Here is a 57144-nt window from a genome sequence, read left to right on the forward strand (position 1 = left end):
CGGCGACTTCGCCGACGGCGCCCAGTCGATCATCGACGAGTTCATCTCGTCGGGCGAGCAGAAGTGGGGCCAGCGCTCCTCGGTCGTACTGCTCCTGCCGCACGGCTACGAGGGCCAGGGCCCTGACCACACCTCCGCCCGCATCGAGCGCTACCTGCAGATGTGCGCGCTGGACAACATGACCGTGGCCCAGCCCACCACCCCGGCGAACTACTTCCACCTGCTCCGCTGGCAGGTGCTGTCGAACCGCCGCAAGCCGCTGATCGTGTTCACGCCCAAGTCGCTGCTGCGGGCCAAGGCCGCGGCGTCGGCGACGGCGGAGTTCACCTCCGGCGCCTTCCAGCCGGTCATCGGCGACGCGAGCGTCGATCCGTCGGCGGTCACCAAGGTCGTCGTCTGCTCCGGCAGGGTCTACTACGACCTCCTCGCCGGGCGGGAGAAGACCGGCCGCAAGGACGTGGCGCTCATCCGCCTGGAGCGGCTCTACCCGTTCCCCGAGAACCCGCTCAAGGCCGAGCTGGCGCGGTACAGCGACAGCGTCGAGCTCGTGTGGGCGCAGGACGAGCCGGTCAACATGGGGCCCTGGCCGTACCTCTCGCTCAAGATGGTGGAGAAGCCGGAGCTGTTCGGCGGCCTCACCATGAGGCGCGTCTCCCGCACGCCGAACTCGTCGCCCGCGACGGGCTCCCACTCCAAGCACGACGCCGAGGTGGCCGCGATCCTCAACGCCATCTTCGGCTAGCGCGGAGGGCGCGAGCCGTACGACACCATGGAAGTCCCCCACGGTCCCGCTGTGGGGGACTTCCCCGTAACTGGAGCGAAGAGCAGCATGTACTTCACCGACAGGGGCATCGAGGAGCTCGTCGACCGGCGCGGCGACGAGGAGGTCAGTGTGGGCTGGCTGGCCGAGCGGCTGCGCGAGTTCGTCGACCTCAACCCCGAGTTCGAGATCCCCGTCGAGCGGCTGGCCACCTGGCTCGCCCGCCTCGACGAGGACGACTGACCGACGCCGCCACGGGACGACTGTTTCGCGTACGGCATCGCCGGAGACGCGATACATCTTGACTTTCCGGAGACGCGACATATCGTGTTCTTAGGACAGGTGAACCTGCCCTCACGCCCGCACCAGGGCGGTGAAGTTCGCGTCGAAGGGCCGGGCAATGCCTCGTTGGTCGATCGAGAAACCCGAACAGCTCACATTCGGCCCGGTCACCGGGTTGAGTGTGCGGATCGTGGCCGGCCGCCTGGCCGTGCTCGCCAGTGATGGGCCACCCACCCTTGAGGTAACCGACATCCGCACGCCGCCGCTGATCGTGACGCACGATGACGACGGCCACCTCACCGTGGCGTACAAGGACCTGACCTGGGACGGCATCCTGGGCTGGTTGCGGCCCGGCTCCCGGTCCACCACGCTCACGCTGACCGTGCCGAAGGACTGCCCCGTGCAGGCCGGTGTCATCACCGCCTCCGCAGTGGTCGCCGGGCTGGAGGGCCGCACGAGCGTCAAGAGCGTCTCCGGCGAGATCGTCCTGGACGGCGTGAGCGGCGACGTGCACGCCGAGACCGTCTCGGGATCGGTGGAGAGCCGCGGCCTGGCCGGCGATCTGTCGTTCAGCAGCGTCTCGGGCGAGCTGACCGTCGCCGGAGGGACCCCGCGGCGGCTGCGCGCCAACACCGTCTCCGGTGGGATCACCACCGATCTGGAGCTCACCCCGACCGGCCATGTCACGCTGAACAGCATCTCCGGCACCGTGGTCGTACGGCTCCCGCGGACCGCCGACAGCGACGTGACCATCCGCTCCACCTCGGGCAGGATCGAATCCGCCTTCCCCGATCTGCAGGGCGTGAGCCACCCGGGGATGAAGTCGATCACCGGCCGCCTCGGCGGAGGCATGGCCTCCCTCTCGGCCACCACGGTGTCCGGCGACATCACGCTGCTGAGCGGGCAGCCCGCCACCATAACGAACGAGGAGGGGGCATGAGCGAGCGAATCAGTCAGCGCAGCGCATCGCCAATGCCACTCCGAGCCGAAGGCGAGGAGAAGGAATGAGCCCGGTGTTCGGGCATGGACGGCTCCGGCTGTACCTGCTGAAGCTGCTTGAGGAGAGCCCACGACATGGCTACGAGGTGATCCGGCTCCTGCAGGACCGCTTCCTCGGCGTCTACTCCCCCTCCCCTGGGACGATCTACCCCCGGCTCGCGCGGCTGGAGGAGGAGGGCCTGGTCACCCACGAAGTCGTGGACGGCAAGAAGGTCTTCACCCTCACCGACAAGGGCAGGCACGAGCTGAACGACCGGATGGACGAGCTCGCCGAGCTGGAGCAGGAGATCACCGCCTCCGTCCAGGACATCGCCCGCGAGGTCAAGGAGGACGTGCGGCAGACCGTACGGTCGCTCCGCCACGAGCTCACCCAGATGGCCCGGGACATCAACAAGGACGCCGCACGGGAGAACCGCGACGCCTGGCGGGACCAGAAGGAGGAGTGGCGGCGGCAGCGGCAGCAGGCCAAGGACACGCTCCGCCAGCAGAAGGAGGAGTGGCGCCACCACAAGGAGCGGCTGCGCGAGGAAACCGAGCGCTGGCAGCGAGACTGGCGTCGCATCTGGGAGGAGACCTGGTCCCTGTCCGGGCAGCCGCCCCAGAGGGACGGCGGCCCGGTGCACGACGCCGAGCTCGGGCGCATGCTCGCCGACTTCGTCGCGGAGATCAGGCGGGAGGCCAGCGAGGGCGGGGTCACCGAAGCCGCGCTCGCGCAGTGCCGGGCCGTCCTGGACGAGGCCGCCCAGCGCATCCGCGACACCCTCCGCCCCTGACCCCCCGCCCGCCTCGTGGAAGGAGCGGCGATGAGCCCGTACGGCTGGCGCAACCCGTTTCTGCGGCTGCCGCCTCCCCCGCCGCGCGAAGCCTCGGAGGCCCCTCAGACAGGGGCTCTCCGGTTGGAGGGCGGGGGCACCGAGCCCGCCCTCCGGGAGTGCCGGGCCCTCCTCGACGTATAGCGGATCAGACAGTGAAGACGATCTTTCCGAAGACGTCGCCCTGGTACATCGCGGCGAAACCGTCCTCCGCCTGAGCCAGAGGAAGGACCCGGTCGATGACCGGCCGCACTCCTGTCTGCTCCAGGAAGACCGCCAGCCTGGCGAGCTGCTCGCGGGTGCCCATCGTGGACCCGATGATGGACTTCTGCAGGAAGAAGACCTGGGAGAGCTGCGTCGGAGCCACCAGACCACTCGTGGCCCCGCAGGTCACGATCCGGCCGCCGGGGCGCAGCGCGCTCAGCGAGTGGCTCCAGGTCGCTTCGCCGACCGTCTCCATCACGGCGTCGACTCGCTCCGGCAGCCTCGCGCCCGTCTCGAACACCCGGTCGGCGCCCAACTCCAGGGCTCGGGTGCGCTTCTCCTCTGAGCGGCTCGTCGCCCACATCCGGAACCCTCCGGCACGGCCGAGCGCGATCAGAGCCGTGGCCACGCCGCCGCCCGCGCCCTGGACGAGCACGGTCGAGCCCGGCTCCAGCCCGGCCTTGTCGAACAGCATGCGGTAGGCCGTCAGCCAAGCCGTGGGCAGGCAGGCTGCCTCCTCGAAGGTGATAGCCGCCGGCTTGGGGACGAGGTTGCGCCTCGGAACCGCGACCTTCTCGGCGAACGTTCCGTCGTGGACCTCCGACAGAAGGGAACGCTTGGGGTCGAGGGTCTCGTCGCCGTTCACGGGTGTGCCGATGACCGAGTGGACGATCACCTCGTTGCCGTCCTCGTCGAGGCCGGCGGCGTCACAGCCGAGGACCATGGGCAGTTGCTCCTGCCTGATGCCCACGCCCTTGAGCGTCCAGAGGTCGTGGTGGTTCAGCGCGGCGGCCTTGACGGTGACGGTCGTCCACCCGTCGGGGACCCCCGGCTCGGGATGTTCCCCCAGCGTCAGCCCCTTGAGCGGGTTGTCCGGGTCGGTCTGCGTGGCGGTTACGGCGAACATGCCAGAACATTACTCCGCCACCCAATCAAGATCACGTCAGGGGGGATCACCAGTACCCCCACCTCCTTTCCCGGACCTGCCTTCTGACCTGCCCCAGGCCTCGCTCCGGCACCGACAGGGAGTTGTGCGACAGGGGTCCATGAACACACCCACAGCCCGCACATATGCACGGCCGTCGACGCGGACCGGTCGGCCGCCTTGACGTGGCCCCCGCGGTGGACCCCCACTGGCTCAGTAGGAGCCGCGTCAGTAATGGGTCGGTCACTCAATCTCAAGCACTTTCGAAAAGGTGTACGGAAGGTGGCGAATGTCGCCGGCTCCCCGGCTCGACGTGACAATCGGCGTATGGCGGCGTTGCTCACTGGGGCGATTCAGATGCCCGATGGCACATGGGTGCGCGGGCGGGGCCTGCGGACTCCCGCACCGGGCGGACCCCTTCCCGAGTTCGGGCTCTACTTGGGCTCCGCCCGGCTGCGGCGCCGGCACGAGACGACCCTTGAGTGGCCGCACGAGTGGGTGCGCTGGCCCGACTTCCTGCTGCCCCTCGACTGGAACGCCGCCGCCGCGTCGATCGTCGACCTGCGCGAGCGCGCCCGCACGGGACGGCGGGTCGAGGTGGCGTGCAACGGAGGCGTGGGCCGTACCGGCACGGTCATGGCCTGCCTGGCCACGCTCGCGGGCCTGTCGCCGGACGGGGCCGTCGCCTGGGTCCGCGAGCATCACAACCACGGCGCGGTCGAGACTCCCTGGCAGCGCCGCTGGGTGACCTGGTTCTCCGCGAACAGCCCGACGCCGTCCGATTTGTGACGAGGATCGATCAGCGGGACCAAACAGAACCGCCGATGCGGATTCATGTCAATGAGAAGAAAGACCCGTCAAGAATGGCCGGTAAACCGGGCGAGCGACCCGCGCGACCGCCCGTCAAAATTGCCTCTGAGCTGCGCAGACGCCATCCATAACCGCTCGGCATCGATAACGGATAGGCCAATCTGCTGATTGTTCTGGTTATATCCGGAGCAAGAGGAAAGATCGGCTTATTAATGTTCGGAGCGTTTTCCTGACGAATGGGACGCACCCTCAGACGTCCCGGGGAAAGGAGCTCCATGATTTCCCGAGCACGGCGCCTCGCCATCCCCCTCGCCGGATCGCTTCTCGCGTTCGGCGTGGTCGGCGCCACCCAGTCGGCCTCCAGCGCTGCGGCCATCAGCGCCGGGCCGAACGACGTCACCGCCAAGCCGGCGTCGGAGTCGGCCAGTGACGCCGTCGCCTTCTGGTCACCCGAGAGGCTGCGGGCGGCCAAGGACTACACCGAAGAACTCGGCAACTCCGTCAAGGGCTTCGGCAAGGTCAGCAAGGCGACCCCCGACGGCAAGCCGGGCGTCGTCCCGCCGATCGGCGAGGAGAAAGGCACGTCCGGCAAGACCAAGCAGGTCAACCTGCCGAACACGGTCGGCCGGGTGTTCTTCACGCTGCCCGGCCAGAACCCGCTGGACCCGAGGAGCTGGAAGTACTGCTCCGGCACGTCGGTCCAGAGCCGGTACCACAACGTCGTGGCGACCGCCGGGCACTGCATCTACGACCCGGTGACCAACGACTTCTACGACCACTGGGTCTTCATCCCGTCGTACTGGGACGGCGACCAGGCGTGGGAGGGCAAGGCGCCCTACGGCATCTACCCGGCGCAGTGGTTCCAGGCGCACGACGACTTCGTGGTCAAGGAGGACTACGACTACGACTACGCGTTCGTCAACGTCGCCTCCGGCTTCAAGATCAAGTGGCAGAAGGCCGGCAACGCCTGGCAGCTCACCAAGACGGCCGTCGGACGCCTGGGCGACAACGTCGGCGGCCAGGGCCTCACCTGGAACCGCAGCACGAAGGTGAAGGTCTTCTCGTTCGGCTACCCGGCCGGCCCGCACCCGGACGGCGACCGGCCGTTCACCGGGCGCACGATGAAGTGGTGCTACGGCCAGACCAGCGCCATGCCGGCGGCTCCCAAGTACAACATCCAGGAGCACATCGGGTTCAAGTGCGGCATGACCGCCGGCGCCAGCGGCGGCCCCTGGCTGTACAACTACAAGAGCAAGAGCCGGACCGGTTACCTCAACGGCATCAACAGCGTGGCGTGGGACACCGACGGCAACGACCGCTACGACCGGATCTCGTCGCCGTACTTCAACGGTGAGACCTACGACGTCTACAAGGTGGCCGCCAACCGGTGGACTCCCTGAGGCGTGAGCGCCGCGTTCACCCGCACGGGCGCTGATCCGTACGCGGTGACACGCGCTCTCTGACCGCACGGCCATTCGGTCAGGCGCCGAGGGCCCGGTGGACGTCCATCCACCGGGCCCTCTCCGCAAGCGAGTCAAGCGACTCAAGCGGCTCAAGCGGCTCACATGGCTCAGATGCGCAGACGGCTCGGACGGCTCGGACGGCTCAGATGTCGAAGAGCGAGCCCGCCGTCGAGCGCAGCTCGCAGTCGTTGCCGAAGGTGTGCTCGAAGCGGACGAACCTGCCGTCCCAGATCCCGGTCGCCGTGACCGTGACTGGACTGAACATCATCGGGCAGTAGGTGTCACGGCTCGGCTGAAGGTTGGCCGGGTCGCCCTTGGCCTTCTCGAGGAGGGCACACGCCTCGGCCCGCGCGAGTCGAGCGCCGACCGACGGCGTGCAGCTCAGAAGGGCGTAGCGCTCCGGCGGCTGCGCCTTCTCTCCGCTCGCGACGGTCAGGATCACCGCCCGCACGCGAGGCGCGGCGAGATGAGATGTGGTCACCGGCGCGTAGCTGGTTTTCGCGGTCGCCGACGGCTGCGGCGGTGGAGGCACCGTCGCGGCGAGAGCGGTCGCGGGGCCGGTGGCGATAGCCGTACTGGCCAGTAGAGCAAGGAGTGGCTTCATTCGATCCCCCCGGTTTCGGCTGGTCGTCAGCCTTGCGGGAGGGGCACCCGCGAGCAAGCGTCCACTCCGCGCCCATGGGCAAATCTGACGTCCCCTAGATCCCTTCGGTTCCACTGGTTTCATAACAAGCTGGCCAAGAAGCTGTGCCGTAACCGTGTTGATCTGGAAAAATCACCCCTTACGATCGATATCCCCACGCCGGAAGGTTCCCAGTGGCCAGGCACCTCGCGCTCAGCATCGGTGGCGTCGTCGCCGCCGCGAGCGTGGTCGCCATGCTCGTGAACCCCGGTACGGCGGCGCCGGAGTCGATGCGGCCCGTCTCGGGAGGCACGTCGATCTCCCTCAAGGACGGGGTCAACTCCTTCGCCCTCGCCCCTTCGGCGGCCGACATGCAGCGGGTGGCGTCCTACTGGAGCCCCGAGCGGCTCAAGCAGGCCAGCATCTACGAACCCAGCACCAAGCCGTCGCCCACCGCCAAGACCTCGACCTCCGCCCTGGAGGTGGGGTCCGCGCTCAGCACGAGACCGACCATCACCACCACCACCGCCACAGCCACCAGCGGCGTCCGGGGCAGCGCCAAGGATCCGAGCGTGCCGCCCATGGTGGGCAAGGTGTTCTTCAAGCTCGGCGACAAGGAGTACTGGTGTTCCGCCTCAGCGGTGCACTCGCCGTACAAGAACCTGGTCGCGACGGCCGGGCACTGCGGGTTCTCTCTCCAGCAGGACAAGCCGGTCGAGGACTGGATCTTCATCCCGTCCTACCATGACGGCAAGGCCGACGCCGGGATCTACGTCGGCCACACGCTCTACATGCACGAGGACTTCGCGGGACAGGGTGACTTCGACCGCGACTACGCCTTCGTCACCGTGCACCGCGGCTTCACCTGGCAGCCCTACACCGCGGGAGGCAAGGTGCAGTATCGGTCCGTCGACGCCGGGCTGCTCGAGGACAAGGTGGGCGCCTTCCTCTTCGCCTCCAACAAGCCGACCGGGCGCGGCGCCTTCGCCTTCGGCTATCCGGCCGGCGCGCAGCCCGACGGCAGCCGGCCCTACTCCGGGCAGACGGTCAAGATGTGCTACGGCGTCACTGAGAAGCGGTTCGCCGTCGCCCCGACATGGCAGGTGGAGCACGGAGTACGCCTGCCGGGCTGCGCCTTCACCTCGGGAGCCAGCGGCGGCCCCTGGGTGATCGGCTACAACAGCGCCAAGCGGACCGGGTATCTCAACGGGATCACCAGCCTGACCTGGAACCTGAACGGCGGGGGCCGGGTGGACGCCATCTCCTCGCCCTACTTCAACACGCTCACCCAGCGCGTCTACCAGCGGGCCACCCGTCAGTCCACAAGCTGATCATCCATCCCGCACGCCCGCGCTCAACCCGCCACGCCCGCGCTCAACCGCCACGCCCGCGCTCAACCCGCGCACCGCGGGGCCCGGCTCTCCCGCGCCTGATTGCGCTCGCTCCGCTCGCGCGGGCCTTTTCCATGCCGTACGACGCCGTACGGCTGCCGCGAACGCCGCATCCAAAGAGGATTAGACGTGGCATGTCCCGAAACGGTGCCATAAATTCACTGTGATTTACATCACATAATGCACCCCGCCGACGTCGCGACACCCGGCCGACTTGACCGAGAAGTCCTCGGACACCACCTGCGCGAACGTCACAAGATGATCTCGGATCTGACTCCTGTTGTGAAGTATCACGGAAAGGTCACGCGACTCGGGCGGCCGAAATAGGTAAAGCGCTCGTAAATCCGGAGGGTAGTGTCCTGACTATCCCTTTACTGACGGATGGGGCGCATGTGGCGCCCCGCTATATCCCCAGGAGTTTCATGAACACCCGAGTCAAGCGCCTGATCCTCCCCATCGGGGGCGTCGCCGCCGCCGGCCTCATCGGGGCCACCCTGGCAGCGCCAGCTCAGGCCGCCGGTGACACGGCCTCGGACCCGCTGGCCACCAGCGGAATCGCCGCCAAGAACGTGGTCGCCTACTGGCTGAACCAGAAGGCGGCCAACCTCGTCAACGCGACGCCGTACGAGACCCAGGTCGTCGCCAAGCACATCTCCACGGGCGGCCCCTCGGCCGACAGCAAGCCCGGCGTCGTCCCCGCGATCGGTGACGAGAAGAAGTCCGGCGGCTCGTCCAAGAACGTCAACCTGCCCCGCACGACCGGCAAGGTCTTCTTCCGGGGCGCCGACGGCCGGCCGCACTGGTGCACCGCCACCTCGGTCCAGGCGCACTACCGCAACCTGGTCGCCACGGCCGGGCACTGCGTCTACGACACCGACAGCAACGCCGCCACCCTCGACCGCTGGGTCTTCATCCCGGGTTACTACCAGGGCAAGGCGCCCTGGGGCATCTACGTCGGCAAGCAGGCGTTCACGCACTACGACTTCGACGTGTACGAGGACGGCGACCGCGACTACGCGTTCGTGACCGTCTACAACGGCATCAAGGCCGGTCCGGGCACCAACCTGCGCGACACCGCGGAGTGGGACTGGAAGCAGGTCGACAAGGCGACCTACGACAAGTACGACCACCACATCCGCAAGTCCAAGGACGGCAAGTACTACGTCCTCAAGTTCATCGACCTCGGCCGGCTCGGTGACAACGTCGGCGGTCAGGGCCTGGCCTACAACCAGAAGCTCGGCAAGTCCGTCTACGTGTTCGGCTACCCGAGCGGGTCGCACCCGGACGGCAACTACGCCTACTCCGGCCGCACGCTCAAGTGGTCGTACGGCAAGACGTTCGCGGCCAAGGCCCCCGCGGTCAAGGCTGAGGAACTGGTCGGCGTGAAGTCCTCCTTCACCGGTGAGGGCTCCTCGGGCTCGGCGTGGCTGCTCAGCTACAAGAACAGCCGCCGCCTCGGCTACCTCAACGGCGTCACCAGCGGCGTGGCCGACACCAACGGCAACAAGCGCATCGACACCAGCGTCTCCCCGTACTTCGACGGCGAGCTCTACGGCGTCTACAAGGCCGCCGCCAACGTCTGGTCCGGCTCGATCGCCTAGTTCCACCAGCACCCCCCAGCAGAGGCCCGGCCGTCATCGGCCGGGCCTTTCTGCTGCCGCGGGCGGGCGTAGGAGGCACGGGAAGGCGCGGGGAGGCTCGGCGTGGGTGGTGCCGGCGGTGGAGGGCTGCGTGGTCAGCGATCTGCAAGCGGCGTGAAAGCACACATTCCTACCTTTTCCCTAGCACCCTCTCTCTCCTCTAAGGAGTCCCATGCACACCCGGGCCAAGCACCTCATCCTCCCCGCCATCGCGGCCGGCCTCCTCGGCTCCGCGCTGATCGCCCCCTCCGCCGCTTCCGCGGCTCCCGACACCGCCTCCGACCCGCTGGCCGGCAGCGGCATCGCGGCCTGGAACGTCGCCGCCTTCTGGTACGCCGAGAGCAAGGCCAACCTGATCGCGGCCACGCCGTACACCGTCGAGACCCAGGTCGTGGCCAAGCACGTCTCCAAGGGCGGCCCGGCCGCCGACGGCAAGCCGGGCAAGGTCGAGCCCATCGGCGGCAAGCCGAGCGGCCTCTCCAAGAACGTCAACCTGCCGAAGACCACCGGCAAGGTGTTCTTCCTCGACGCCGACGAGAAGCCGCACTGGTGCACCGCGACCTCGCTCCAGTCGCACTACCGCAACCTGGTCGCGACCGCCGGGCACTGCGTCTACGACACCGAGTCCAACGCGGCCACGTTCAAGTACTGGGTCTTCGTGCCGGGTTACTACCAGGGCAAGACCCCCTGGGGCATCTACGTCGGCAAGCAGGCCTTCACGCACTACGACTTCGACGTCTACGAGGACTTCGACCGCGACTACGCCTTCGTCACCGTCTACAACGGCCTGAAGGCCCCGCACGACGGGGGCGCCCTCCCGGGCGACTGGAAGAAGGTCTCCAAGGCGCAGTACGATAAGTACCGCGGCTACGGCACCTACACCCCCGCGGTCAACCAGTTCACCAAGAAGGACCTGCACGGCCCCGGCACGGCCGACGACGAGTACTTCATCTGGAAGTTCGTCGACGGCGGCCGTCTCGGCGACAACGTCGGCGGCCAGGGCCTCGCGTACAACCAGAAGAAGGGCGGCAACGTCTACGTCTTCGGCTACCCGAGCGGGTCGCACCCGGACGGCAACTACGCCTTCACCGGCAAGACCCAGAAGTGGTGCTACGGCAAGACCTGGGCGGCCGCGTCGTCCGACATCAAGGCCCAGGAGTTGCTCGCCGTGAAGTGCCCCTTCACCGGTGAGGGCGCCTCAGGCTCGGCGTGGCTGTACAAGTACAGCAACCCGACCCGCAAGGGCTACCTGAACGGTGTCACCATCGCTGTGTCGGACACCGACGACAACCAGCGCATCGACACCAGCCTGTCGCCGTACTTCGACGGCGAGCTCTACGACATCTACAAGCACGCCGCCAACCTCTGGTCGGGCTCCATCGCCTAGACCGTTAGATCCCCGCAGGGCCCGGCCACCATCGGCCGGGCCCTGCGCCGTCGTGGGCTCGAAATTCACAACTCAAATAGACAAGAAATCGACAAGCACCTGTCGCCACGCTGCCGGTTCTCTCCTCAACCTCAACGCTGCGGCGAGTCCGGCGGCTACCGAGCATGGCCGAGCAGTAGGAGCCGCCGAAGATGTGCTGCTTTCGCGGTCACAAGCCAGGCGCTTTCACGTACAGCTGCACCTTCCGGCGCCCTGACCGTACGCCTGACGAGCATCAGGCCACCGGAGGCGCAGAGCTCGTAGATCGTGGCCTTGCAGTCACATGTGTGGCGGCGAACACGGACCCGGTTGCAGCGAGCCATGGGCGCAATCCACGCGATCTTGTCGTGCGCCATCTGCAGCGGCGCCACGTGGACGCCATGAAATGACGGCGGAAGGTTCACCTGGATCTGTGCGCCACGCAGACCATTGCGGCTGTCCCCCAGCGACTCGGTCGCCGTGTCGAACCGACCCATGGATGTCACTCCTCTTAGATCAGGGGCACGGCAGCGGGGATGTGGGTTGGCAGCGCATCCGGAAACGCGCTTCTCGCGTGTTGCTCCGACCTCGCAGGCCGAGAGGCTAACGACCGACCTCAGCGAGCACTCGCTCGATCCGGTCGGCAGCCGCAACGAGGTCGGTGACGGGAGTGATGCGCTTCCAGAAGAAGGAGAACCACAACCTGCCGTCCACGTCCGGGACGGCCAGGATGCTTTCCGTTAGGACCGGCGCCTCGGTATTGACCACAGTAAGAGCGGGGGTGGAGCCATCTTGCACGCACAGCCGTACGGCGAAGCGTCTCGTTTCGAGCTCTACGGCCAGTTCCCGCAGGTAATCGATGGGGTCGACGCTCATCGTCGTCTCCTCCTCGCGCCAGTCCTGTGCTGCCCCTTGCACCCGCAACATTATTACCTTAGTGGGTAAGGTAGCAAGGCTTGGACACCGACGGCTCCTAGCGGAATTCGGACGGATACAGCCCTGAAGAAGAGTCAGTTCACCTGTTGGCGGTAGACCAACTCGTAGAGATGCCCTCCCTTCACCAGGATCTGCGCCTCCACAGGCCGGACGTGATCCGCGTAGACGACACGGAAGGTGCGAATCACGGGCACGTCATCGGGCAGCTCCAGCACCTCCAACTCTTGGGTAGTGGGCAACCGCACCGACAGGTTGTCCACCCATTCCCGAGGAGGAAATCCCAGATCCGCGAGCAGCCTGGGCGTACCACCGGCAATCTTGCGGCGCTCCATCAAGGGCGTGCCTTCGGCGATGGCAAGGGGGTGATAGATCCATGCGAGTTCCGCAGGAGCGTCATCCAGCATCAAGACCTGGTGACGCATCGACACCCTGTCGTTCTCAGCCATCCCGAACGCGAGTGCCACATTCACCGGAGGCTGGACCTTGGCGACTTCGAGCAGACGTATCGTCCCTCGCTGGGACCGCTTCGCCGCTTCCGTCATCCACGGATACGCCTCGCTTTCCCCGGTTGGCGGCATGTATGAGGCAGGCGAGACCGCCAGCGCCAAGTCCTCTCGGACATACACTCCGACCCCGGCACGTCCCACGACGAAGCCCTCGTCCTTGAGAACGTTCAGGGTGCGCTGGACAGTCTGGCTCGTGATGCCGTACTGGGCCATGAGCTGCTGGGTCGTCGGCAACCGGGCGCCAGGCGCCAGATCCCCCGACATGATCAATGCCCGGAGCTCCGACGCTATCTGCTGGTGACGCGGGCGCCCGTCAATCTTCCGGATCATGGATCAACCAACCTTCAAGCTGTACCGGAAATGACGCCCTTCCGGCACCATCGTCATCACGGACACCTCGAACGGCACGCCATCCGCCGACCTCACCAGCCGGACCAAAAGGATCACAGGTGCCCCCTCTTCCAATCCCAGCGCCTCCGCCTCGGCCGCCGTGGCGGGCCGTACAGTAAGGTCCTCGATCACCTCGCTCGGCACGTGTCCCAGCTGCGCGAGCAGTGTCGGCGCGCCACCGGGAATCTTGCGCGCCGCCGCAAGGCCGGTTCCGGCCGCGACCGAGAGCGGGTAGTAGGAGTCGGTGAGCTCAACGGGACGCTCGTCAACGAGCATGACACGGCGACGGACCACCGCAGTTTCTCCCTCTGGCAGCCGAAGAGCACCTGCCACCAGCAGAGGAGGGACGACCTCTGCCACCTCGCGGAGCAGTTGAGAACCCTGTCGGCCGTTAACGGCGAGTTCCTCGGTCCACGCGTCGGTTTGGCCGGCTGCGCGTGGAGATACGTACGAGGCCGAACTGCCGACCCACTTCTCCGGCCCCCCTGGCTCACTCACGGGACTCAACTCCAATACCAGCTTAGGTAGCAAGGACGTATGGCTTACAACCTTAGTTGTGACCTTGCCAGCATCGTGAGTGCCCGGCCTAGCCTTCGCTACCTCAACGGCATGCCCGAGAACATCTCCGACACCGACGGTGGCAACCGCATCGACATCGAAGTCGATCCCGCACCTCAACGGCGGGCTCTACGGCTTGATCGCCTGCAGGGAGGGTTCAGCCCTGAACGATGAGAGTTCCGCTTTGAGGTGTCCGGCTGTCCACCATCCCTTTTGGCATTCCACCACAAAAAGGGGTGGGACTTTCGTGTAAACCAAAGGCATCCGATAAACGACGTTGCCGGATAACCGTCCCTTCGGGACGAACGGCGACAGGAGTCTCCCGGCCCCGGGCGCTCCGTCCTTACGTCTCAATCAGCCGGCATGCCGCACGGGCATGCGAGCGCCACGCCGCAGCGGAGCCGCCGGTGACGCGCCTCGGACCGCACAGTGATCGCCAGAGTGACGGGATGACTACGAAAACACTGTTCAGGGGGCTTGCGCAGCGGCTGGACACAGTCGTTCCCGATGGGCGGAGCCATCACGATTGATGGCGCCGTGGGCGACAGGGACCGCACTGGTTCCCTTTCAATGGTGTGATCCTCGTCACAGTTTTCGACCACAAAGTCTTGTGGAATCAGTCGACAAACCGGAGCAGAAAAAGGCTCGGAGATCGCCCAGCTGCCTCGATGTCGAAAGCTCCCGACCGATATTCGGCTTATCTGGCCTGCACCTCAATAACGGAATGGTCACGACAACCTGGGCGCTCCCGACGGGGGGTTTATGCCGCTTTTACGGGCCAAACCGGGAGCTGTAGAGTCTGCGCATCCCTTTCCTGACGCATGGGGCGCATGAGGCGTCTCACGACAGACCAAGGAGTTCCCCATGAAGCGCACTCTCGCCTTCGGTGGCGTCATCGCCACCGCCGGCCTCCTGGCCTCGGGCCTCGCGGCCCCGGCTCAGGCCACGCCCAAGGACGTCGCCAGCGACGCTCTGGCCACCAACGGCATCGCGGCCTATGCCGTGGTCGGCTACTGGTACGCCAACCAGGCTGCCAACCTGATCGGTGCCACGCCGTACAACGTCGAGACCAAGGTCGTCGCCAAGCACATCTCCAAGGGCGGCCCGGCTCCCGACAGCAAGCCTGGCATCGTCCCGGCCATCGGCGACGAGAAGAAGGTCGCGGCCAAGTCCAAGAACATCAACCTGCCCAAGACCACGGGCAAGGTGTTCTTCGACGGCGCCGACGGCCTGCCGCACTGGTGCTCTGCCACCTCGGTCCAGTCCGCGTACCACAACCTGGTCGCCACGGCCGGGCACTGTGTCTACGACACCGAGAGCAACGCCACCACCCTGGACAACTGGGTCTTCATCCCCGGTTACTACCAGAGCAAGACCCCGTGGGGCATCTACGTGGGCAAGCAGGCCTTCACCCACTACGACTACGACGTCTACGAGGACGGCGACCGCGACTACGCGTTCGTCACCGTGTACAACGGCCTCAAGTTCAACCACGACGGCGTGGTCCCCTACGTCCCGGACAACCCCGGTCAGTGGAAGCCGGTGTCCTACGACACCTGGAAGCAGTTCCCGCCGGAGTTCAAGAAGTCGTGGACCTGCCAGTACAACAACCACTACTTCGTCTGGGCTTTCGAGGACGCAGGTCGTCTGGGTGACAACGTCGGCGGTCAGGGTCTGGCCTACAACCAGAAGGTCGGCAAGCCGGTCTTCGTGTTCGGCTACCCGAGCGGCTCGCACCCGGACGGCAACTACGCCTACTCCGGCGCCACGCTCAAGTGGAGCTACGGCAAGACCTTCGGCGCCAAGGCTCCGGAGATCAAGGCTGAGGAGCTCGTCGGCGTCAAGTCGTCCTTCACCGGTGAGGGGTCCATCGGCTCCTCCTGGCTGGTCGGCTACAAGAACAACCGCCGTCTCGGCTACCTGAACGGTGTCACCATCGGCATCGCGGACACCGACAGCAACAACCGCATCGACACCAGCGTCTCCCCGTACTTCGACGGCGAGCTCTACGGTGTCTACGGCGCGGCCAAGAACCTTTGGTCGGGTTCGATCGCGGTTCCGTTCGAGTCGCCCGCGATCCCGCACCCGACGTCGTCGCCGTCGGCGCCCCCCGCGTAAGTTCGCTCGCAAATTGGCCCGGCCGCCAGCCGGGCCTTTTGTTTTCCTGGGTAAGACGGCTTTCCCGGGCCTTCGACTTGCCGCCGCCTCAGCATCCCCAGTTCTGTGAGTGACACTTCTACAGAACTCGCGGCGCTCTGCTGTAAACCAAATGCCCCGGTCGGACGACGGCGTCCAATCTCAGCTTGTCACCACCACGGAGCCCCAGGTCAGCCGGTGATCATCCTCCCTTCAGTAGTCATGTGATCTGCGTCACACCCTCGGCTCGCAGACATTCCGCAACGCTGGTAAGCAGCCGTCAAAGGGATTGTGGAATGGGCGCACGCTGCGGAAACGGCGACGGCGACAACCACAGAGCGGCTGTCATCCTGTCAACCCGAAAATAAAGAGTCGGTCGTCGGCGAGCCAGTCGCAAGAAACTCTTCTGCAACCCCTTAAACGCGCCTTATGTGCGCTATCTTCTGCCTATCCCTTTACTGACGCATGGGGCGCATGAGGCGTCCCACGACAGACCAAGGAGTTCCCTTGAAGCGCACTCTCGCCTTCGGTGGCCTCGTCGCCACCGCCGGCCTCCTGGCCGCAGGCCTCGCCGCCCCGGCTCAGGCCACCCCGCAGGACGTCGCCAGCGACGCTCTCGCGACCAACGGCATCGCCGCTTACGAGGTCGCTGCCTACTGGAAGGCCAACAAGGCGGCCAACCTGATCGGCGCCACGCCGTACGACGTCGAGACCAAGGTCGTCGCCAAGCACATCAGCAAGGGCGGCCCGGCTCCCGACAGCAAGCCCGGCATCGTGCCGGCGATCGGCGACGAGAAGAAGGTCGCCGCCAAGTCGAAGAACGTCAACCTGCCCAAGACCACGGGCAAGGTGTTCTTCACGACTCCGGACGGCCCGGACGCGGACAGCCGCCCCGACCGTCACTGGTGCTCGGCCACCTCGGTGCAGTCCGCGTACCACAACCTGGTGGCGACCGCTGGTCACTGTGTCTACGACACCGAGACCAACGCCGCGACCCTCGACAAGTGGGTCTTCATCCCCGGTTACTACCAGGGCAAGACCCCGTGGGGCATCTACGTGGGTAAGCAGGCCTTCACCCACTACGACTACGACGTCTACGAGGACGGCGACCGCGACTACGCGTTCGTCACCGTGTACAACGGCCTCAGCTTCTACCACGACGGAGTGGTCAAGCCCTTCGACGAGAACCCCGGTGCGTGGCGGGAAGTCTCTCGGGCGACCTACGAGAACTTCAAGAACCAGTTCCGCTACTGGGAGGGCCCGAACTACTACTGCGAGCACGAGAGCCACTACTACGTGTGGGCCTTCGTGGACGCGGGTCGCCTGGGCGACAACGTCGGTGGGCAGGGTCTGGCCTACAACCAGAAGATCGGCCAGCCGGTCTTCGTGTTCGGCTACCCGAGCGGGTCGCACCCGGACGGCAACTACGCCTACTCCGGCGCGACCCTCAAGTGGACCTACGGCAAGACCTTCAAGGCGACTGCGGCCGAGATCAAGGCCGAGGAACTCCAGGCCGTCAAGTCCTCCTTCACCGGCGAGGGCGCGCTCGGCTCGTCCTGGCTGCTGAAGTACAACAACGGCCGTCGTCTCGGCTACCTGAACGGTGTCACCATCGGCGTCTCCGACACCGACGGCAACAACCGTTACGACACCAGCATCTCCCCGTACTTCGACGGCGAGCTCTACGGCGTCTACAGCGCGGCCAAGAACCTCTGGTCCGGCTCGATCGCGGTTCCGTTCGAGTCGCCCGCTCTGCACTAGTAGTCACGGTCAGAGGTCCAAACTCTGATTCGAAATCTGCATCACCTTAAGGGCTCGGCTTTACAGCCGGGCCCTTTCGGCTTTCCTGATGTCAGTTTCGGATTGGCACACTCGGGCGGCTTCGACGGGCCTCCCGACACTGCGGGGCCGGCCGGGATCGCGTGAAACGGATGCACGCCGGACCAGCAAATGCCGAGAGGCTCTCCTCCATGTCTTCCAGGGGAACAATGTGAGGCTCTGCCTGCGGAGATGCGAACGGCGATCTCGCAGGTGATGGCGCACACCCGGGGTGACGGCGCCTGCTGGGGCGGGTCACCAAGCAAATTTAGACGCCCAACAGCGGTGAGCGGTGCCATCCAAGAGCTGTGATTTACATCACACTCTATTTATTGATCTTAGTCAGATTAATCCTCATTGTCATGAAAAGAAGAGCTGCGATAGCCATCTAGCTGGGCGAACAAGCGAAAGCCTTCGCTGACTTGAAAGCTTGCTGTGCGTCAGTCAGATAACGCGAACATCTCGGCGACTAGCCCGTCCGATGAGCCGGGAAAGCAGGGCTACCAGATAAAGATCGCGATATATGGTGCTCACTATCCCTTTACTGACGCATGGGACGCACGAGGCGTTCCACGACAGAGCAAGGAGCTCCCCCATGAAGCGCACTCTCGCCTTCGGTGGCCTCGTCGCCACCGCCGGCCTCCTGGCCTCCGGCCTCGCCGCCCCGGCTCAGGCCTCCGGTGACGTCGCCAGCGCCCCACTGTCCGCCACCGGCATCCAGGCCAAGAACATCGCCGCGCTCTGGCTCGCCGAGAACGCGGCCAACCTGATCGCGGCCACGCCGTACGACGTCGAGACCAAGGTCGTCGCCAAGCACATCAGCAAGGGCGGCCCGGCTCCCGACAGCAAGCCCGGCATCGTGCCCGCAATTGGCGACGAGAAGAAGGTCGCCGCCAAGTCGAAGAACGTCAACCTGCCCAAGACCACGGGCAAGGTGTTCTTCGCCGACGGGTTCAAGCTGGAGACGGTTTCCCGGACCGACGGTGAGCGCACGTACACCTACCAGCGGCCGGTAGCCATCAACCCGCACTGGTGCACCGCGACCTCCGTCCAGGCCGCGTACCACAACCTGGTCGCCACGGCTGGTCACTGCGTGTACGACACGGAGTCGAACAAGGCCACCCTGAACTACTGGGTGTTCGTCCCGGGTTACTACCAGGGCAAGACCCCGTGGGGCATCTACGTGGGTAAGCAGGCCTTCACCCACTACGACTACGACGTGTACGAGGACGGCGACCGCGACTACGCGTTCGTCACCGTGTACAACGGCATCAAGCTGCCCCCGAACGGCTTCGCCGAGGCTTGGCGGATCCTCAAGCGTGCGCTCTACACGGGCGACTGGACCGAGGTCAAGAAGTACGTCGACTTCAAGGAAGTCGACAAGGCGACCTACGACGCGTACGTCAAGGAAGGCGTCCTTCCGGCGGGCTACGAGAAGGACTCGCAGGGCCACATCCACTACTACGTGCTGAAGTTCACTGACGCCGGTCGCCTGGGTGACAACGTTGGTGGGCAGGGTCTGGCCTACAACCAGAAGATCGGCCAGCCGGTCTTCGTGTTCGGCTACCCGAGCGGGTCGCACCCGGACGGCAACTACGCCTACTCCGGCAAGACCCTCAAGTGGAGCTACGGCAAGACCTTCAAGGCGACCGCGGCCGAGATCAAGGCCGAGGAGCTCCAGGCCGTGAAGTCCTCCTTCACCGGCGAGGGCGCGCTCGGCTCCGCGTGGCTGCTCAAGTACAACAACGGCCGTCGTCTCGGCTACCTGAACGGTGTCACCATCGGCGTCTCCGACACCGACGGCAACAACCGTTACGACACCAGCATCTCCCCGTACTTCGACGGCGAGCTCTACGGCGTCTACAGCGCGGCCAAGAACCTCTGGTCCGGCTCGATCGCCTAACCTCCGGCCTGCGGAGACAAAGCGATCAGTGAGTCAATGACTCACACAGCATCACAGCATCACCGCAGGGCCCGGCTCCCCAGCCGGGCCCTGCGCCATCTCACGGCGAAGACGCAGCGAAGTCGGCTCAGGCTCTGTATGCTGCGCAGTGATTCGAGGCCCCGGCGCACAGCGCCGGGGCCTCGCGCCGTTTGGGGCACTTAGACGTACGGCACACGCGATCGGTGCCATGACAGCAATGTGAGTTACATCACACACTTTAGTCTCCACAGTAACCAGGGCCACAACGAACCCAAATTACTCAAGGTCACAATCTGACCCGTGATCTGCGGAGATATCCACCCATGCGGCAAGGATTTCAAACCACGTCAGGGGTAACGGATTGGTCTCGGCGTCGCCGATGGTCATGAACGTCGGTCAAGCGGCTTCCGCCTCGCAAGATCGCGCCTGTATGTTCCTGGCTATCCCTTTACTGACGCATGGGACGCATGAGGCGTCTCACGACAGACCAAGGAGTTCCCCCATGAAGCGCACTCTCGCCTTCGGTGGCCTCGTCGCCACCGCCGGCCTCCTGGCCTCGGGCCTCGCTGCCCCGGCTCAGGCCGCGGGTGACGTCGCCAGCAAGCCGCTCGCCTCGACCGGTATCGCCGCGAAGAACATCGTGGCCTACTGGTATGCGAACGACGCGGCCAACCTGATCGGCGCCACGCCGTACAACGTCGAGACGAAGGTCGTCGCCAAGCACATCAGCAAGGGCGGCCCGGCTCCCGACAGCAAGCCCGGTGTGGTTCCGGCCATCGGTGACGAGAAGAAGGTCGCCGCCAAGTCGAAGAACATCAACCTGCCCAAGACCACGGGCAAGGTGTTCTTCGAGGGCGCCGACGGCAAGCCGCACTGGTGCTCGGCCACCTCGGTGCAGTCCGCGTACCACAACCTGGTCGCGACCGCTGGTCACTGTGTCTATGACACGGACTCCAACGCCGCGACCCTGGACAACTGGGTCTTCATCCCGGGTTACTACCAGGGCAAGACCCCGTGGGGCATCTACGTGGGTAAGCAGGCCTTCACCCACTACGACTTCGACGTGTACGAGGACGGCGACCGCGACTACGCGTTCGTCACCGTGTACAACGGTCTGAAGGCTCCGCACGACGGTGTGCCCCACGGCAACGACAAGCCGGTGAAGTCGGCTACCGGTGGGACCGGCTGGGAGAACCTGGGCGGCTGGACCGAGGTCACCAAGGACGTCTACGACCAGTACAAGGGCGCGGACACCTTCATCGGTGACATCGCCGCGGTCGACGGTCCCGACTACAACGACGTCGACAAGGACGGAAACAAGACCGAGACGGTCACGCACTACTTCGTCTGGAAGTTCGTCGACGCCGGTCGCCTGGGTGACAACGTCGGTGGGCAGGGTCTGGCCTACAACCAGAAGATCGGCTCGCCGGTCTTCGTGTTCGGCTACCCGAGCGGGTCGCACCCGGACGGCAACTACGCCTACTCCGGCAAGACCCTCAAGTGGAGCTACGGCAAGACCTTCAAGGCGACCGCCGCCTCCATCAAGGCCGAGGAGCTCCAGGCCGTGAAGTCCTCCTTCACCGGCGAGGGCGCCCTCGGTTCGTCCTGGCTGCTGAAGTACAGCAACGGCCGTCGTCTCGGCTACCTGAACGGTGTCACCATCGGCGTCTCCGACACCGACGGCAACGACCGTTACGACACCAGCATCTCCCCGTACTTCGACGGTGAGCTGTACGGCGTCTACAGCGCGGCCAAGAACCTCTGGTCCGGCTCGATCGCCTAACCTCCGGCCTGCGGAGACAGCGATCACCCCAGTCAGGGGTCCAAACCCTGACTGACTGCTTCACCACGGGGCCCGGCTTGACCGCCGGGCCCCGTGCCATTCCCAGCCGCATAGGCCGCATACGAGGTGTCCGTATGAGGCCCAGCGATCGAGGCCCCGGCGACAGCGCCGGGGCCTCGCGCCGTTGAAGGCCTTAGACGCACCCCGCGCTCGATCGGTGCCATGACATTAATGTGATTTACATCACATGTTGGAGACCTCAAAGAGCATCATAGCCGCCAACATGCTCATACAACCTAGGTCTCCCCTGACTTCTGATCTGCGGATATGTCGATCCAGACGGCAGAAAGCGCAGCCGCGACCTTGCGTAACGGAGAGGTCTCGGCGTCCTTCGCGGTCACAGACCGCAGTCAACCGCCTTCCATGCCGCAAGATCAATCACTATGGTCCTGACTATCCCTTTACTGACGCATGGGACGCATGAGGCGTACCACGACAGACCAAGAGGAGTCTCCCCCCATGAAGCGCATTGTCGCCTTCGGTGGCGTCGTCGCCGCCGCCGGCCTCCTGGCCGCTGGTCTCACCGCCCCCGCTCAGGCGTCCGGTGACGTCGCGAGCGACCCGCTGGCCTCGACCGGCATCGCCGCCTGGGGCGTCGCCGGGTTCTGGTACGCGCAGGACGGCGCCAACCTGGTCAACGCCACGCCGTACAACGCCGAGACCAAGGTCGTCGCCAAGCACATCTCCAAGGGCGGCCCGGCTCCCGACAGCAAGCCCGGCATCGTCCCCGCCATCGGCGACGAGAAGAAGACCGCCGCCAAGTCGAAGAACATCAACCTGCCCAAGACCACGGGCAAGGTGTTCTTCGTGGGCGCCGACGACAAGACGCCGCACTGGTGCACCGCCACCTCGGTGCAGTCCGCCTACCACAACCTCGTCGCGACGGCCGGGCACTGTGTCTACGACACGGAGAGCAACGCCGCCACGCTGAAGAACTGGGTGTTCGTCCCGGGTTACTACCAGGGCAAGACCCCGTGGGGCATCTACGTCGGCAAGCAGGCCTTCACCCACTACGACTACGACGTCTACGAGGACGGCGACCGCGACTACGCCTTCGTCACCGTCTACAACGGCCTCAAGGCCCCGCACGACGGGCGCGACGTCGAGCACACCTTCGTCGAGGTGTCCGAGGACGCGTACAACAAGTACCGCGCCGCTGCCCCGAACGTCTACGTCGCCGACAGCTGGACTCACAAGGAGCAGGTCAAGGACGTCGACGACGTCGACAAGGACGGCAACAAGACCGAGCTGATCACCAAGTACTACGTCGCCAAGTTCACGGACGCGGGCCGCCTGGGTGACAACGTCGGTGGGCAGGGTCTGGCCTACAACCAGAAGATCGGCTCGCCGGTCTTCGTCTTCGGTTACCCGAGCGGGTCGCACCCGGACGGGCAGCACGCCTTCTCCGGCAAGACCCTCAAGTGGAGCTACGGCAAGACCTTCAAGGCGACCGCGGCCTCGATCAAGGCCGAGGAGCTGCAGGGCGTGAAGTCCTCCTTCACCGGTGAGGGCTCCCTCGGCTCCGCGTGGCTGCTCAAGTACAACAACGGCCGTCGTCTCGGCTACCTGAACGGTGTCACCATCGGCGTCTCCGACACCGACGGCAACGACCGTTACGACACCAGCGTCTCCCCGTACTTCGACGGTGAGCTGTTCGGCGTCTACAGCGCGGCCAAGAACCTCTGGTCCGGCTCGATCGCCTAGTCTCCCGCTACGGAGATCCGAGGGGGCACACGCCCCTGACTCACCGCTTCACCCACAGGGTCCGGCTTTCCCCGCCGGGCCCTGTGGCGTTTCCGCATATATCCATCGCCGGCCGCGCCGCAGGATTCGTATCCGACATGAAATCTGTGCGCTGTATGTTCCCTTGCATCCCTTTACTGACGATGGGGCGCAGGAGACGTTCCACGTACAGCGCGAGGAGTTCTCTTGCTGCGCATCCTCATCACAGGTGTGATGGCGGTCGGTCTGCTCGGAGCCGCCGTTCAAGCTCCCGCCCGCGCCTACGACATCACCGCGACCGACGTCCTCGCCACCCAGGCACAGGTCGCGTCGGTGATCGCCTACTGGCTGAACGGCGACGGCCAGGCCCTCGCCGCCGCCACGCCGTACCTGCCGGAGAGCAGGATGGTGGCGAGGCGCGTTTTCACGGGCGGCCCGTCCCCCGACGGGCGGCCAGGTCTCGTCCCCGGCGCGGACCCGGAGCGCAAGGCCGCGACCCGATCCAAGAACGTCAACCTGCCCAGGACGACCGGCAAGGTGTTCTTCCACGGCGCGGACGGCAGGCCGCACTGGTGCTCGGCCACCTCCGTCCAGGCCGACTACCGAAACCTCGTCGCCACGGCCGGCCACTGCGTCTACGACATCGGATCCGCCGCGGCGTCCCCGGCCGCGACGTTGCGGGACTGGGTGTTCGTTCCGGGCTACTACCAGCGGAGAACGCCCTTCGGCGTGTACGTCGGCAAGCAGGCGTTCACCCATCACGACTTCGCGACGTACCGGGACCTCGACCGCGACTACGCCTTCGTCACCGTCTACAACGGGCTCGCGCCGAGCTGGGGCAGGTCCCTCAATGAGGCGCAGTACAACGCGTTCAGCGGCGGCGTGAAATACAAGGTCCTCTCGCGCACCGCGACCACGTACGTCGGCGTCAGGCTCACCGACGCCGGACGCCTCGGCGACCGGGTCGGCGGACAGGGCCTGGCCTACAACCAGCAGGTCGGCAGGCCCGTCTTCGTCTTCGGCCACCCCACCGGCACGCTTCCTCCCGGGAACGCGCCGCAGCCCGACCGCACCCTCAGATGGTCGTACGGCAGGCCGTTCAAGGCGCAGGACCTCTCCGTAAAGGCGGAGGAACTGATCGGCGTGCGGTCGGGGGCCATGGACGCCTCGGGAGCCGCCTGGCTGGCCGGATACCGGAACAGCCGCCGCCTTGGATACTTGAACGGCCTCACTCTCGGCGTCTCGGACGCCGACGGTGACGACCGCGCCGACACGAGCGTCTCGGCCTATTTCGACGGAGAGCTCTACGGCGTCTACAGCGCGGCCCGTCACCTGTGGTCCGGCTCCGTCCCGTTCAACGGGGCATACGAGATCACAACGCCGGTTCGCTCTCTTCTCTAAGGGCTCTCCAAGGCCCGAAAGCCCGCCCTTAGGCATGCCCGAAAAAGGGCCTTTCGGCATGCTCATCGGCGGCATTCACGCAGGTCGCCAAGTTACAAAAGCGGTACAGAACGAGAAACTTCCAAATTCTCGCGATCTCTTCTTATGTCGGACTTATCGCCAGGTGCCTCCGTGCTGTAAGTTCCTTGACATCCCTTTACTGACGCATGGGGCGTAAGTGGCGTCCCACGTACAGCGCGAGGAGCGAACCCCTCATGAAGAAGCGCGTGCTTCTCCCCCTCGGCGGCGTCATCGCCGCCGCCGGCCTGACGGCCGCGTCCCTGGCGGTGCCGGCTCAGGCCGCGCCGACCGCGGCCACCGCGAAACTCGCCTCCGGATCCCAGGTCTCGGACGTCCTGGAGTTCTGGCTGGGCAACTCGGGTGCCAACCTCAAGGCCGCCGACCCCTACGGCCTCGAGCACAAGGTCGTGCCCAAGCACGTCTCCACCGGAGCTCCGGCGGCGGACGGCAAGCCGGGCATCGTGCCGGCGATCGGCGACGAGAAGAAGACGGTCGCCAAGTCGAAGAACGTCAACCTGCCGAAGACGGCCGGGCGCGTGTTCTTCACCCTTGGCAACGGCATCTACTCGTGCTCCGCCTCCTCGGTGCAGTCGCAGTACCACAACCTGGTCGCCACGGCCGGGCACTGCGTCTACGACATCGACGGCAACGGCCACACCGTCGACAAGTGGATCTTCATCCCGGGCTACTACGACGGTAAGGCGCCCTGGGGCACCTACATCGGCAAGCAGGCCTTCACCCACTACGACTTCGACGTCTACGAGGACGCCGACCGCGACTACGCCTTCGTCACGGTCTACAACGGCATCCGGCTCGACGCGGAGAAGTCCACCGCCGAGAAGAAGCTCTGGACCGACGTCGGCCGCCTCGGCGACAACGTCGGCGGTCAGGGCCTCGCCTACAACCAGAAGATCGGCCAGCCGGTCTTCGTGTTCGGCTACCCGGCCGCTCCGCACGACGACGGCAACTACGTCTGGACCGGCGAGAAGCTGAAGTGGTGCTACGGCAAGACCTTCGGCCCGGTCAGCGAGGCGTCGGTCAAGGTCGAGGAGCAGATCGGCCTGAAGTGCTCCATGACCGGCGGGTCCTCCGGCGGCCCCTGGATCCTGAAGTACAGCAGCGCCCGCCGTCTCGGCTACATCAACGGCGTCACCAGCCTCGGCGGGGACACCGACAACAACGGCCGTAGCGACCTGATCACGTCGGCGTACTTCGACGGCGAGACCTACGGCGTCTACAAGGCGGCCTACCCGCTGTGGTCCGGCTCGTACGTCCGCAAGGACGGCACGCTGGGCCTCACCGAGGTTCCGCCGCTCTGAGCATGCCGTACCAGGCCGTTTCATAAGCGGTGAGCACAAGCAGAGGCCCGGCCGTTTCGGCCGGGCCTCTCGCATTGCGGGACGTTTTAGACGTGGGCCGCGAGCGGCCGGTGCCCGCCGCAAACTGTGATGCTTGTCACACTGAGGAGCGGCAACTTTCTTGGAACCGTCCTAACGGTATTTCCGGACAATGCCCCGTTCACCAGCCCATCTGCGGAAATATCACGATTCGATGCCGACTGGCTGAGTGCCGATAAATATCTAATCGGTAACAGCATGATATCGGCGCGGTAAGCGTGAGGAAGGGCTCGAATGCCCCTTCGGGCCACAAGATCTTCAATGTAGGGTTCGATCAACCTTTACTGACGGATGGGACGCAAGAGGCGTTCCACGACAGCGCGAGGAGCATCCCCCTATGAAGAAGCGTCTGCTTCTCCCCCTCGGTGGCGTTGTCGCCACCGGCCTGCTCAGCTCGGCCCTCGTCACCCCGGCTCAGGCCTCCGGTGACGTGGCCGGCACCCCCCTGGCCAGCCAGACGGCCGCCTGGCAGATCGCCGCGTTCTGGTACGGCGAGAACAAAGCCAACCTGATCGGCGCCACGCCGTACGACGTGGAGACCAAGGTCGTCGCCAAGCACGTCTCGACCGGCGGTCCCTCCGCGGACAGCAAGCCCGGCGTGGTCCCGGCGATCGGCGACGAGAAGAAGTCGGCCGCCAAGTCGAAGAACATCAACCTGCCCAAGACCACGGGCAAGGTGTTCTTCATCGGCGCCGACGGCGAGCCGCACTGGTGCACCGCCACCTCCGTGCAGTCGCAGTACCACAACCTGGTCGCCACGGCCGGGCACTGCGTCTACGACACCGAGTCGAACGACGAGACGCTCGACTACTGGGTCTTCATCCCGGGTTACTACCAGGGCAAGACCCCGTGGGGCATCTACGTGGGTAAGCAGGCCTTCACCCACTACGACTACGACGTCTACGAGGACGGCGACCGCGACTACGCGTTCGTCACCGTCTACAACGGTGTCCTGCCCAACAGCGGGGCCGGCGAGGTCACGGCCAAGGAGTACGACAAGTACCCCGACGACGACCGTCTCGTGAAGCCCGTCGTCAGCCGGTACGAGACCTACGCAGAGGCCAAGGCCCACCAGGGCAAGGGCGAGATCGACGCCGTCCCCGACACCAAGCACCCGGTCGCCGTCGGCACCCCCGAGTCCAAGACCGTCCAGGTGACGAAGGACGCCTACCTCACGGCCAAGGGCGTCGACCCCAAGGCCGCGGGCGTCAACGAGGACGAGTCGAAGCAGTTCGAGATTCACACCACGAAGGCTCCGGAAAACGTCCCGTTCCTGAGCAAGGACGGGAAGAAGGAGTACTACAAGTTCGAGGAGATCTCAGAGCCGGCCGAGACCGCGACCCCGACGGCGTCGCCCAGCGCCACGCCGTCCGAGACCCCGGCTCCCGCCAAGAAGTACAAGTACTACTACCGCACCTTCTGGGCGAACTACGACCTGTACTACAAGGTCACCCGGTTCTACGTCCGGACCTTCACCGACGTCGGCCGCCTCGGCGACAACGTCGGCGGTCAGGGCCTGGCCTACAACCAGAAGCTCGGCAAGCCGGTCTTCGTCTTCGGCTACCCGAGCGGGTCGCACCCGGACGGCAACTACGCCTACTCCGGTGCCACGCTCAAGTGGTCGTACGGCAAGACCTTCGCCGCCAAGGCCGCGGCCATCAAGGGCGAGGAGCTCGTCGGGGTCAAGTCGTCCTTCACCGGTGAGGGCTCGATCGGGTCGTCCTGGCTGCTCAGCTACAAGAGCAACCGCCGCCTCGGTTACCTCAACGGTGTGACGATCGGCATCTCCGACACCGACAAGAACAACCGCATCGACACCAGCATCTCGCCGTACTTCGACGGTGAGCTGTACGGCGTCTACAAGGCGGCCGCGCACCTCTGGTCCGGCAGCATCGTCGCCAAGTACTGATCCCACCGGTAGTCGCCGGCGGCGTGGTGCCCGCCGCCGGCGCGGTGGCAGCGCTTGACCCGCAGGGCCCGGCTTTCCCAAGCCGGGCCCTGAGCCCTTTCACTGACTGTTCAGGCCCGGGCGAGCACCTCCGCGACTCGGGGTTCCGCGGCGTACGGCTGGAGCCGCTTCCGCATGTCCGCGACGTACGACCTGGTCCGGACGGACTGGAGACCCTGGGCGACGTCGAGGGCCGACGCGGCGGCCGTGCACGCCTCCTCCAGCTCGCCCTGCTGCAGGAGGGCCGAGGCCAGGAGCGAGAGGTTGAACATCTTCCCGCGGACGTAGCGGCCGTCCATCCGCAGCGACCGTCTCGCCTGCCGTACGGCGGCCGCGCCGTCGCCGAGGTCGCGCAGGCAGTGGGCCGACTTGGCGGCGAGATACGCCTCGTCGAAGTAGCCGATCCACTTGGGCTCGTTCTCGGGAGAGCGCCGGTCGAAGGCCACCTCGGCGCGGTGGAGCGAGGCGGCGCACGCCGCGCCGTCCCCGAGCAGCGCGAACGCGTGCGCCTCCAGGACTCGCGCCTCGGCCAGCAGGGAGAACACCCCCGACCGCTCCGCCGCCATCGCCGCGGCCCTGGCCAGGTCGAGGCCGTGGCGGGGCTGGCCGATGTAGAGCGCCTGGTGGCTCATGCCCGCCAGGATCTCCCCGCCCAGCCCGTGGTCGCCCGCGCCGCGCGCCAGCCCGAGCGCCTGGATCAGGTAACGCTGGGCGATGCCGTGCTGCTCCAGGTCATAGGCCATCCACCCGGCGAGCCTGGTGAGCTCGGCCGCCGCGGTGGCGAGCGCGCGACCGGTGGCCTCGCCGTACGCGCCGTCCCGGAGAAGAGGCGTCACGGCCGTGTCCAGATATTTCACGACGGGGCCGCGGATGCTGCCGCCGCCGAATCGGTTGTCCAGCTCGCTGAACGAGCGGGTGACCTCGCGGATCGCGGTCACGTCGGAGACGCCCACCCTGCGGGGGCCGTCCGCGGAGAGCCGCTCCTCGGCGGGGATCGTCAGCCAGCGGGCGATCCCGGCCGAACCCGCTCCCAGGGCGAAGGTGGAGTCGAGCAGGAACTTCCGCCGCTCGACGTCGGCCCTCCACAGTGCTGTCACGCTTGCCACACCCTCCTGCCACGAATGGGGGAACTCCTGTCCGAGGTCGAGAGGGACTGCTCCGCGTGACATGCCGATGTCCTCGGCGGACACCGGCTTCCCCAGCCGCAGGGAGAAGATCTCCGCCAGCAGCTTGGGCGCCGGATCACGCGGACGCTGGCCGCCGATCCAGCGCAGCACCGAGCCGTGGTCGTATCTCATCCCGGCCAGCCCGCGGGTCAGACCGAGATCGTTGAGCCGGCGGGCCAGCCCCTTGCGGGACAGGCCCGCTTCGGCGAGGTGCTGCTGGAGTAGCCGGTTGGGTTCGCGTCGCATCGCTCTCCTCACCACGCGACAGGCATAGCCGGTTGGTAACGGAGAGCTCTCTTTATAGCACGTACCGTGAACCCCCCAAGGGATTCCCAAATCTTCGACCGGGCCATCCGGAAGACATCGCGGGGAAAACGGACCCGTGAAAGCACAAGGTCGTGATCACGCACGCTGCGGTGCATGATCACGACCCATGGCTTCGCAGGCCGTACGGCACGCGCGGGAACCCGCGCATGATCACATCAAGGGTTGAGCCAGGTACTGGACCTGTCGGGGAACCCGCGCATGATCACGCGGGAATGCGGGCGACACCGTCTTGGCGGGCCTGCGCGGCCACGGCGGCGGTGACCGCGGGGGCGACCCGGGCGTCGAACGGCGAGGGGATCACGTAGCTCTCGGACAGCTCGTCTCCCACCACCGCCGCCAGCGCAGCGGCGGCCGCCACCTTCATGTTCTCGGTGATCGTCGTGGCCCGCACGTCGAGCGCGCCCCGGAAGACCCCGGGGAAGGCGAGCACGTTGTTGATCTGGTTGGGGAAGTCGGACCGCCCGGTGGCCACGACCCGCGCGTAGCGGGCCGCCACGGACGGCTCCACCTCGGGCGTCGGGTTGGAGAGCGCGAAGACGATCGAGTCCGGCGCCATCGAGGCGATGGCCTCCTCGGAGACCGTCGAGCCCGACAGGCCGATGAACACGTCGGCGCCGGCGAGGGCCTGCTCGGTCGAGCCGGCGAGGCCGGCCTTGTTGGTGTCGCGGGCGAGCGCCTCCTTGACCGGGTTGAGCCCTTCCCGCCCGGAGTAGAGGATGCCCTTCGAGTCGGAGACCGCGATGTCGCCGATGCCGGCGTTGAGCAGGATCCGCGTGACGGCCACGCCGGAGGCCCCGGCGCCGGCCACGACCGCGCGCAGCTCGCCAAGGGAGCGCCCGGTCAGGCGGGCCGCGTTCTGCAGCGCCGCCAGTGCCACGATCGCCGTGCCGTGCTGGTCGTCATGGAAGACGGGGATGTCGAGCAGCTCCCGCAGCCGGTCCTCCACCTCGAAGCACCGCGGGGCGCTGATGTCCTCCAGGTTGATGCCGCCGAACGAGGGTGCGAGCCGGACCACGGTCTCGACCAGGCCGTCGACGTCGGTGCAGTCGAGGCAGATCGGCACCGCGTCGACGTTGCCGAACTCCTTGAACAGAAGCGCCTTGCCCTCCATGACCGGCATGGCGGCGGCGGGCCCGATGTCGCCGAGGCCGAGGACGGCCGTGCCGTCGGAGACCACGGCCACGACGTTGGAGACCCAGGTGTAGTCGTTGACCAGCTCGGGGCTGTCGGCGATCGCCGTGCAGACACGGGCGACGCCGGGCGTGTAGGCGAGAGAGAGGTCGTCCGCGTCGCGGACGGGGATGGTGGAGCGGACCTCCAGCTTGCCGCCGCGGTGCAGCGCGAAAGCGGGATCCAGGTCGAGAGATGCCAAGGAGACAGGTGAAACGGTCACAGCGACCCCAGTGTCGAAAGGACGAAACCTTCGGTAGACGCCGACAAGAGAACGAAAGCCCAGGCTTCGGTAGCCGCCGGAGGCCGTCGTCGTTGACGGTCGTCTCTTGAGGGGGGTACGGGGGTCACCCGTCTCCTGATTGTGCCACATGACCGAACGGCCGCCCATGTCAGGCGGGCCACAGCCGATGCCCCCCCGGGAGTTCCCCGGACATGCCGTCCGTGTAATACTCGGAGGCAGGATTGGTCCCTTACACCCCCTAGGTCGTCCCGTTGGACTTGACGTCATATGCCGAGCTGGCCGTCCTGCTGGTCAACAGAGCCGACGAGCTCAGGACCCTGGACACGCTGCGCGAGCTCCTCCGGGGGACCGGGCGCACCGAGGCGGCCGCCCGGGTCACGCGCCGCGACCTCGACGCCCTGCTGGAGCTCCGGGAGGAGCTGGCCGACGTCTTCGAGTCCGCCGCCGCCGGCGAGGAGGCCGACGTGGTGGAGCGGCTCAACGGCCTTCTCGTCCGCCATCCCGTCCATCCCCAGATCTCCGGCCACGACGGCCAGCCCTGGCACATGCACCTGACCGAGGGCGGGCGAGTGGCCGACGCCCTCGCCGTGGGCTCGGTCATGGGCCTGGCCAGCGTCGTCACCCGCCTAGGGGTCAACCGGCTCGGCATCTGCCAGGCCGCGGCGTGCCACAACGCCTACCTGGACACCTCTTCCAACCGGTCCAGGCGCTACTGCTCCGAGCGGTGCGCCAGCCGGTCCAACGTCGCCGCCTACCGCGCGCGCAAGCGCGGCGCCTGACCGGGACTGGGACGTCCGCGGATTCCGGCCCGAGGGCTCAGCCCCGGAGGCGGGGGAACCGGCGGAAGGGGCGGGGCCAGTAGCGCAGCACGACCCGCCCGACGATCTCCGTCGCCGGGACCGCGCCGAAGTCCCAGCTGTCCTGCCGGCCGGCGGCCTGCTGGTTGTCGCTCTCCAGCCACCAGCCGTCCTCGGTGAGCCGGAACGCCCGCTTGACGATCAAGCCGTGGGGCCTCCTGGCGACCACCACGTCACCGGGCCTGATCACGGCGCCGCGCCGTACCAGCAGCCAGTCTCCGGGCCGCAGCACGGGCAGCATCGAGTCGCCGACGACACTGACGGCGGTGAGCACATCCCCCTCCTCGCACGAGTTTCAGGACGAGTAAGGTCGGTACTTGGACAGTGCTGTTACCAGCATTCCTAAGGAAGGATTCCGATGCTCGCACGACTGCTGCGACCGAAGCACGAGGCGTCCGCCCACTGCGACCTGCCATGCGGGGTCTACGACCCGGCCCAGGCCCGCATCGAGGCCGAGTCGGTCAAGGCGATCATGAAGAAGTACGCCGACAGCGACGACCCGGTCTTCCGGACTCGCGCGCTGATCATCAAGGAACAACGGGCGGAGCTGGTCAAGCATCACCTGTGGGTGCTGTGGACCGACTACTTCAAGCCCCCGCACCTCGAGCAGTACCCGCAGCTGCACCAGCTCTTCTGGGACGCGACCAAGCTGGCGGGCGCGGCCGGCGGCAAGGGCACCGTTGACCCCGCCCAGGCGGACGAGCTGCTCGCCAAGATCGACGAGATCGCCAAGATCTTCTGGGAGACCAAGGCGGCCTGAGCCGTACGATCCATGGCCCCGCACGGTTCCCGAGACCGCGCGGGGCCAGATCGTTAAACACCGGCAGAGCTGCGGAGGGAATTTACTAGGAGTTACCCCCAAGATCACCACAAACGGCGCGTCCGAGCGGAGCAACCGGGGTCGAGTGGCGGTAGGTTGCAGACAGCGGCACTGAGCCGGCTCGAATGGGCGAGGAGGAACGTGACCGAGGAAACCGAGACGCCTGCGGTGGATCTGACCGGGATCCGTGACGCTGTGAGTGTCCGGCTGCCCGCCGTGAGCGCCTATCTCTCCGTGCTCCGTACGGCTACGGCCGGGCTCGCGGCACGGCTCGACTTCACCCTCGATCAGATCGAGGATCTCCGCATCGCGGTGGACGAAGCGTGCGCCATGCTGCTGCGCCACGCGGTGCCCGGAACCGACCTCCTGGCGGAGTTCGAGCTCACGGGGCAGGAGATGACGGTCCGCGTGGAGGTCAGCACGGTCGGCGTCAGCGCTCCCAAGCGAGACGACTTCGCGTGGATGGTGCTCACCGCCCTGGCCGACGACGTGGACGCCACCTCCGATCACCCGGACCACATGGCCATCGTGCTGCGTAAGCGCCGAGGCACAGCGAGGCCGGCGTGACGGAGAGGACTCGTGCCATGGCCTCCGGCGACTCGGCGGTTCCCGACCGCGTGCGGGCGCGCACGCTCTTCGGGGAGCTGTCGGAGCTGGCGGCAGACGACCCCAGGCGCCAGCGCATCCGCGACGAGCTCGTGGAGCTTCATCTGCCGCTGGTGGAATACCTCGCGCGCCGGTTCCGGAACCGCGGCGAGTGGCTCGACGATCTCACGCAGGTCGCCACGATCGGTCTGATCAAGTCGATCGACCGGTTCGACCTGGCGCGCGGCGTGGAGTTCTCGACGTACGCCACGCCGACCATCGTCGGCGAGATCAAGCGTCACTTCCGGGACAAGGGGTGGGCGGTCCGGGTGCCGCGCCGCCTGCAGGAGCTCAAGCTCTCGCTGACCAAGGCGATCAGCGAGCTGTCACAGCGGGAGAGCCGCGCCCCCACGGTCGCCGAGCTCGCCGCGCACCTGCAGATGACCGAGGAAGAGGTGCTCGAGGGCCTGGAGTCGGCGAACGCCTACTCGACGGTCTCTCTCGACGCCCCGGACTCGGGCGACGACGACGCGCCCGCCGTGTCTGACTCGCTGGGCATCGTGGACGAGTCCCTCGAAGGCGTCGAGTATCGGGAGTCGCTCAAACCGCTGCTGGAGCGGCTGCCTCCGCGCGAGAAGCGGATCCTGCTGCTGCGCTTCTTCGGAAACATGACGCAGTCGCAGATCGCGACCGAGCTGGGCATCTCGCAGATGCACGTCTCCCGGCTGCTCGCGCGGACGCTGGCCCAGCTCCGCGAGGGCCTGACCGCCGAGGACTGATGCCCCGACCGGCAAGGTCTGCCCGGAGATCCGGTCGCCTGGCCGGGCAGGCCCGACCGAAACCTGCGAGCCCGGAACCTGCTGGTCCGGAGACCGGCTGAGCAGTCAGGACCCTGCTAGCCCGGAACCCCCCTAGTCCGGAGATCCTGGGGAGCCTCCTCCGGAGCCGTCCTCGCCCATCAGCGCATGCGTGGACTGAGGGGCGAGGAGCGTCACGAGCACGATCACGGCCGCCACGACGAGAGGCACGCCGAAGGCGTACTGCCGGGACCCGATCAGTGAGATCGCGACCGGCAGGATGAAGATCTGCGTCACCACGCCGGGCCCCCTGCTCCAGCGGAGGGCCTGCCACACTCCCCACGCGACCCAGCCGATCCCGGCGCCGGCCAGCATGCCGAACGCCGCCACGGCCAGGGCGCTGGACATGTCCGAGGGCTTGCCGATCAGGGTTTCGACGGCGACGTAACCCCCCAGGACCAAGCCGAGGAGGCCCTCGGCTGCCAGGACGGCCGCCGCGACGGCCAGGGTGGCGGGACGGCGGGCAGGACTGCTGATCACATCGCCCAACCCTACCCGTGCCGGTCGGCGGCCCCTTCCGAAGGCGTCGTCGGCCATCGTGGTAAAGCGTCGTTTAACCTTGTCGTTTAACCTTCAAGACATGCGGGCTCTTCTCCTCGTCAATCCGAAGGCGACGTCGACGCACCAGCGCACACGGGATGTGCTGATCCGGGCGCTCGGTGCGGCCGTGGACCTCTCGGTCGAGGAGACCGCCTACCGCGGGCACGCGGGGGTCCTGGCCGGCACGGCTCACGCGAAGGGTTTCGAGGCGGTGGCCGTTCTCGGCGGCGACGGCACGATCAACGAGACCGTCAACGGGCTGCTGGAGGGGCAGCCGGACGAGCGCGCCGCCGAACGGCCGGCGCTGATCGTCATCCCGGGCGGCAGCGCCAACGTCTTCGCACGCGCGCTCGGCCTGCCGAACAACCCGGTCGAGGCGACCGGCGCGGTCCTGGAGGCCCTGCGCGACGAGCGAAGGAAAACCATCGGGCTTGGCCAGGCGATCTGGCACGATGAGGTTTCAGGCCCGGATCCCGGGGCAGATGCGGGCCCAGACCACCACAGGTCCCGATATTTCACATTCTGTGCTGGCTTGGGATACGACGCCGAGGTCGTCCGGGCCGTGGAGGGGATGCGAAGCGCCGGACTGCGGGCGCTGCCGTCCCTCTATGTCAACACGGCGGTCAGGCATTTCTTCGCAACCGACCGCCGCCGCCCCGCCATGCGGTTGAGGCGCCCGAACCAGCCCGACGTGGAGGGCATCTTCATGGCGATCGTGTCCAACACGTCGCCGTGGACCTACGCCGGATCACGTCCAATCAACCCGACGCCGTGGGCGAGCTTCGAGACGGGTCTCGATCTTCTCGGCCTCCGGAAGATGGGCCTGCCGACCTTCCTCGGGCTCGCCAGGCAGATCGTCGCGGAGCGCCGGGGATTGCCGACAGGTAAACACCTGGTCCAGCTTCATGACGAGGCCGAGTTCACCTTCCTCGCGTCCCGGCCGGTCGCCTTCCAGCTCGATGGCGATTACCTGGGCGAGCACGAATGGGTGGTATTCCGTTCTATCCCGGATGCGTTACAAGTCTTGGTCTAGCTCGTTACATCTAGTCATAGTGTGACGTATCCGACAGCCATGGGGGGCAAAACCTTGTCCCAAACCTCTTGTGTGGTGTTGGCATGGCTGAAAAGCTGAAGTACGACGTCGGAACGTAGGACCTTTACGGAGGCTACAGCTTCCGGAAAGCGCCCCGGCGATCATGTGGACAAGCCCGGCCCGAACCATAGCACCGGGCAAGTCCACGCATTAGCTAGTGAAAGAGTTCACAAAGTTGTCGGCTGAGGAGCCGCGGAGGCTCCACTTTACGAAGGAGTGGAACGCATGGACTGGCGCCACCGCGCTGCCTGCCGTGACGTGGACCCCGAGTTGTTCTTCCCGATCGGGAACACCGGTCCCGCGCTCATGCAGATCGAAGAGGCCAAGCAGGTCTGCCAGCAGTGCTCGGTCACCGAGTCCTGCCTGAAGTGGGCCCTTGAGTCCGGTCAGGACGCCGGCGTCTGGGGTGGACTCAGCGAGGACGAGCGCCGCGCCCTCAAGCGGCGTACGGCCCGCGCCCGCGCCCGAGCGGGCGTCTGAACTACAGAAACCCGACACTCCGGAAGCCCTAACACTCCGGAAAGCCCTGACACTCCAGGAGCCCCGACGACCAACGCGGGTTCGGTGAATGCCATCAGTGCCGGCATTCACCGCGGTCAGGCCGGTTCACCCGGTAGGTCCGCCTCGCCACGTCAGGCCGCCTCGCCGTGTCGGACGGTTCGCCCCATTAAGGCCGGTTCTTCACTGACACCGAGCTGAAAACCCATTGCAACGCGAACAACACCGCTTACCACTTACCCCGTCCAGGGGATATCACCTTCACCCTGCTTGCACCGGAATGCTCAAAATGACTTCGGTGCCGCCGCCCTGCCTCCGCTCGATGGCCAGACGGCCTGACAGCTCGCCGACGACCAGCGTTCGGACGATCTGCAGCCCCAGGCTCGCGGTCGACTCCAGGTCGAAGTCGGTGGGCAGCCCCTTACCGTCGTCCGCCACCACCACCTCCAACCGGTCGAGGTCACGCGACACGAGGACCTGAACGTTGCCGGACTTGTGCGAGAAGCCGTGCTCAACGGCATTCTGCAACAGCTCGGTGAGGACCATCGCGATCGGGGTGGCCACAGCGGCCGGCAGCACCCCGAAGCTGCCGATGCGCTTGGGCAGGACCTGTGCGACGGAGACCTCCGCCGTCATGGCGATGACCCGGTCCGCGATATCGTCGAACTCCACCATCTCCTCGGGCATCTGCGCGAGGATCTCGTGCACGATCGCGATCGAGCCGACCCGCCGGACGGCCTCGCTGAGCGCCTCCTGCCCCTCCGGGTTGTTGAGCCTGCGCGCCTGCAGCCGGAGCAGGGCCGCGACCGTCTGCAGGTTGTTCTTCACGCGGTGGTGGATCTCGCGGATCGTCGCGTCCTTGGTCAGCAGCTCCCGCTCGCGGCGGCGCAGCTCGGTCACGTCGCGCACGAGCACCAGGGCGCCGATCCTGCCGCCGCCGACGATCAGCGGGATCGCCCTGAGCTGCACCACGGTGCCGCCCTTTTCCACTTCGGTCTCCCGAGGGGCCCGTCCGCTGGCGACGAGCATCAGGTCCTCGTTGATGGGCTCGTCCGAATAGCAGAGGTCGGCGGTGGTCTTGCCGAGGTCGCCCCCCACCAGGTCGGCGTGCAGGCCGAGGCGGCGGTAGGCCGACAGTGCGTTAGGGGAGGCATAGGTCACCCGGCCCACCCGGTCGAGCCGGAGGAGCCCGTCGCCCACCCGGGGCGAGCGGACCAGGATCGGCTCCTCCTCCGGGAAGGGGAACCGCCCCTCGGCGACCATCTGGGCCAGGTCGGAGGCGCTCTGCAGGTAGGTCAGCTCCAGCCGGGACGGCGTCCGCGCCGACGACAGGTTGGTCGAGCGCTGGATGACCCCGAGGAACCGGCCGGACAGGCCCCGCCGTACCGGGATGGTCTCCTCGCGGACGGGCACGCCGCTGGACCAGTCCGGGTCGCCCTCGCGGCAGATCCGGTGCTCGTTCCACGCGATGTCGATGAGGGGCCGCTCTCCCTTGGCGACGACCATGCCGACGACGTCGTCGTGATACACCGTGGGGCCCGTGGTCGGCCGCATCTGGGCCACCGCCACCCACCCCTCGCCGTCCTGGTGCGGGATCCAGAGGATCAGGTCGGCGAAGGACAGGTCGGCGAGCAACTGCCAGTCGGAGACCAGGGAGTGGATCCAGTCCAGGTCAGCGGAGTCGAGCGCGGTGTGACGGGTCACCAGGTCGCTGAGAGTCGGCACGTGTGAATGATGCGTCGGGATGCCTCCCGAAAGCGAATCGACCTCCCCCACCTGGCAAGATGCACTCCATGACAGGGCCGATCGACAGATTGCGCACGGCTGCCGCCGAACGGGAGGCCGCCGGGCTGCGGCGCGCCCTGCGCCCCCGCACCCCCGACCACGACGGCCTTCTCGACCTGGCTTCCAACGACTACCTGGGCCTTTCCCGCGACGAGCGGCTGGTCGAGGCCGCCGTCCGGGCCACCCGGGAGTGGGGCACGGGCTCGACCGGGTCGCGGCTCGTCACGGGGACCACCCTGCTCCACGCGGAGCTGGAGGACCGGCTGGCCGCCTTCACCGGGGCCGCCCGGGCGCTGGTGTTCTCCTCCGGCTATCTGGCCAACCTGGCCGCGGTCGCGGCGCTCGCCCGTGGCGGCCTGGTGGTCTCCGACGCCGGCAACCACGCCTCGATCGTGGACGCCTGCCGCCTGTCGCGGGCGCGCGTCGCGGTGACGCCGCACGGCGACGTCGAGGCGGTGGCCAAGATCCTGGCCGAGCGCGCCGAGGATCACGCGGTCGTCGTGACCGACGCCGTGTTCTCCGTGGACGGCGACCTCGCGCCGCTCCGGGAACTCCACGCGGCAGCCGTACGGCACGGCGCCCTTCTGGTGGTGGACGAGGCGCACGCGCTGGGCGTCGTCGGCGAGCGGGGCAGGGGCGCGGTGCACGCCGCCGGGCTCGCGGGGGATTCTGGCGTTGTGAGAACCGTCACGCTCTCCAAGTCGCTGGGGTCGCAGGGCGGTGCGGTGCTGGGCGCCTCCGAGGTGATCGAGACGCTGATCGACACAGGCCGCTCGTTCATCTTCGACACCGGGCTCGCCCCCGGCTGCGCCGGAGCGGCCCTGGCGGCGCTCGAAATCCTGGAAAGCACTCCTGACCTGCCCGGGCGGGCTCGGGCGCGGGCGCACGAGCTCGCCGCGACGGCACGGGAGCTGGGCCTGGAGTCGGGCGATCCGGCGGCGGCCGTGGTGCCGGTCGTCCTCGGCCCCCCACAGCTCGCGGTGGTGGCCGCGGCCCTGTGTGCGGACCACGGCGTCCGCGTGGGATGCTTCCGCCCACCATCGGTGCCCCATGGCCGGTCTTGTCTCAGGTTGACCGCTCGGGCCAATCTGGGGTCCGATGATCTCGCGGTGGTCAGGGGCGCGCTCACCGCTGTGGCCGAGGTGAAGGTGGACATGTGACGGAGCGCAGCGAGGACTCCCCCAGGGTTCCCAAGTACTACGACGTGAAGCGGAACCTGCTGGAGCTCACCAAGTCCCTGTCTCCGGGGAGCGCTCTCCCTCCGGAGCGGACGCTCGCCGTGCGTTTCGAGACCTCCCGCACGACCGTGCGACAGGCGCTCTCCGAACTGGTGGTCGAGGGCAGGCTGCTGCGGATCCAGGGCAAGGGCACGTTCGTGGCCCAGCCCAAGGTCGCCCAGGTGCTCCAGCTCACGTCGTACACCGGTGACCTGCGCACCGTCGGCCTCGAACCCGACACGAAGATCCTCGACATCAGCTACATCACCGCCGACGAGGCCCTCGGGCGGCGGCTCGCGATCAACCCCGGCGGGCGGGTCCTGCGCATCCACCGCCTCCGCCTGGCCAACGGCGAGCCGATGTCGATCGACACCACCCACCTGTCCGCCCGCCGGTTCCCCCGGCTCCGGCGCGAACTCGAAGGGCACTCCTCGCTGTACGAGACGCTGCACAACGCCTACAACGTGCGGCTGACCGACGCCGAGGAGGTCATAGAGACCGTGCTGGCCACGCCGTACGACGCGCAGGTCCTCGGGGTGGACGTCGGCCTCCCCATGCTGCTGCTCACCCGCCACGCCTTCGACGCCGACGGCAACCCCGTCGAGTACGCCCAGTCGCTTTACCGCGGCGACCGCTACAAGTTCGTCACCCGCCTCAGAAGGCCCTAGCCGTACTGTCTCTACGGCTCCCGCCGGGCCGGCGCCTCCCGCCGCCGCCCGACATCGTCGTACGAGGCGCTCCTCCTGCCCCCGGCCACCGCCGTCACGGCCTACGCTGCGGTGGATGAGCATTCTCGTTGTCACGGGGACGGACACCGGCGTCGGGAAGACCGTCGTCACGGCCGCGATAGCCGCACTTGCCAGGGAGCGGGGCGCGACGGTCGCGGTGGTCAAGCCGGCGCAGACGGGAGTGGCCCCCGGGGAGCCGGGCGATCTGGACGACGTGATCAGGCTCTCGGGCGTGACGACGACGTTCGAGCTGGCCCGCTACCCCGACCCGCTGTCCCCTGCCGCCGCGGCCCGCGTGTCGGGCCTCCCCACGCTGTCGCTCGCCTCGGCGGCCGCCCGCATCCGGGAGCTCGCCGAGTCACACCGGCTGGTGATCGTGGAGGGGGCCGGAGGGCTGCTCGTCCGCTTCGACGAGGACGGGGGCACGCTGGCGGATCTGGCGAGATCCCTGCAGGCGCCGGTCGTCGTCGTGGCCCGGGCCGGGCTGGGCACGCTGAACCACACCGCGCTGACGCTGGAGGCGATGGCGGGCAGAGGGCTCGACCTCGCCGGAGTAGTGATCGGCTCGTGGCCCGCCGAGCCCGGACTCGCCGACCGGTGCAACGTCGCCGACCTTGAGATGCTGGCCGCCCGGCCGCTCGCCGGCGCGCTTCCCGAGGGAGCCGGCTCCCTTGACCAGGCGGTTTTCGCCCGCGTGGCCCGGGCCGGACTCGCCCCGGCGCTCGGGGGGGTGTTCAATCCCGCCGGATTCCGCTCGACCCTTAAGCTTTCCCCGTGACCGAGACCCCACAGTGGACCCCGCAGTGGCCTGAAGACACGAGCGCTCCCCAGGCGCCGGCGAGCAGCGGAGCGGAGCGCGGCCAGGTGAACGCAGACATCATCGAGATCGCCCGCGTCCAGGTGCTGGAGGAGGGCAGGGGCCTCGACGCGGCTCAGGCGCTGGAGTGTCTGCGGCTGCCGGACGAGCGCCTGCCCGAGTTGCTCGCCCTGGCCCACGAAGTCCGGATGAAGTGGTGCGGCCCCGAGGTGGAGGTCGAGGGGATCGTCTCCCTCAAGACCGGCGGCTGCCCGGAGGACTGCCACTTCTGCTCCCAGTCGGGCCAGTTCTCCTCCCCGGTCCGCGCGGCCTGGCTGGACATCCCGTCGCTGGTCCAGGCGGCGGTCGAGACGGCGCGCACGGGGGCGACCGAGTTCTGCATCGTCGCGGCCGTGCGCGGCCCCGACCAGCGCCTCATGGACCAGGTGCGCGACGGCGTGAAGGCGATCCGCGAGGCCGTCGACATCAACATCGCCTGCTCGCTCGGCATGCTGACGCAGGCGCAGGTCGACGAGCTCGCCGAGATGGGCGTCCACCGCTACAACCACAACCTGGAGACGGCCCGGTCGCACTTCTCCCACGTGGTGACCACCCACACGTGGGAGGAACGGTGGGACACCTGTCTCATGGTCCGCGAGGCCGGCATGGAGCTGTGCTGCGGCGGCATCGTCGGAATGGGCGAGACGCTGGAGCAGCGGGCCGAGTTCGCCGCGCAGCTCGGGGAGCTGGAGCCCGACGAGGTGCCGCTCAACTTCCTCAACCCGCGCCCCGGCACGCCGTTCGCCGACCATCCGCTGCTGGAGGGCGCCGAGGCGCTGAGGACGATCGCGACGTTCCGTCTCGCCCTGCCGCGCACGATCCTGCGGTACGCGGGCGGGCGCGAGCTGACGCTCGGCGACCTCGGCACCCGCGACGGCATGCTCGGCGGCATCAACGCGATCATCGTGGGCAACTACCTGACCACACTCGGCCGGGCACCCGAGCAGGACCTGGGACTTCTGGTCGACCTGAAAATGCCGATCAAGGCGCTGTCCCAGACCCTGTAAGGGGTGTTACAGAGGGCGTTTCGGGGCAGGGTCTGCCAGATCAGCAGGCCCCTGTCCGGCTAAGTGACTGACTGGTAGGTTCACGGCATGGAGTCCCCCAAGCACGCAGGCGACATAGCGGTCGCCGTATCCCAGGCCTACGGCGTGGACACGATGTTCACGCTCTCCGGCGGGCACGTCTTCCCCCTGTACGACGGGGCGGTCCATGAGAACATGCGCATCCTGGACGTACGCCACGAGCAGAGCGCGGTCTTCGCGGCCGAGGCGACGGCCCGGCTGACCCGCCAACCGGGGCTGGCGGTGCTGACCGCCGGTCCCGGCATCACCAACGGCGTCTCGGGCGTCGCGACGGCGCACTTCAACGGCTCGCCCGTCGTCGTGCTCGGCGGCCGGGCGCCCCGGTCCCGCTGGGGCTCGGGGGCGCTCCAGGAGATGGACCACCCGCCGCTGTTCGAGCCGATCACCAAGCTCGCCTTCACCGGCTCGGGAGCCGACTCCATCGGCCAGGACGTCGAGATGGCCTTCCGTACGGCTCTCGCCCCGCACCGCGGGCCGGTCTTCCTCGACTTCTACATGGACGACCTGTTCTCGCCCTCGGGCGAGCACGACACGGAGACCCTGACCCCGTCGCCGCTGGAGCCCGACCCCGAGGCGCTGGCCACGATCGCCCGGCTGATCGCCGAGGCCGAGCGGCCGGTGCTGGTGCTCGGCTCCGACGTGTGGATGGACCGCGCCGAGGAGGCCGCGCGGGACTTCGCCGAGGAATACCGCCTGCCGGTCATCCCCAACGGCCAGGGCCGCGGCATCCTCCCCGCCGGTCACGAGCTGCTCGTCACCCGGGCCCGCGGCATGGCCTTCGGCCAGGCCGACCTCGTCATCGTCGTCGGCACGCCGCTCGACTTCCGGCTGGGCTACGGCTGGTTCGGGGGCAAGGACGGCGCGCCGCTCGCGAAGGTCGTGCACATCGCGGACGCCCCCTCCCAGCTCGCGACGCACACCGGCCTCGCCGGGGCCGCGGCCGGCGACCTTTCGGTCCTGTTCTGGGGCCTCGGCGCGGCCTGTGGCACCGGCGGCGTGAACCCGAAGGCGTACGCGCCGTGGGTGACGGCCCTCGCGGAGGCGGCCGCCGCCGCGACCGCCGGCGACGCCCCGCTGCTGGAGTCCGACTCCGACCCCATCCACCCCATGCGGATCTACGGCGAGCTGGGCAAGCTGCTGGCCGACGACGCGGTGGTCATCGGCGACGGCGGCGACTTCGTGTCCTACGCCGGGAAGTACGTCGAGCCGCGCAGGCCGGGCAACTGGCTCGACCCGGGCCCGTACGGCTGCCTCGGCACCGGCCTGGGCTACTCCATCGCGGCGCGGCTGGCCCGGCCCTCGTCCCAGGTCGTGCTGCTGCTCGGCGACGGGGCCGCCGGGTTCTCGCTGATGGACGTGGACACCCTCGTCAGGCACAAGCTGCCCGTGGTCATGATCTGCGGCAACAACGGCATGTGGGGCCTGGAGAAGCACCCGATGCAGATGCTGTACGGCTACGACGTGGCCGCCGACCTCCAGCCGCAGTGCCGCTACGACCAGGTCGTGACCGCGCTCGGCGGTGGCGGCGAGCTCGTGACCTCCCCGGCCGAGATCGGCCCCGCGCTGCGCCGGGCGTTCGACTCGGGCGTGCCGTACCTCGTGAACATCGCCACCGACCCGGAGATCGCCTACCCCCGGAACACCACCGGCGTGTGACGGCGGGCGCCCTGCCCCCTGGCTCAGGGGGTGGGGCTCACCGACGGGCTCGGCGTAGGGCTGGGGCTCGGAGACGAGCACGGCTTCCTGAGTACGAAGATCCTGACGACGGACTTCTCGGCCGCGAGCGCTCCCGAAGCAGGGGATTGGCCGGTCACCGGGCTCCGGCAATCTCCGTCGCCGGAGTATTTGACGGTGGCCCTGAAACCGGCCTTCTGCAGCTTGGCCGTCGCCGCGCCCTCGCTGAGCCCCCTCACCAGCGGAACCCTCAGCATGTTCGCGGTATCGCTCGGCGAAGGACTCGGCGATGGGGAGTCACTGGGGGTAGGACTCGGCGACGGTGTTCTCGTCGGAGTCGGGGTCGGGGTGTGCGGAACGGAGGTCCTCGTGCGGGTGGGCGTCACACTCGGCCGCGGAGGGGTCTTGGACGGCGAGTGGGCCGGAGCGCTGGGGGATTCGACGGTCAAGGGCGGCGTGCTCGGCTCGCCGACATTGCCGGAGCCGGCGGAGGCCAGGTTGACGCCGAGCGCCGCCAGGCCGACGACGACCACACAACCGGCGACCCCGGCCACGATCGGCCCCGTGCGCTTCTTCCTCTGTGCGGCGGCCCCGTGGCGGGACGACCGCGATCCGGGCTGCGGCGCCTCGACGGTCGCGGGCGGTACGGCGGGGCCGCCGCTCCAGGTGTCCCTCGTGACCCGGTAGGTCGGCGCCTCGCCCGTGAAGGCCGGGTCGGCGTAGGGGCGGTCAGGGTAGGCGGGCTCCGACTGGGTCGAGGCGGAGCCAAGGCCAAGGGCGGCCGCCATGCCCTGCTGGCCGTAGCCGCCCGTCGCGGGAGCCGTACCGGGATCGAACGTCGCTCCCAGGGCGACCGACTGCCGGGCGGCCTGGCTCATGGCGGCGGCGGACGGCCAGCGGCGGGCCGGGTCCTTCGACATCGCCCGCTCCACGACAGCGCGCACCGGGGGCGGCACGTCGGCCGGTAACGGCGGGGGCTCCTCGCGAATGTGCTTGAGCGCGATCGTCACCGGGGTGTCGCCGTCGAACGGCCTGCGCCCGGCCAGGCACTCGTAGGCCACGACGCCCAGGGCGTAGATGTCCACGGCGGGGGTGACCGGAGCGCCCTCGGCCTGCTCGGGGGCGCAGTACGCCGCGGTGCCTAGGACCATCCCGGCGTCGGTGAGGCGGCTGTTGGCGTCCGCGCGGGCGATGCCGAAGTCGGTGAGGACCAGCGTGCCGTCCGGGCGGACCAGGAGGTTGCCGGGCTTGATGTCGCGGTGGACGATCCCCCGGTCGTGGACCGCCTGCAGAGCCGCCGCGGCCTGCGCGATCAGCTCCATCGCGGGCTCGGGCCCGAGCCGTCCGAGCCGCATGAGAAGCCGGTCAAGGGGCTCGCCGTCGACGAACCTCATCACGAGGTAGGCGGTCGGCCCGTCGCCGGGGACGTCGGTGACGCCGTAGTCGTACACGTCGACCACGCCGGGGTGGTTGACCGTCGCCATCGCGCGGGCCTCGCCCTGGAACCTGACGGCGAAGCCGGGGTCGTCGAGGCGGCCGGGAAGCAGCACCTTGACCGCGACGGTGCGTGCGAGGACGGTGTCCTCACCCCGCCACACCTCGCCCATGCCCCCGGCGCCGAGCCGGGCGTCCAGCCGGTAGCGTCCAGCCAGGGTCGTCCCTTGGGCCACCATTTGTGCCCCATACCCCCTAAGTAACTTCAGCCCCGAAGGTGTCCAACCAAGCAGGCTCGGATCGCGGGAAGGTCACGACCTGATCACAGAAGCCTGAACGGACACGGCTCCCGCCCCCGGGGTCAGGCCAGAGCTTAGCGGTTACCCCGCCGTGCTGCCGTGCTCGGAGCAGCGGGCGGACCAGCTCCGGGGAGTCACCTGGACGACCATCCGGCGGCGGCACCGCGCGCAGTAGCGTGGCGGTTCCATCGCCCGGGCGGCCCGGCAGGTCGCGTGCTCACCCTCGGCGGCGGGCCTGCCGCAATGATCGCAGTAGAGGTCCACGATCCCCCAGCCTAGCCGGGGGTCCTGGACGCTGTCCCGCGGATCACTCCATGGCGGGCGCGGCCCGCCGAAGCCGGTCCGGGCGCGCAAGGAGGCAAAAGATCTAGGAGGTGCGACCTAATAAGCTGGCGCGCATGACACTTGCTCCAGGACTCCGCGCCGATGTCCTCATCATGGTCGAACGGGAGGACACCGCCATCCGGGTCGGCAGCGGCGACGTGCCCGTCCTGGGCACGCCGCGGTTGCTCTCCTTCGCCGAGGGGGCCACGGTCAAGGCGGTCCAGCAGCACCTGGGTCCCGGTCAGACCTCGGTGGGCACGAAGGTGGAGCTGGAGCATCTCGCGCCGAGCCCGGTCGGCATGCACGTCGAGATCACCGCCGAGCTGACCGAGGTGGACGGCAGGCGGCTGGTCTTCTCCATCAGGGCCGTCGACAAGACCGGCGTCCTCGTCTGCACCGGCAGGATCGAACGGATCGTCGTCGACCGCGAGAGGTTCCTCGCGCGGCTCTAACCTCCGCCGCATGATCACGTACGGCTGCCGCCCAGGTCGGCACCCTTGCTCGGGAACCTGTGCATGATCACGTACGGCTTTCGCGCAGGTCGGTACCTCCGTTGGGGAACCCGTGCATGATCACGCGGGGTGGGGGGCTACTCGATGACGGCGATCAGGTCGCCCTCCTGGATGACATCACCCTCGGCGACCTTGAGCTGGGCCACCACGCCGGAGTCCTCGGCCAGGACCGGGATCTCCATCTTCATCGACTCGAGGATGACGAGCGTGTCGCCCTCATCGACGGCGTCGCCCTCACTCACCACGACTTGCCAGACGTTCGCCACCATCTCGGCGCGTACCTCGGCCACCCGCAAACTCCCCTCAATCGACGAATCAAACTATCGGGCCTGCCTCATCCTGAAGACCAGTCCCATGTCGTAGTCCCCGCTCATGAATTCGGGGTTGTCCACTGAGTCGAATACGCAGCCAACTTTATGGGGATCCCCGCTCAGACCCCCGCCAGTTTCCAACTGAACCCGACGGGCGGATCTGTAGGGTCGTTACAAAAACGACCCCCTCGGCGTGCCGCTGGAGGGCTCTGGGTAAGACGTCTGCTACAAGCGTGTTACGAGGACGATCCGGTCGACGACGCGGGCCATGGCCTCCACGACCGCGGGGTCATACTCCGCGCCCCCGTCCAGGCGGAGCCGTTCGAGCGCGGCCGCCGCCCTGTCCCTGTCGGTGGAGCCGCCCACCAGATCGTCGTACGCGTTGGCGGCCTTGATGATCCTGCTGGCCGCCGGGGGCGAGTCGCCGACGGGGTCGCACTGCCGCTCGACGATCTCCGCCACGCCGTGGAGGACACCGGTCTTCCTGATCACCTCGGCCCCCAGCTCGGCGATGCGCCTCGCCTGCGCCGGGTCGGTCAGCACGGTGGCCCCGCCCGGGATCGGGTCGCGCAGCGAGAGCTGGCCGATGTCGTGCATGAGCGCCGCGTACTCCAGCTCCAGCAACTGGGGCTCGGACATCCCGAGCTCCCGGCCGATGGCGAGGGCGAGCTGGCTGACCCTCCGGGAGTGGCCGGGCTCGACGTATCCGCCGACCTCGGTGACCCGGCTCAGCGCGCGCACCGTCTGCAGGTAGGTCGCCCGGATCCCGGCGTACTTCCGGAACGCGACCTGCGTGACCAGCAGCGGCGCCGCGAACGCCGGCAACGCGGTCATGTCCATGCTGTGCGACGCGAGCGCGAGCAGCATCCCCGACGCGGCGACGGCCGCGCCGAGCGGCCCGCCCATCCGGATCTCGTCCCGTACGGCCACGCGGAAGGCGGTCCTGACCTGCTCGGCCCGCAGCATCGCCGCGATCACCACGTCGGCCGTCAGCATGACCGCGCTGAGGACCGCCATCACGCCCAGGGCGGGCCACCAGTCGCCCTGCAGGGCCACCCGGCGGAGCGGGTCCGCCAGCGGACGGTAGGCGAAGGCCAGCAGCGAGCCGGCCAGCAGCCTCCTGGCCATCGCGTCCAGGCGCGGGGGGCGGCCGACCGCCAGGTGTGGCAGCCCGCCCGCGATCATCCCCACCGACATGACCGCGACGACCTGCAACGCCGAGTGGTCCGCCGGGCGGCCGCCGACGTCGAGCAGGAGCGCGTAGCCCAGCGCGGCGGCCGTGGAGACCGGGGCGACCTCGCGGTTGCCGGGCATCGTCAGCCGGGCCAGCTCGCCCGCCGCGATCAGCACGCCGAACCCGATCGCCACCTGCGAGTCGGCCAGCCCGACGGCGGCCGTGTGGGAGATCCCCGCCACGGTGAGCATTCCGGCCGCGCAGATGAGCAGGAGCTGCCCGGAGTCGAGCCCGTGCGCCGGCCTCGCCGTCGCCATCCGCCGCTCCCTCACCGCTCCGACACCACCTGGATGGGCGTCGTGGGGTCGTCGTGGTCCTTGGCGGTGGTCTCGACGGCGTCGTCCGGCGGAGCCGGGACGGCCTCCGGCGGGTTCCAGCCGTCGCGGCTGAGCGCCTTGATGAACGTGCCGACCATGACGGGGTCGAACTGGGTGCCGGCGTTCTTGCGCAGCTCGGCCACGGCCACGTCGACGGACTTCGCCTTCCGGTAGGCCCGGTCCGACGTCATGGAGTCGAAGGCGTCGGCCACCGCGATGATCCGGGCGAACTCCGGGATCTCCGACCCGGCCAGCCCCATCGGATAGCCCTTGCCGTCGTGCCGCTCGTGATGGTGCATGATCCCGGCGAACGCCTCGTCGAGGAAGTCGATGCCCCGGACGATCTCCAGGCCGCGCATCGGGTGCAACTGAATCGCGGCGAACTCCTCCTCGGTGAGGTCGCCGTCCTTCTGCAGGACCTTGGTGGGCACGCCCAGCTTGCCGACGTCGTGCAGCATCCCGGCGTACCGGATCGCGCGGAGGCGCTCGGTCCCCATCCCGATCTCCTCAGCGATCATGGAGGAGGCGGCCGAGACGCGGGTGCAGTGGCCGCGGGTGTAGTAGTCCTTGGTCTCCACCGCCTGGCACAGGGCCGCGATCGTCGCGTCGTAGGACCGCTGCTCGGCGTGGTAGTGCCCCAGCGCCCAGCGGGCGACGAACAGCGGCAGCAGCACGAGCACGGTGGAGATCGACTGCACCGTGGCCCAGAGCCCGGCGATCAGCAGGCCGAAGGTGGCGTAGCCGACGATCGACCCCAGGAACTGGACGATGCCGCGCAGCGAGACCTGGTTCTTGCCGACCCCCGCGACCAGCAGGAGGATGATCGCGGTCAGCACGAAGTTGATCCCGACGAAGGCCGCCGTGGCCGCGCCGTACGGGACGATGATGCCCGGGAAGTCGGTGATCTTCGGGAGGCCGACGGTGCCCCCCGCCAGCGCGAAGGCCCATCCCGCGGCGTAGCCGCAGATCACGAACTGAGCGCCGTTGAACAGGCGCTTAACGACCGGCAGGCCGGGCCGTACGCTGACGACCGCCATGAGCCCCACGAGCGCCGCCCCGAGGGGGCCGACCAGGACGACGGCCGCCAGGGCGGCGGAGTAGCTCACCGACACGGCGGCCTGTGGCACGTTGAGCAGCGTCGGCACGGACTCGCACACCAGGAACAGCAGCGCGAGCACGATCAGGCTGGACCACTCGACCTGGTCGTACCACCTCGGCACGGTGACACTGCGCGCCAGCAGGAAGCCGGCGGTCCCGATCAGCGCGACGAAGTAGACCTTGGCAGGCCACGGCAGTTCCCGCAATGCGGCCTCCCCAGGTGAGAAGGCCTATGGACCCAGCATGCATTGAGAAGATCCACAGGCATTGGCCGACACGACTCAGGTCCAGGAGATCCCCGGACTTCCGGTGACCACGCCGGCCAGGATGATGACCGGAGTGAGCAGCGCCAGCGCGGCCAGCAATCGGACGATGGACTTCCCAAGCATGTGCCGCCTCCACATCGATTCGCCACTCAGGCTACAGAACCCCGCACGTCCGGTCAGGGATGTCGACGCTTCGCGGCCAAACCGTAATCAAGCCATCACGCTGCGTTGAATTATCCGGATTTATCTCTCCGGCGTGATCATGCATGGATTCCCGGCGGTCCCGGCCGGCCTGCGCCGACACCTATCGTGATCATGCACGGGTTCCCGCAGTCACATGCCGAGCTGCGCGAATACTCTTCGTGATCATGCATGGAGGATCCCGGCCAGATGCCAACGATTCGGGTATTTGGTCGTTGGAGGACGGCGACGGTTCCCTATCCGGGCGCCGCCCGAGTGAGCGAGCGGTCAGGACCGGTCGCGGGCCCATTCGACCGTGGCCTTGAGGCCCTGCGGGAGATCGTGCCTCGGGCGCCAGCCGAGCCCTTCGAGAGCGGGCGCGGGGTCGACCGCCATGGCGGGAAGGTCGCCGAGGCGCGGCGGCTCGGAGGCCGGCTCGTCCGGAGCACCGGCCGCGGCGGCGACCAGCGAGTGAAGCTCGCGGTCGGTGGTCTGCAGGCCGGTCCCGAGGTTGAACCGCCGGCCGTTGCCGTCCGGCCCGCAGGCGCGGGCGAAGCCGTCGACCACGTCCTCGACGAAGATGTAGTCCCTGGTCTGCGAGCCGTCGCCGTACAGGACCGTGGGCCTGCCGGACAGCAGGGCATCGGTGAAGATCGCGACGACGCCCGCCTCGCCCTCGGGCGACTGGCGCGGACCGTAGACGTTCGAGAGCACCAGCGTGGTGTATTCAAGCCCATAAAGCCCGCTATACGCGGACAAGTAGGTTTCGCCGCTGAGCTTCGAGGCGGCGTACGGCGAGCGGGGATCGGTGGGGGCGTCCCCCGGGACGGGGATGACGGCCGGCCGGCCGTACACGGCGACGGAGGAGGCGAAGACCACCTTGCGCGCCCCCGCCCGCCGGGCGGCCTCCAGCACGTTGACCGTGCCCTCGACGTTCAGCCTGGCGTCGTGGACCGGGTCGGCGACGCTCTTGCGGACGCTGATCTGCGCGGCCAGGTGGCAGACCACCTCCGGCCGCCACTCCTCGGCCAGCGACCCGAGCGCCGGGTCCCTGACGTCCATGACGTGCAGCGGAGCGTGGGGATTGCGGTTCCGCCCGGAGGAGAGATCGTCCACGACGGCGACCTCGTGCCCGTCGGCGATCAGCCGATCGACCAGGGTCGACCCGATGAACCCCGCTCCGCCAGTGACCAGTGCCCGCATGTCCCCGCCCTTCCAGAGATGTAGGGGCTGATCTTAATCGGCGAGCTGGATGCGGACCTCTTCGATACGGGTCATGACCTTGGCGCGCAGGTCCTCCGGGACCGGGTCGCATCCGCAGTGCTTGGCCACGAGCTGTTTGACGACCTTCTCCAGACCGTACTCTTCGAGGCAGGGGTGACACTCATCGAGGTGCTGCCTTATGTCCGCGCAACCGCTGTCGTCCAACTCGCCGTCGAGGTAGCTGTAGACGCGGTCAAGGACTTCGCTACATGGCGTGTCGTGGTGGTTCCCGCAGCTCATCGCTCCTCCTGGCCAAGCGACTCGTCGAGACCATTGAGACTTCCGCCGCGAGAGTCCGACCGCACGAGCCCGCGGTCGCGTGCGTAATCCTCGAGTAGCGTCCGCAGTTGCCGCCGGCCGCGGTGCAGGCGCGACATCACGGTCCCGATGGGGGTCCCCATGATGTCGGCGATCTCCTTGTAGGGGAAGCCCTCCACGTCGGCCAGGTACACGGCGATGCGGAACTCCTCGGGAAGCGCGGCCAGCGCGCTCTTCACATCGCTGTCGGGCAGGTGCTCCAGCGCCTCGATCTCGGCGGACTTGAGGCCGCTCGACGTGTGCGACTCCGCCCGCGCGAGCTGCCAGTCCTCGATCTCCTCGGTGCCGGCCTGCTTCGGCTCCCGCTGCTTCTTGCGGTAGCTGTTGATGAAGGTGTTGGTGAGAATGCGGTACAGCCAGGCCTTGAGGTTCGTCCCCTCCTGGAACTGGTGGAACGAGGCGAAGGCCTTGGCGAACGTCTCCTGAAGGAGGTCTTCCGCATCCGCTGGGTTACGGGTCATCCGGAGCGCGGCGGAGTAGAGCTGGTCGAGATACGGCATGACATCCCGCTCGAACCGCTCACTGCGCTGCTCCAGAGTCTCCTCGACTGTCTTGGAGACCGGACCCACCCCCTTCAGAACGCCGTACCCAGCCGAGAATACCGGCCCGAGGTAGGCGAGGTCGCCGGGGGCTTCCGGCAGCACCAACGTGTTCATGCTCATCTGCAACAGGGCGGGCGTAGAGTCTGTTCCCGGTGCGGTTTGAGGTGACGAACGCCCCGCTGCGGGGAAAAACCTACGTACCGGCTGGTAGCCCGGAAACCGACGTCCAGGAGCCGCTCGTGCTGCCTATTCCGGCCAACGAACTGAATGGCTCGGGCGCCCTCGGGCCCTACTGGACCTTTTATCACGCTGTGGTCGCCGAGCAACTGCGCCAGTGGCTCCCTGATCAGCCATCCCTCCTGCTGGACCTGTCCGGAGGCCGCGGCCGGTGGCCGGCCCAGGCGGCCCGCGCCGGGCACCGCGTGATCGAGGTGCTGGACTTCCGCAAATCGGCGGAACCGTGGCTGCGGGACGCCTCCGACCACATCCAGAAGGTTCGCGCCGACGACCTCGGGTTCCTGCCGGACGAGTCCGTCGACGCGGTCATCGCGGAGGAGCGCGTGCTCTCGGTCGAGATCATGACCGAGTCCGTCCTCGAGGACGTGTTCCGGGTGCTGAAGCCGGGCGGCCGGGTGCTGATGTGCGTCGACTCGCTCGTGCTCGGCATGGCCATCCTGGCCGAGCAGAACTACTGGGCCCACCTGTGCCAGACCGGCGAGGTCATGCTCATCCCCTGGCCCGACGGCAGCATCACCCGGTGCTTCACGAGCGGCCAGGTGCGCGAGCTGATCACGGGCGCGGGGCTCGAGGTCGAGTGGATCCGCCCCAGAACGGTCCTGTCCCCCTCGACTGTCGACCACGTGCTCGGCTCCGACAGCCGTTCACTCGCCTGGCTCGTCCGCACGGAGCTGGAGACCCAGCCGGACGACGACGACACCGTGGGCATCCATCTCGTCGCCAGCGCCAGGAAGCCCCGGTGAGGCCGTCGAGCCGTAAGGGCACGTGCCGGTATCACGCCGCTCAGCGGCGGCGCTCGATCTTGGACTGGCACTGCACGCAGCGGGCCGCCTCGGGGCGCGCCTCCAGCCTGCCCTCGGGGACCGGCCTGCCGCAGTCGACGCACCGCCCGTAGCCGCCGTCCTCGAGCCGCTTGAGCGCGGCCAGTACGGCGGTGCGCTGCCGGGAGGCGACGTCCAGTATGGCCTTTGTCCGGTCGGCGTCGCTCAGGTCGGCTCCGGCGTCGGCGGCGGACCTCTCCTGCAGGGCGACCGGATCCCCCTTCAGCACCCCGATGGATCGATCGAGCTCTTCGAGCATGCTTTCCAGGCGCATACGCGCGGTCGCGACGTCCACGAATCCGCACCTCCGGGAGTGGGGGGAGAACCCGCCGAGGAGCCCCGGTCTCCTCACAGGTCGGCGTTTTATTACGGTGTGGTGAACCGCTTTCCTCACCGGATGCCCATTTGGCGCCACGCTTACACCAACGGCTCCCTAGAAGAGCGCGCTGGTGTCCCCACCTACGGGCTCGATGGGATCGACCAGCTCGGGACCGTTGTTGCGCACGTCGTTCACCGACGTGGACACCGGATAGGCCGCGAGCCTGTCGGGGCCGGCGGGCACCAGAAGCTCTCTCGCGTCCGTCACCCGGGGATCGAGCCACTCCGCCCAGCGGTCCCGCTCGACCATCATCGGCATCCGATCGTGGATGTGCCCCAGCTTGTCCTCGGCCGTCGTCGTGATGACCGTACACGTGCACAGCCATTTGAGCGGATCGTCGTCGGCCCGGGCCGGGTCCTTCCAGAACTCGTACAGCCCCGCCATCGCGAGCACGCCGCCGTCCCCGGGATGGATGAAGTAGGGCTGCTTCTTCTTCCCCTCCACCGGCATCCACTCGAAGTAGCCGTCGGCCGGAAGCAGGCACCGCCTCGACGCCAGCGCCCTGCGGTACGCGGGCTTCTCCGCCACAGTCTCGACCCGCGCGTTGATGAGCCTCGACCCGATTGAGGGATCCTTCGCCCAACTCGGCACCAGTCCCCACCTCACCACGCGGATCTGCCTGATCGGCCGGTCCGTACGGCTCTCGCCCTCCACCTTGGGGACGCGGCTCATCACCGCGTAGACCTCCTTGGTGGGCGCGACGTTGTAGTCCGGGCGGAGGTCGGTGTCCGGGACGCCGTCCAGCTCGACCTCGAACTCCTCCATCAGCTCATGTTTCTTCCGCGCCGACGCGTACCTCCCGCACATGCCCCTTAGATTGCCATCCCCTTACGACAATTACGCGCGACCGCACGGTCCCGTGCCGAACCCACGAGCGGCCCGCGCGGCTTCGGAAGGCACGACGATAAGCTTCTGGGCATGGCCTCTTCGCAGCCCGCGTCCGGCGACGCCGAGCACCTCGACGAGCACCTCGACGAGCACGGCGCCCCGAGGGGCGGCGGCCCGGCGAAAGGCGCCACCGTTTCGAGCGCCGGGGAGCATTGGGCCGCCCCGACCGTGACCGAGCCGGTTCACGCGACCGTCCGCCTGCCCGGGTCGAAGTCGGTGACCAACCGGGTGCTTCTCCTGGCCGCGCTGGCCGACTCCCCCGGCACCGTACGGCGCGCGCTCCGCAGCAGGGACGCCGACCTGATGGTGACGGCGCTGCGGTCCCTGGGCGCCGAGATGACCCCGTCGAACGAGAGCACGTCGAGCGTGGACTGGGCGATCACTCCCCAGCCCGTCACGGGCGGTGTGTCGATCGACGTCGGCCTGGCCGGCACGGTCATGCGGTTCGTCCCGGCGGTGGCCGCGCTCGCCGACGGCCCGGTTTTCTTCGACGGCGACCCGCACGCCCGCAAGCGGCCGATGGGCCCGATCCTCGGCGCGCTCCGCTCGCTCGGCGCGTCGATCGACAACGACGCGCTGCCGTTCACGATCCGCGGACCAGTGGCGGGCGGCGAGGTCGTCCTGGACGCCTCGATCTCCTCGCAGATGGTGTCGGGCCTCCTCCTCACCGGCGCCCGTTTCGAGAAGGGCCTGACCGTACGGCACAGCGGCCCGCCGGTGCCATCGATGCCGCACATCGCGATGACGATTCACCTGCTCCGCCAGGCCGGCGTCGAGGTGGACGACTCCGAGGCGGACGTGTGGCGCGTCGAACCCGGACCGATCCGAGCGAGGGACGTCACGGTCGAGCCCGATCTGTCCAACGCGGCCCCCTTCCTGGCCGCCGCGCTGGTCACCGGCGGCACCGTGGTCATCCCGGACTGGCCGGAGGAGACCACACAGGGCGGCGACCAGCTCCGGCACCTGCTCGCGGAGATGGGCGCCACGGTGACGCGCCTCCCCCACGGGCTCCAGGTGACGGGCACCGGCCGCGTGGGCGGCATCGACGCGGACCTGCACGAGGTCAGCGAGCTCACCCCGACCATCGCCGCGCTGGCCGCGCTGGCGGACGGCCCGACCCGGATCAGGGGCGTCGCCCACATCCGCGGGCACGAGACCGACCGCCTCGCCGCGCTGGCCACGGAGATCAACCGGCTGGGCGGCGACGCCCGCGAGACGGCCGACGGCCTGGAGATCCACCCGAGGCCGCTGTCGGGCGGGGTGTTCCGCTCCTACGACGACCACCGGATGGCCACGGCGGGCGCGGTGATCGGCCTGGTCGTGCCCGGCGTCGAGGTGGAGAACATCGCCACCACCGCGAAGACCCTCCCCGAGTTCGCCGGCATGTGGACCGCCATGCTGGGCAGCGCACGGTGATGGACGGCGGCACGGCGGTGACTACGAGGGCTCAGGCGTACGCCGTCCCCCTGGTCGAGGCCGATGCCCGCGCGAGACGATCGGGGCGGGGGCGCTGAGAAAGCGGCAGTACGACGAGGACGACGTCAGGGTCAGACCGGGAAAGGGGTCCCGGCCCCGGACGCGGATCCGTCCTGCCCACGAACAAGCCGTCGAGGGGTTCGTCGTGGCCGTCGACCGCGGCCGCTACACCTGCCTGGTCGGCGACGGCATCCCCCAACCCCGTGACCACGGAACCGGAGACCACGAGGCCGGTCGGTCCGGGCCCGGCGAGCGAGTGATCGACGAGCGCGGGCCGCATGACGGGGAGGCCGCCGGCGGCCGCCGGGCGCGAGGGGCGCGTCGCGGGAAGAAGGGCAAGCCCACCCTGGTCGTCGCGATGAAGGCCCGGGAGCTCGGCCGCAAGGGCATCGTGGTCGGCGACAGGGTGGCCCTGGTGGGCGACGTGACCGGACAGCCGGACACGCTGGCGCGGATCGTGCGCGTGGAGGAGCGCAGCTCCATGCTGCGCCGCAGCGCCGACGACACCGACGACATCGAACGGCCGATCGTCGCCAACGCCGACCAGCTCGTCATCGTCACCGCGCTCGCCGACCCTCCGCCGCGCCCTCGGATGATCGACCGGATGCTGGTCGCCGCGTTCGACGCGGACATCGACCCGCTTCTCTGCCTCACGAAGGCCGACCTCGCACCGGCCGGCGACCTGGTGGCCCTCTACGAGCCGCTCGGCGTGCCGTACCTCGTGGTGCAGAAGGGCGGATCCCTCGACGAGCTGCGGGAGAGACTGACGGACCGGATGAGCGTCCTCGTCGGCCACTCCGGTGTTGGGAAGTCGACGCTGGTCAACGACCTCGTGCCGCACGCGGACCGGGCCGTGTCGCATGTGAACGCGGTGACCGGCAGGGGCAGGCACACCTCCACGTCGGCCGTCGCGCTGGAGCTTCCCGAGGGCGGCTGGATCATCGACACGCCCGGAGTACGGAGCTTCGGGCTGGCGCATGTGTCCGTCGAGACCGTGCTGGCGGCCTTCCCCGACCTGAACGAGGCCACGGTCGACTGTCCGAAGGGCTGCACCCATCTGGGCGAGGAGTGCGCCCTGAACCGTTTCGTCGCGGAGGGCCACGCCGAGCCCGCGCGGCTGGAGTCGCTCAGGCGCCTGCTGGCCAGCCGCGAGGGATCGGACGACGACTGACCGGCCCGGCGACTCCCCCGATCAGCGGTTGGGGCGAAGGGTCCAGGAGACGGTCATCTCCGAGACGACGACCCCCTCGGAGTTGCGGATGTCGATCGCCACGTCGAACTCGGGCCGCTTGCCCTCGTCCAACTGGGCGACGACCGCGGCGCGATCGGCCCGCAGGGTCGCCGAAGCGGTCACCTCGCCCTTGGCCAGCTTCAGATAGCGAATCTGGGCGACCGTGGCCAGCGGGACGGCCCGGGAGAGCTGGTCGCCGAACGCGGACAGCATGGCCGCCCCCGACGCCGACTCCGCGAGGGAGAACAGGGCCCCGGCGTGCGGGCCGCCCACGTGGTTGTGCAGATCGGCACGGTCCGGCATGCGGGCGACAGCCGTACCGGAGCCGACCGAGTCGAACGAGATCCCGAGCAGCCGCGCGAACGGCACGCTGTCGAGCATGAAGGCGGCGATGTCCATGGCCGGATGTTACCGACAAGTACGCTTTGGAGCGATCCGGGGCCTGATGCAAGCGGGCTCCGGCACGATAACTTGGGGCCTGTGGTGGGATATAGCGACGATCTGCGTCTCGCGCACGTGATGGCGGACGCCGCCGATGACATCACGATGCGCCGTTTCAA

The 57144-nt window shown here is 68.0% G+C and carries 55 protein-coding genes (2 of these 55 cut by a window edge); 33 read left to right on the forward strand and 22 right to left on the reverse strand.

Going from position 1 to position 57144, the window contains the following annotated elements; all coding sequences use genetic code 11:
- The 4 genes from ABH927_RS18780 to ABH927_RS18795 all read left to right on the forward strand — a co-directional run.
- Positions 1-742: the 3' end of a multifunctional oxoglutarate decarboxylase/oxoglutarate dehydrogenase thiamine pyrophosphate-binding subunit/dihydrolipoyllysine-residue succinyltransferase subunit gene (locus ABH927_RS18780; protein WP_370023219.1), read on the forward strand. The gene continues 2954 nt to the left of window position 1, outside the view; only the last 742 of its 3696 coding nucleotides appear in the window; its start codon lies off the left edge, out of view; it ends in the stop codon at positions 740-742.
- Positions 743-829: 87 nt separating this feature from the next.
- Positions 830-1003, forward strand: coding sequence for a DUF6104 family protein (locus tag ABH927_RS18785; RefSeq protein WP_261584049.1), 174 nt, complete (start codon positions 830-832; stop codon positions 1001-1003).
- 157 nt (positions 1004-1160) lie between these two features.
- On the forward strand, positions 1161-1982 hold the full coding sequence (locus ABH927_RS18790) for a DUF4097 domain-containing protein (protein ID WP_370023221.1): 822 nt from the start codon (positions 1161-1163) through the stop codon (positions 1980-1982).
- A gap of 64 nt (positions 1983-2046) precedes the next feature.
- Positions 2047-2814 carry a helix-turn-helix transcriptional regulator gene (locus tag ABH927_RS18795; RefSeq protein ID WP_370023223.1) on the forward strand — a complete coding sequence of 256 codons (768 nt, stop codon included), beginning with the start codon at positions 2047-2049 and terminating at the stop codon, positions 2812-2814.
- Positions 2815-3001: 187 nt separating this feature from the next.
- Here the strand turns inward: ABH927_RS18795 and ABH927_RS18800 are convergent, their stop codons facing one another.
- On the reverse strand, positions 3002-3964 hold the full coding sequence (locus ABH927_RS18800) for a zinc-binding dehydrogenase (protein ID WP_370023225.1): 963 nt from the start codon (positions 3962-3964) through the stop codon (positions 3002-3004).
- A 375-nt stretch (positions 3965-4339) separates the two neighbouring features.
- On the opposite strand from ABH927_RS18800, the gene ABH927_RS18805 reads away from it, so the two are divergent.
- Positions 4340-4771: a protein-tyrosine phosphatase family protein gene (locus tag ABH927_RS18805; protein ID WP_370023227.1), complete on the forward strand. Its 432-nt coding sequence runs from the start codon at positions 4340-4342 to the stop codon at positions 4769-4771.
- 296 nt (positions 4772-5067) lie between these two features.
- On the forward strand, positions 5068-6192 hold the full coding sequence (locus tag ABH927_RS18810) for a serine protease (RefSeq protein WP_370023229.1): 1125 nt from the start codon (positions 5068-5070) through the stop codon (positions 6190-6192).
- A 205-nt stretch (positions 6193-6397) separates the two neighbouring features.
- Here ABH927_RS18810 and ABH927_RS18815 read toward each other — a convergent pair whose 3' ends face one another.
- Positions 6398-6859 carry an SSI family serine proteinase inhibitor gene (locus ABH927_RS18815; protein WP_370023231.1) on the reverse strand — a complete coding sequence of 154 codons (462 nt, stop codon included), beginning with the start codon at positions 6857-6859 and terminating at the stop codon, positions 6398-6400.
- 212 nt (positions 6860-7071) lie between these two features.
- Between ABH927_RS18815 and ABH927_RS18820 the strand changes: the two genes are divergently transcribed.
- The 3 genes from ABH927_RS18820 to ABH927_RS18830 all read left to right on the forward strand — a co-directional run bounded on the left by ABH927_RS18820 (position 7072) and on the right by ABH927_RS18830 (position 11295).
- Positions 7072-8208 carry a serine protease gene (locus ABH927_RS18820; RefSeq protein ID WP_370023233.1) on the forward strand — a complete coding sequence of 379 codons (1137 nt, stop codon included), beginning with the start codon at positions 7072-7074 and terminating at the stop codon, positions 8206-8208.
- A gap of 482 nt (positions 8209-8690) precedes the next feature.
- The gene (locus ABH927_RS18825) at positions 8691-9869 is read left to right on the forward strand and encodes a serine protease (RefSeq protein WP_370023235.1); all 1179 of its coding nucleotides are present in this window, start codon (positions 8691-8693) and stop codon (positions 9867-9869) included.
- 211 nt (positions 9870-10080) lie between these two features.
- Entirely contained in the window at positions 10081-11295 is a 1215-nt protein-coding gene (locus tag ABH927_RS18830; protein WP_370023237.1) for a serine protease, read from the forward strand.
- 155 nt (positions 11296-11450) lie between these two features.
- Here ABH927_RS18830 and ABH927_RS18835 read toward each other — a convergent pair whose 3' ends face one another.
- From ABH927_RS18835 to ABH927_RS18850, 4 genes are all read right to left on the reverse strand, one after another.
- Positions 11451-11810 (reverse strand): hypothetical protein, encoded by a 360-nt coding sequence (locus ABH927_RS18835; protein WP_370023239.1) that lies wholly within the window; start codon positions 11808-11810, stop codon positions 11451-11453.
- Between the two features lie 106 nt (positions 11811-11916).
- Complete coding sequence (locus ABH927_RS18840) at positions 11917-12189, reverse strand: hypothetical protein (protein ID WP_370023241.1); 273 nt, start codon at positions 12187-12189, stop codon at positions 11917-11919.
- Between the two features lie 134 nt (positions 12190-12323).
- Positions 12324-13085 (reverse strand): GntR family transcriptional regulator, encoded by a 762-nt coding sequence (locus ABH927_RS18845; protein WP_370023243.1) that lies wholly within the window; start codon positions 13083-13085, stop codon positions 12324-12326.
- Between the two features lie 3 nt (positions 13086-13088).
- Complete coding sequence (locus ABH927_RS18850; RefSeq protein WP_370023246.1) at positions 13089-13823, reverse strand: GntR family transcriptional regulator; 735 nt, start codon at positions 13821-13823, stop codon at positions 13089-13091.
- A 744-nt stretch (positions 13824-14567) separates the two neighbouring features.
- Between ABH927_RS18850 and ABH927_RS18855 the strand changes: the two genes are divergently transcribed.
- From ABH927_RS18855 to ABH927_RS18890, 8 genes are all read left to right on the forward strand, one after another.
- Positions 14568-15821 carry a serine protease gene (locus ABH927_RS18855; protein WP_370023248.1) on the forward strand — a complete coding sequence of 418 codons (1254 nt, stop codon included), beginning with the start codon at positions 14568-14570 and terminating at the stop codon, positions 15819-15821.
- Positions 15822-16346: 525 nt separating this feature from the next.
- Positions 16347-17600 carry a serine protease gene (locus ABH927_RS18860; RefSeq protein ID WP_370023250.1) on the forward strand — a complete coding sequence of 418 codons (1254 nt, stop codon included), beginning with the start codon at positions 16347-16349 and terminating at the stop codon, positions 17598-17600.
- 652 nt (positions 17601-18252) lie between these two features.
- Positions 18253-19560, forward strand: a complete 1308-nt coding sequence (locus ABH927_RS18865; RefSeq protein WP_370023252.1) for a serine protease — start codon at positions 18253-18255, stop codon at positions 19558-19560.
- Positions 19561-20083: 523 nt separating this feature from the next.
- Positions 20084-21364 (forward strand): serine protease, encoded by a 1281-nt coding sequence (locus tag ABH927_RS18870; protein ID WP_370023254.1) that lies wholly within the window; start codon positions 20084-20086, stop codon positions 21362-21364.
- Positions 21365-21883: 519 nt separating this feature from the next.
- A complete protein-coding gene (locus tag ABH927_RS18875) occupies positions 21884-23128 on the forward strand; it encodes a serine protease (protein ID WP_370023256.1) in 1245 nt (414 codons plus the stop codon).
- Between the two features lie 225 nt (positions 23129-23353).
- Positions 23354-24547, forward strand: coding sequence for a serine protease (locus ABH927_RS18880; RefSeq protein WP_370023258.1), 1194 nt, complete (start codon positions 23354-23356; stop codon positions 24545-24547).
- A gap of 254 nt (positions 24548-24801) precedes the next feature.
- Entirely contained in the window at positions 24802-25926 is a 1125-nt protein-coding gene (locus ABH927_RS18885) for a serine protease (RefSeq protein ID WP_370023260.1), read from the forward strand.
- Between the two features lie 415 nt (positions 25927-26341).
- Positions 26342-27913, forward strand: coding sequence for a serine protease (locus ABH927_RS18890; RefSeq protein WP_370023262.1), 1572 nt, complete (start codon positions 26342-26344; stop codon positions 27911-27913).
- A 110-nt stretch (positions 27914-28023) separates the two neighbouring features.
- Here ABH927_RS18890 and ABH927_RS18895 read toward each other — a convergent pair whose 3' ends face one another.
- Together ABH927_RS18895 and ABH927_RS18900 are read right to left on the reverse strand one after the other, a co-directional pair.
- On the reverse strand, positions 28024-29364 hold the full coding sequence (locus tag ABH927_RS18895) for a hypothetical protein (protein WP_370023264.1): 1341 nt from the start codon (positions 29362-29364) through the stop codon (positions 28024-28026).
- Between the two features lie 283 nt (positions 29365-29647).
- Positions 29648-30817, reverse strand: coding sequence for an NADP-dependent malic enzyme (locus ABH927_RS18900; RefSeq protein WP_370023266.1), 1170 nt, complete (start codon positions 30815-30817; stop codon positions 29648-29650).
- Between the two features lie 293 nt (positions 30818-31110).
- Between ABH927_RS18900 and ABH927_RS18905 the strand changes: the two genes are divergently transcribed.
- Positions 31111-31638: a CGNR zinc finger domain-containing protein gene (locus ABH927_RS18905; protein ID WP_370023268.1), complete on the forward strand. Its 528-nt coding sequence runs from the start codon at positions 31111-31113 to the stop codon at positions 31636-31638.
- Positions 31639-31675: 37 nt separating this feature from the next.
- Here the strand turns inward: ABH927_RS18905 and ABH927_RS18910 are convergent, their stop codons facing one another.
- Entirely contained in the window at positions 31676-31990 is a 315-nt protein-coding gene (locus ABH927_RS18910; RefSeq protein ID WP_370023270.1) for a helix-turn-helix transcriptional regulator, read from the reverse strand.
- 84 nt (positions 31991-32074) lie between these two features.
- Between ABH927_RS18910 and sodN the strand changes: the two genes are divergently transcribed.
- The 3 genes from sodN (at position 32075) to ABH927_RS18925 (ending at position 33900) form a co-directional block, all read left to right on the forward strand.
- Positions 32075-32476 carry a superoxide dismutase, Ni gene (gene sodN / locus ABH927_RS18915; RefSeq protein WP_370023272.1) on the forward strand — a complete coding sequence of 134 codons (402 nt, stop codon included), beginning with the start codon at positions 32075-32077 and terminating at the stop codon, positions 32474-32476.
- Between the two features lie 201 nt (positions 32477-32677).
- Positions 32678-33103 carry an ATP-binding protein gene (locus ABH927_RS18920; RefSeq protein WP_261584020.1) on the forward strand — a complete coding sequence of 142 codons (426 nt, stop codon included), beginning with the start codon at positions 32678-32680 and terminating at the stop codon, positions 33101-33103.
- Positions 33104-33120: 17 nt separating this feature from the next.
- Positions 33121-33900, forward strand: coding sequence for an RNA polymerase sigma factor SigF (locus ABH927_RS18925; protein ID WP_370023348.1), 780 nt, complete (start codon positions 33121-33123; stop codon positions 33898-33900).
- 132 nt (positions 33901-34032) lie between these two features.
- Here the strand turns inward: ABH927_RS18925 and ABH927_RS18930 are convergent, their stop codons facing one another.
- Complete coding sequence (locus ABH927_RS18930) at positions 34033-34458, reverse strand: hypothetical protein (protein ID WP_370023275.1); 426 nt, start codon at positions 34456-34458, stop codon at positions 34033-34035.
- A 58-nt stretch (positions 34459-34516) separates the two neighbouring features.
- Here ABH927_RS18930 and ABH927_RS18935 point away from each other — a divergent pair, with 58 nt between their 5' ends.
- On the forward strand, positions 34517-35551 hold the full coding sequence (locus ABH927_RS18935; protein ID WP_370023277.1) for a diacylglycerol kinase family protein: 1035 nt from the start codon (positions 34517-34519) through the stop codon (positions 35549-35551).
- 285 nt (positions 35552-35836) lie between these two features.
- Entirely contained in the window at positions 35837-36091 is a 255-nt protein-coding gene (locus ABH927_RS18940; protein WP_370023279.1) for a WhiB family transcriptional regulator, read from the forward strand.
- 279 nt (positions 36092-36370) lie between these two features.
- On the opposite strand, the gene ABH927_RS18945 is transcribed toward ABH927_RS18940, so the two are convergent.
- Positions 36371-37834, reverse strand: a complete 1464-nt coding sequence (locus tag ABH927_RS18945) for a histidine kinase N-terminal domain-containing protein (RefSeq protein WP_370023281.1) — start codon at positions 37832-37834, stop codon at positions 36371-36373.
- Between the two features lie 68 nt (positions 37835-37902).
- On the opposite strand from ABH927_RS18945, the gene ABH927_RS18950 reads away from it, so the two are divergent.
- The 5 genes from ABH927_RS18950 to ABH927_RS18970 all read left to right on the forward strand — a co-directional run bounded on the left by ABH927_RS18950 (position 37903) and on the right by ABH927_RS18970 (position 43436).
- On the forward strand, positions 37903-39054 hold the full coding sequence (locus tag ABH927_RS18950; protein WP_370023283.1) for an 8-amino-7-oxononanoate synthase: 1152 nt from the start codon (positions 37903-37905) through the stop codon (positions 39052-39054).
- Positions 39051-39779, forward strand: coding sequence for a GntR family transcriptional regulator (locus ABH927_RS18955; protein WP_370023285.1), 729 nt, complete (start codon positions 39051-39053; stop codon positions 39777-39779). The genes ABH927_RS18950 and ABH927_RS18955 overlap by 4 nt, the downstream gene beginning before the upstream one ends.
- A gap of 115 nt (positions 39780-39894) precedes the next feature.
- Positions 39895-40617, forward strand: coding sequence for a dethiobiotin synthase (gene bioD / locus ABH927_RS18960; protein ID WP_370023287.1), 723 nt, complete (start codon positions 39895-39897; stop codon positions 40615-40617).
- Positions 40614-41702 (forward strand): biotin synthase BioB, encoded by a 1089-nt coding sequence (bioB, locus tag ABH927_RS18965; protein WP_370023289.1) that lies wholly within the window; start codon positions 40614-40616, stop codon positions 41700-41702. Before bioD ends, bioB begins: the two co-directional genes overlap by 4 nt.
- Before the next feature lie 87 nt (positions 41703-41789).
- Positions 41790-43436, forward strand: a complete 1647-nt coding sequence (locus ABH927_RS18970) for an acetolactate synthase (RefSeq protein ID WP_370023291.1) — start codon at positions 41790-41792, stop codon at positions 43434-43436.
- A 23-nt stretch (positions 43437-43459) separates the two neighbouring features.
- On the opposite strand, the gene ABH927_RS18975 is transcribed toward ABH927_RS18970, so the two are convergent.
- Both ABH927_RS18975 and ABH927_RS18980 read right to left on the reverse strand, forming a co-directional pair.
- The gene (locus ABH927_RS18975; protein WP_370023293.1) at positions 43460-45127 is read right to left on the reverse strand and encodes a protein kinase domain-containing protein; all 1668 of its coding nucleotides are present in this window, start codon (positions 45125-45127) and stop codon (positions 43460-43462) included.
- A 141-nt stretch (positions 45128-45268) separates the two neighbouring features.
- Positions 45269-45451, reverse strand: coding sequence for a hypothetical protein (locus ABH927_RS18980; protein WP_370023295.1), 183 nt, complete (start codon positions 45449-45451; stop codon positions 45269-45271).
- Positions 45452-45585: 134 nt separating this feature from the next.
- Between ABH927_RS18980 and ABH927_RS18985 the strand changes: the two genes are divergently transcribed.
- The gene (locus tag ABH927_RS18985; RefSeq protein ID WP_370023297.1) at positions 45586-45963 is read left to right on the forward strand and encodes a thioesterase family protein; all 378 of its coding nucleotides are present in this window, start codon (positions 45586-45588) and stop codon (positions 45961-45963) included.
- A 137-nt stretch (positions 45964-46100) separates the two neighbouring features.
- Here the strand turns inward: ABH927_RS18985 and ABH927_RS18990 are convergent, their stop codons facing one another.
- The 6 genes from ABH927_RS18990 to ABH927_RS19015 all read right to left on the reverse strand — a co-directional run bounded on the left by ABH927_RS18990 (position 46101) and on the right by ABH927_RS19015 (position 51510).
- Entirely contained in the window at positions 46101-46313 is a 213-nt protein-coding gene (locus tag ABH927_RS18990; protein ID WP_370023299.1) for a biotin/lipoyl-binding carrier protein, read from the reverse strand.
- Positions 46314-46559: 246 nt separating this feature from the next.
- Positions 46560-47825 (reverse strand): HD-GYP domain-containing protein, encoded by a 1266-nt coding sequence (locus ABH927_RS18995; protein ID WP_370023303.1) that lies wholly within the window; start codon positions 47823-47825, stop codon positions 46560-46562.
- A gap of 11 nt (positions 47826-47836) precedes the next feature.
- Positions 47837-49189 (reverse strand): HD-GYP domain-containing protein, encoded by a 1353-nt coding sequence (locus tag ABH927_RS19000; protein WP_370023305.1) that lies wholly within the window; start codon positions 49187-49189, stop codon positions 47837-47839.
- Between the two features lie 528 nt (positions 49190-49717).
- Positions 49718-50632, reverse strand: a complete 915-nt coding sequence (locus tag ABH927_RS19005) for an NAD-dependent epimerase/dehydratase family protein (protein WP_370023307.1) — start codon at positions 50630-50632, stop codon at positions 49718-49720.
- Between the two features lie 33 nt (positions 50633-50665).
- Positions 50666-50932 (reverse strand): mycothiol system anti-sigma-R factor, encoded by a 267-nt coding sequence (gene rsrA / locus ABH927_RS19010; RefSeq protein WP_370023309.1) that lies wholly within the window; start codon positions 50930-50932, stop codon positions 50666-50668.
- Positions 50929-51510: a sigma-70 family RNA polymerase sigma factor gene (locus ABH927_RS19015; RefSeq protein ID WP_370023350.1), complete on the reverse strand. Its 582-nt coding sequence runs from the start codon at positions 51508-51510 to the stop codon at positions 50929-50931. Before ABH927_RS19015 ends, rsrA begins: the two co-directional genes overlap by 4 nt.
- 281 nt (positions 51511-51791) lie before the next feature.
- On the opposite strand from ABH927_RS19015, the gene ABH927_RS19020 reads away from it, so the two are divergent.
- Positions 51792-52532, forward strand: a complete 741-nt coding sequence (locus ABH927_RS19020; RefSeq protein WP_370023311.1) for a class I SAM-dependent methyltransferase — start codon at positions 51792-51794, stop codon at positions 52530-52532.
- A 40-nt stretch (positions 52533-52572) separates the two neighbouring features.
- Here ABH927_RS19020 and ABH927_RS19025 read toward each other — a convergent pair whose 3' ends face one another.
- Together ABH927_RS19025 and ABH927_RS19030 are read right to left on the reverse strand one after the other, a co-directional pair.
- Positions 52573-52905 (reverse strand): TraR/DksA family transcriptional regulator, encoded by a 333-nt coding sequence (locus tag ABH927_RS19025; protein WP_370023313.1) that lies wholly within the window; start codon positions 52903-52905, stop codon positions 52573-52575.
- A 138-nt stretch (positions 52906-53043) separates the two neighbouring features.
- Positions 53044-53754, reverse strand: coding sequence for an SOS response-associated peptidase (locus ABH927_RS19030; RefSeq protein WP_407072834.1), 711 nt, complete (start codon positions 53752-53754; stop codon positions 53044-53046).
- Positions 53755-53907: 153 nt separating this feature from the next.
- Between ABH927_RS19030 and aroA the strand changes: the two genes are divergently transcribed.
- Entirely contained in the window at positions 53908-55293 is a 1386-nt protein-coding gene (gene aroA / locus ABH927_RS19035; protein WP_370023317.1) for a 3-phosphoshikimate 1-carboxyvinyltransferase, read from the forward strand.
- Positions 55294-55387: 94 nt separating this feature from the next.
- On the forward strand, positions 55388-56524 hold the full coding sequence (rsgA, locus tag ABH927_RS19040; protein ID WP_370023352.1) for a ribosome small subunit-dependent GTPase A: 1137 nt from the start codon (positions 55388-55390) through the stop codon (positions 56522-56524).
- A gap of 21 nt (positions 56525-56545) precedes the next feature.
- Here the strand turns inward: rsgA and ABH927_RS19045 are convergent, their stop codons facing one another.
- The gene (locus tag ABH927_RS19045) at positions 56546-56983 is read right to left on the reverse strand and encodes a DUF4442 domain-containing protein (RefSeq protein WP_370023319.1); all 438 of its coding nucleotides are present in this window, start codon (positions 56981-56983) and stop codon (positions 56546-56548) included.
- A gap of 81 nt (positions 56984-57064) precedes the next feature.
- Between ABH927_RS19045 and hisN the strand changes: the two genes are divergently transcribed.
- Positions 57065-57144: the 5' portion of a histidinol-phosphatase gene (gene hisN / locus ABH927_RS19050; protein ID WP_370023321.1), read on the forward strand. It continues 706 nt past the right edge of the window; the window shows 80 of its 786 coding nt (coding positions 1-80); the start codon lies at positions 57065-57067; its stop codon lies beyond the right edge, outside the window.

Source organism: Planotetraspora sp. GP83 (assembly GCF_041262585.1).
Taxonomy (GTDB): Bacteria; Actinomycetota; Actinomycetes; order Streptosporangiales; family Streptosporangiaceae; genus JAOEGB01.

What these genes read in the sequence shown, in the direction of transcription:
- ABH927_RS18785 (WP_261584049.1), top strand. Translation starts at nt 830, where the DNA reads ATGTACTTCACCGACAGGGGCATCGAGGAGCTCGTCGACCGGCGCGGC.
- ABH927_RS18790 (WP_370023221.1), top strand. Translation starts at nt 1,161, where the DNA reads ATGCCTCGTTGGTCGATCGAGAAACCCGAACAGCTCACATTCGGCCCG.
- ABH927_RS18795 (WP_370023223.1), top strand. Translation starts at nt 2,047, where the DNA reads ATGAGCCCGGTGTTCGGGCATGGACGGCTCCGGCTGTACCTGCTGAAG.
- ABH927_RS18800 (WP_370023225.1), bottom strand. Translation starts at nt 3,964, where the DNA reads ATGTTCGCCGTAACCGCCACGCAGACCGACCCGGACAACCCGCTCAAG.
- ABH927_RS18805 (WP_370023227.1), top strand. Translation starts at nt 4,340, where the DNA reads ATGCCCGATGGCACATGGGTGCGCGGGCGGGGCCTGCGGACTCCCGCA.
- ABH927_RS18810 (WP_370023229.1), top strand. Translation starts at nt 5,068, where the DNA reads ATGATTTCCCGAGCACGGCGCCTCGCCATCCCCCTCGCCGGATCGCTT.
- ABH927_RS18815 (WP_370023231.1), bottom strand. Translation starts at nt 6,859, where the DNA reads ATGAAGCCACTCCTTGCTCTACTGGCCAGTACGGCTATCGCCACCGGC.
- ABH927_RS18825 (WP_370023235.1), top strand. Translation starts at nt 8,691, where the DNA reads ATGAACACCCGAGTCAAGCGCCTGATCCTCCCCATCGGGGGCGTCGCC.
- ABH927_RS18830 (WP_370023237.1), top strand. Translation starts at nt 10,081, where the DNA reads ATGCACACCCGGGCCAAGCACCTCATCCTCCCCGCCATCGCGGCCGGC.
- ABH927_RS18835 (WP_370023239.1), bottom strand. Translation starts at nt 11,810, where the DNA reads ATGGGTCGGTTCGACACGGCGACCGAGTCGCTGGGGGACAGCCGCAAT.
- ABH927_RS18840 (WP_370023241.1), bottom strand. Translation starts at nt 12,189, where the DNA reads ATGAGCGTCGACCCCATCGATTACCTGCGGGAACTGGCCGTAGAGCTC.
- ABH927_RS18845 (WP_370023243.1), bottom strand. Translation starts at nt 13,085, where the DNA reads ATGATCCGGAAGATTGACGGGCGCCCGCGTCACCAGCAGATAGCGTCG.
- ABH927_RS18855 (WP_370023248.1), top strand. Translation starts at nt 14,568, where the DNA reads ATGAAGCGCACTCTCGCCTTCGGTGGCGTCATCGCCACCGCCGGCCTC.
- ABH927_RS18865 (WP_370023252.1), top strand. Translation starts at nt 18,253, where the DNA reads ATGAAGCGCACTCTCGCCTTCGGTGGCCTCGTCGCCACCGCCGGCCTC.
- ABH927_RS18870 (WP_370023254.1), top strand. Translation starts at nt 20,084, where the DNA reads ATGAAGCGCACTCTCGCCTTCGGTGGCCTCGTCGCCACCGCCGGCCTC.
- ABH927_RS18875 (WP_370023256.1), top strand. Translation starts at nt 21,884, where the DNA reads ATGAAGCGCATTGTCGCCTTCGGTGGCGTCGTCGCCGCCGCCGGCCTC.
- ABH927_RS18885 (WP_370023260.1), top strand. Translation starts at nt 24,802, where the DNA reads ATGAAGAAGCGCGTGCTTCTCCCCCTCGGCGGCGTCATCGCCGCCGCC.
- ABH927_RS18890 (WP_370023262.1), top strand. Translation starts at nt 26,342, where the DNA reads ATGAAGAAGCGTCTGCTTCTCCCCCTCGGTGGCGTTGTCGCCACCGGC.
- ABH927_RS18895 (WP_370023264.1), bottom strand. Translation starts at nt 29,364, where the DNA reads ATGCGACGCGAACCCAACCGGCTACTCCAGCAGCACCTCGCCGAAGCG.
- sodN (WP_370023272.1), top strand. Translation starts at nt 32,075, where the DNA reads ATGCTCGCACGACTGCTGCGACCGAAGCACGAGGCGTCCGCCCACTGC.
- ABH927_RS18925 (WP_370023348.1), top strand. Translation starts at nt 33,121, where the DNA reads ATGGCCTCCGGCGACTCGGCGGTTCCCGACCGCGTGCGGGCGCGCACG.
- ABH927_RS18940 (WP_370023279.1), top strand. Translation starts at nt 35,837, where the DNA reads ATGGACTGGCGCCACCGCGCTGCCTGCCGTGACGTGGACCCCGAGTTG.
- ABH927_RS18950 (WP_370023283.1), top strand. Translation starts at nt 37,903, where the DNA reads ATGACAGGGCCGATCGACAGATTGCGCACGGCTGCCGCCGAACGGGAG.
- bioD (WP_370023287.1), top strand. Translation starts at nt 39,895, where the DNA reads ATGAGCATTCTCGTTGTCACGGGGACGGACACCGGCGTCGGGAAGACC.
- ABH927_RS18970 (WP_370023291.1), top strand. Translation starts at nt 41,790, where the DNA reads ATGGAGTCCCCCAAGCACGCAGGCGACATAGCGGTCGCCGTATCCCAG.
- ABH927_RS18975 (WP_370023293.1), bottom strand. Translation starts at nt 45,127, where the DNA reads ATGGTGGCCCAAGGGACGACCCTGGCTGGACGCTACCGGCTGGACGCC.
- ABH927_RS18985 (WP_370023297.1), top strand. Translation starts at nt 45,586, where the DNA reads ATGACACTTGCTCCAGGACTCCGCGCCGATGTCCTCATCATGGTCGAA.
- ABH927_RS18995 (WP_370023303.1), bottom strand. Translation starts at nt 47,825, where the DNA reads ATGGCGACGGCGAGGCCGGCGCACGGGCTCGACTCCGGGCAGCTCCTG.
- ABH927_RS19005 (WP_370023307.1), bottom strand. Translation starts at nt 50,632, where the DNA reads ATGCGGGCACTGGTCACTGGCGGAGCGGGGTTCATCGGGTCGACCCTG.
- rsrA (WP_370023309.1), bottom strand. Translation starts at nt 50,932, where the DNA reads ATGAGCTGCGGGAACCACCACGACACGCCATGTAGCGAAGTCCTTGAC.
- ABH927_RS19015 (WP_370023350.1), bottom strand. Translation starts at nt 51,510, where the DNA reads ATGCCGTATCTCGACCAGCTCTACTCCGCCGCGCTCCGGATGACCCGT.
- ABH927_RS19030 (WP_407072834.1), bottom strand. Translation starts at nt 53,754, where the DNA reads ATGGAGGAGTTCGAGGTCGAGCTGGACGGCGTCCCGGACACCGACCTC.
- aroA (WP_370023317.1), top strand. Translation starts at nt 53,908, where the DNA reads ATGGCCTCTTCGCAGCCCGCGTCCGGCGACGCCGAGCACCTCGACGAG.
- ABH927_RS19045 (WP_370023319.1), bottom strand. Translation starts at nt 56,983, where the DNA reads ATGGACATCGCCGCCTTCATGCTCGACAGCGTGCCGTTCGCGCGGCTG.